Source organism: Legionella hackeliae, assembly GCF_000953655.1.
GTDB lineage: Bacteria > Pseudomonadota > Gammaproteobacteria > Legionellales > Legionellaceae > Tatlockia > Tatlockia hackeliae.
The window spans coordinates 1-57,671 of record NZ_LN681225.1 but is presented as its reverse complement, the minus strand read 5'-3'; the positions used below and the strand labels follow the sequence as shown (position 1 = coordinate 57,671).

Sequence of the window (57,671 nt, the reverse complement as noted above, 5' to 3'; positions counted from 1 at the left end):
AAGCGGGGGCGGCTACTTCCTGGAAAATTTTTGGAGTTATCGAGAAATTAGTAGCACGATTATATCCATAGCCCAGGCTACCGCTAATATAAGGCATAAAATTATAACCCATATCACCGACAAGTTTTGCTTTTGCCGCAACGTGGAGATGACGAACATTAAAGCTGTAATAAAAATTATCAAAATTGGGATTAGCATCTTCCCAAATACTGCCTTGCAAGGCTGCACTTGAAGTTCCGACTACAGCCAAGCCCAATTGACCTTGAACACTGGAACTGGATGCGGAATTCCAACCGACAAATAACTCCACAACACCCAACGTCTCATCGTTGTTATCTGCCGTGTAAGTCTTTACAACATCAGGCTCCACCGTAATCGTTTGGTTATCTAGCCCGGTAATCCATGCAGGTCCACCACTTAAAGTAATCACCAAGGGCCACACTTCATTATCCTCCCATCCCATGGTACCCGCGAAGGCGGTTGAGGATAACAGACTACTCAGCATTACAACTTGCAATTTCATTTTGCTCATCTTCCATCCAACTTCAGTTAAGCGTAATTCCCCGTGCAGGTGGTTATATCCTATTTAAAAGAATTTATCTACGTCGTTAATACTCCTAACAATTTTTGTAAGCAGTCCAAATCCTGGATGCCTCGGACAAGCCGAGGCACGTAGGGTGAGAGAAATCCATTCGCAATCTGTAGTCTTAGTTCAAGTGGGTTTGGTCATTTGAGCCAACCTACCGCTATTTTGATCATAGAATTACCAAATAATTTTCTACGTGCTTCGGCTTGTCCGAGGCATCCAGGAAAGTTATTAAAAGTCGAGGCAACATTATTATGGCTCTATCGCTTTGCCTGCTGCATGGGTAATAAATAGTTTCTTTAGAGGGGAAAATCGATTGCAAAGTTGCAACCCGAAGCCACGCAGGGCAACGACTGGAGTTAAAGGATTGGCAAACATTGCTTTTAAACCTTCCATCAAGGCAATAATTTGCCAAACAGCAGATTTTCGTTGTCGTTGATAGGCACTCAACGCGCGAGGAGTTAATTTGTTATTTGTACTTTCCAAACACTGTAGCCATCCACTGACATCGGCCAAACCAACATTAAGACCTAGGCCGGCTAAAGGGTGAATCGTATGTGCAGCATCACCTAACAAGAGCCAATTTTTTCCAGAGTACTGTTTCACATGACGCATTGTTAAGGGAAAGCAGTGTCGTTTTCCATTCAAACTTACCGCGCCTAATTTATAAGCAAATGCTGTTGCTAATTCTTGATTAAAATCGTCCTCTGAAAGCGCCATTAATCGCTTTGCACGAGTTGGTGTGGTTGACCAAACAATTGAACAAAGTTTCTCATCAACCAAGGGCAAGAATGCTAAAGGCCCATCACTATTAAAAACTTGATAAGCAGTTTGTTCATGCGATTTTTCAGTATTAATCAAAGCAACAATAGCCTGCTGATGATACGGCCAACTGACAAGCGAAACCTTCAACAATTCACGACAGGGCGAATTTGCTCCATCTGCTATCATCAAGAGCTTTCCTTCCCAACTATCCGTTTCATTGGCAATAATAATGCTGTTCTGTTCTTGCTGAATAGTCGTTACTTTACACGAGGGGAAAAGTGTTACTTCAGGTTGCGCCTTAATTCGCTTTAACAGCGCCTCCTTAAGAATTGACTCTTCCAAAATATGACCTAATTCTTTTGCAATCACCAAACGGGCATCAAAATCGATGGCCGCTTTATTCGCGGCGTCCCAAACATGCATATGCTTATAAGGTGAAATACGACTGTGATCTAATTCCTGCCACACTCCCAATTGCGTTAATAAATCCTGGGAGGCAAGATTGATTGCATAGACGCGCGGGTCAACTTGAGTTGTTGTCAGTGTGAGCGGCGTTGCATCTATTACCGCTACCAAAAATCCTCGTTGAGCCATGGCTAAAGCCGCCGTCAATCCAACAACCCCCCCCCCAACGATCAATACCTCGAATGGCTGATTCATATCACTTCCCCTGTATCAAGCTCAATCCCGCAAACCAAATCGGGGGTGATACCCGCAAAGCCTCGGGCATAGTATGCCAAACTTCGTTTTAAGAAAGGCAAGTTATCAACGGCGATTAAACCTAAATTGCGTGCTAACGATAAACCGGGTAATCGGGATGTGAAAATCTTAATCAAACCATCGGTTAGGTTTACAATGCTGCGTTGATCATGTTGTCTCATCAATTCATAATGTTGGAGCATGGATGGATTAAGTCCTCGTTGAATAATGCACTGAGCCAAGGCAGCCACGTCACGTAGGCCTAAGTTAAATCCTTGGCCTGCAACAGGGTGGAGTGTGTGGGCAGCATTACCAACGAATACAAAGGGCCACACTCCTTGTTTACTCATAACAACCTGGCGCAAAGGAAAAATCATCCGCTGCCCAACCCGTACCAAACGCCCGAGACGATAGCCGAATGCCTGTTGTAAGGTGTTTAGAAATTCTTTTTCGCTTAAGTTAAGCAAACGTTTCGCTTCTTCAGGAGCGACTGCCCACACTAATGACGCTCTATTTTCCGTCATCGGTAAAAGAGCCAGGGGACCTGACGCCGTGAAGCGCTCATACGCACAATTATGATGAGAACGTGCTAATCCAATATTAGCGACGATAGCTTGTTGACCATAATCTTTTTTTTTCGCAGAAAGATTTAACAAACGGCGTACAGCAGATTCGCTGCCATCTGCCGCCACAATTAATTGGGCGTGTATATTGACTGTACCTGTTGCCGTTGAAATTGTTGCTACACTATTTTCTTTATCAAGAGCTTGTAATTGAACAGGTGCTAAAACTGCTGTATGAGGTAATAGTTGATGAATTGCCTGATTAATGTATTGTATTTCAACCACATACCCCAATGGATTACTGGGTTTGCCCTCTAAACGAGTAGCCCCAAAATGATGTTGGTCTGACACCTGTATTGAATGGATAGCAGTGGCATTTCTGCGCAATAAAGGCCACACATTTAGCATTTCTAAAATTCGTACACTGGCAGGCGATAACGCCAGGCTACGAGCATCAAAATCAGCATTGATTTTGTCACTTAGTCTGCTGGCATCAATTAATACCGTATTGAAACCTTTGGCCGCCAGAGCAAGCATTAATGTTGCACCTGTCAGGCCTCCACCAACAATGAGTATATCTACTTTTTTATCAGTCACGCATTAATGCCTCAATTTCTGCTATTTCTACAGGTAAAGCAGCCGTTAAATTTTCATGTCCATCTTTGGTCACTAAAATATCATCTTCAATACGGACACCAATATTCCACCAACGTGGATCAACGCCATCCATGTCAGCCATAATGTATAAACCAGGCTCAACGGTCAATACCATGCCAGGCTCTAGCAAACGCCATTCATCTTTAACCTTGTAACGACCTGCATCGTGAACATCAAGACCTAACCAATGACCTGAGTTATGCATGTAGAAGGGCTTATACGCTTCGTCAGTAATTAGTGTATTAACATCACCCGATAATAAGCCCAGCTCACATAATCCTGACGTTAAAACACGAACCATTCGCTGCTGGACCTCATGCCAGGCAATCCCTGGTTTAATCGCATTGATCCCTATTTTTTGAGCCTTGAGTACCAGTTCATAAATCGCTCGTTGCTCCGGACTATAATGACCACTCACAGGAAATGTTCTAGTAATGTCTGCAGCATAATTTTGATACTCACCTCCCGCATCAATTAGCACCAAATCTCCCTCACGCAAGGGTTGATTGTTATCCGTGTAATGTAGAATACAGGTATTGGCGCCACTACCTACAATCGGATCATAGGCAACACTACGACAGCCTCCTTGAGTGAATTGATGAAGAAGTTCCGCTTCCAATTCATATTCGTATTTGGCTTGACTGCAAAATTTCATGGCGCGTATGTGAGCATTAACAGAAATCTCTGCTGCTTTACGCATTAATTGAATTTCTGCCTCACTTTTAAAAAGGCGCATTTCACTAAGAATCGGTTCTAAATCAAATATTCCTTCGGGGGCTTTTACTCCCCGTCGAATTTGTCCTTTTACTTTATCAAGTGCTTCAACAATACGCTTTTCATAAGCAGGATGACGACCAATCGCAAAATATAGCAGTGTTTTATTTTTAATAATTTCAGGTAAATGCTCATCCAATTCATCAATTGAGTAAGCTTTATTGACTCCGAGAATATCGCAAGCCTCAGCTTGCCCTAGACGTCTACCAGTCCATTGTTCTAATGCTTGGTTTCGCGGACGATTGAATAGATAGCTTTCGCCTTTGTCACCGGCGATTACAATAAGCAATGCATCAGGTTCATTAAACCCAGTCAGATAATAGAAATCACTGTCTTGACGAAAACGGTAATGAGCATCTCCATTCCGTAACACCTCAGTCGCAGCAGGAATAATCGCCAAGGATCCTTGTGGTAATTGAGCGGCTAGTTGCTGCCTTCTTGACTGATATTCTTGCTTTGTAATCATCTTACGTCCTTCTCATTGTAGTGTTTTACTAGTGGGTTGTATTAGACGAGTTGCGATTCCCTGCTTCTTCTAATAAATCCCCATAAATTTTCAAAACTGCCATACGGGCATACTCGCTAACTTCAATAAGGGCTTTCTCATCTTCCTCATCTACTTCTAGCGACTCATAATCCAGCTGAGCAAACTCAAGCATGTGATGTAATGCTTCCTGTGCCTCTTCTTCCTGAAGTTGCTCATAGCTTATACCTGCCATTGTTATACCTTGAGTGAATCCTTCACACCACTCACTGAAAGCTTGAGCACGAGCAATTAGAGACTCTTCATCTTCAGGTAAGAGTAATTGAAATTCAAAATCAAAATTAGCAAGCTGTTGTTGGCTAATTAAAAAAACATCAAACATTGCCATGGCCGCGGCTCGGTTTGCATCATCTTTTTTATTTTTTAACATTAAAGCTCTTAAATAAGCCTCACCCTCTGCTGTAGCTCCGGCACATAAATAGCCGCACATAATTCCATGCAATTCGCTTCCAGAAATGGGTAAAGCCAACACTGAAATTGTATCTACGAACGTCTGATACGCCGGGAGATGGATAGCTTTATTTTCGATAGACATAATAAACTCATTTTAGCAAATAATTAGGTTGCATCGACATCTACCCCAGAATGACAACCTATCAATAAATCCTAATCATAACTGATTTGCCGGATCAAACCAAAATTGTTACTATTTAAGCAGCACTGTCACATTGTATAGGCCAGGAAAATGACTATTTCGAAATCGTGCTCGATTAAATTAATGAATAAGTACTATGAAGTTAAATGCCCTGACACTGAAGTGGAAAATCTTCAGCAGGCAGCCGACAAATTGAATGAGCATTTGTTAAACAATAAAAAGAAATTTAAACAACTCGATGAATTTCAAACGCTTTTATTAGCGGCATTAAATGTCAGCCATGAATTAATAACATGTCAACGTCAACAAGAACAACAGCGTCTGCAGGTAACGCAGTTTATCAGCTCACTAGAAAATAAAATCCATCAAGTGGTGCATGGTAACCTTACCCAAGATCCCCAAACCGATTAAACTGAAATCCCATTTCATGACATATCATGAAATGGGACTGCCTAACTCTACAAAACTTCCACGATTTACTATACTTAAATTTACAAGTTGAAACTTTGAAGTTCTCGCTTGCTAATCGGAAGGATTAAACTTTTCTTGTATATTGTGCACTGCAAAATAAAGGGAGATTATCATGCAACAGGATTATATGTCTAACTGGACAAACATTGTGAATCGGATGCAACGGCCTTTACAAGCAATAATGGAATTAAACACCCGAACCTTACAAAATATTAGTTATCTCAAACCTGAAGATTTATCAAAAATACGAAAACCTGAAGAACTTTTGGAAAAACAAATGCATGTTTTTGTTGAAAATGGTCATAAGGCATTGGATTACATGCAAAAAAGTTTTGCTATTTTTGAAGAAAGTTTATTGTCAATGTCAAAAGAAGTTAAAGAGCGGACAGAAGAAACCACTCGCCAAGCTAAAGACGTGATGACAAAAGCAAAAAATAATTAGCCCAATCAGGAATCAGGTTACTCGTGTTATTGACTGTTAATAACACGAGTAATTTATTTTTGTGAAAAAAAACTGTAAATCATAAGGCAGACTAGTGCTCTTTAATGGCTTGGTGTTATAATGCAATTAACCCGACAGCGAGTGATTTATGAACCAATACTCGCATATAGGGGTGCGTCCTGTAGCCGGTGTTGTGCAAGCCCACTTTGAGTGGGAAGCCTGAGCCGTCTCATCTGCCCCCCACCTGAACCCCAGGGTTCAAAATCTTAGACTGTCGGGCTATTCCCATTTATTGCTGCAATGCAGCTCCCATTCCCTCATAATCAGTCACGAGTTCACCAAGACGCCCTTGTTTTAATGCTAAATACTCCCAAACACCAAACTTGGTAGTAGCTCCCGTAATTTCATCAATTTTTTTTACAGCAGCATTGCACTTGGTTTCTCCAGAAAAACCAAAAAAACGATCCGCGCCATTCCTGCGCTCCTTGTTATAAACCTGAAGACAAAAAATATATAAAATTGCATTTATTAATGCATGCTGCTCTTTAGACATCATCATTTCTTGCCGCTTTACGGCAGCAGAAAAGCTTAGTGCGGCGGCATACGAATGATTTTCCAAGGATGTGAAATTATCCAGTAGCTGCTTAGCACCTTTTATAACTGCTTGCTGCTTGTCATCTTCAGAACATTGCTTCAATAAAATTTTAATCCAAGGTACCTGCTCTAACTTTTTTTTAAATTCAGTGCAATTTTTAGGGAGTAGCGTCGCTAATGCAGTGATATTCGCATTGGTATTCCATTCGCGAGGATCAATATAATTTTTATGGGTAATAAAGAACAGTTGCGATGCAGAAATTTGCTGCGTTAAATATTGAATAGTCGCGCTTTCGGAGAGGCGCTCTTCATCCGTCGTTAATAAACGATATTGGCATAGCAGAGGTAATATTTCGAGTTGCTCAGCCGTGCAATAATGATGAAAAATGTAAAAAAGAATACTTAGCATAGTTACAATACTCTGCTGTTTTTCTTTTTCATACATATGGCTTTTTCTTGCAATTATCTCCTTAGTTAATTTTCCTAAAGGATAGTTATTGACGGCTTCCTGGCTCGTATAACTCAGCATACGAGTACTTTCCTTTAACAAATTTAATACGTTGGCACAATTGACTACCCCGTCACTTGCTGAAAATCGTTTAGCAAGCTCCTGATAACGTTGAGGATGATCAGCATCCTCCCAGCCTTCTTTTTTCAAAGCCTCTTGAAAATCAATCCAGGGCTTCACCCGTGGTGACGTTTGCCAATCACTAGACGGCAAAGTGGTTGTGACTGATAACCAGAAGTCTTCCAACAATGGATATATTTCCTTTTTTAACGCCAATATTACTGACAATTTTTCGTGCTCTAGATCTTTTGATAGATTCACCAATGGTTTTATTAAATCCTGAATACTCTTAACCTCTTTCGAGTCAATAGCTGTGCTTAATTTTTGGATAGGGTCTTGTAGCGAAGGCATGGATATTGATTTTTCCTGCCAGAGATCTTTTAATGAATTCACTAAATCCTGAATACGTTCACTATTTTCGGGGTATTTAGTAGCACTTAATTCTTGGACAGTTTTTCTAACTGTTGATATTGATGCGGATTTTTGATGCTCCAGATCTTTTAATAGATTCAGTAAATCCTGAATACGCTCGCTATCTTCTGGATCTCTAGCTGCGCTTAATTCTTGAATAGCTTTTTTTAAAACTTCAAATTCCATAATTCACTCCCTGAAAACCTACGCTACTTATCGATCAACTTTTGATATAAAAGTTTCATAATAGAGCCAAGTGCATCTAACTTAACAGGTATTTCTGGAAGTGCAAATAGTTTTAGCGGGATAGATTATTTAGGCAGTTTTTAACTGCTCTTTTAGCATTAATAACTGATCACGAACCTTCGCCGCTTGTTCGAATTCCATATTTTTTGCATGCAAATGCATCTGTTTCTCCAGGACTTTAATTTCTTTAGCAAGCTCTTCTGGCGACAGTGGCAAATAGAGGGCTTTGCGTTCTTGAACTTGTGCTTTACGCTTGGTGCTATAAGCACCTTCCATAATATCTTCCACCGATTTCCGTATACCCTTGGGTGTGATGCCATGCATTTTGTTAAATTCGATTTGCTTATTACGGCGACGATCAGTTTCGTCCAACGCTCTTTGCATTGAACCTGTCACATAGTCAGCATAAAGAATGGCACGACCATTCACATTACGAGCAGCTCGACCTATCGTTTGGATAAGGGAACGATCGGAGCGCAAGAAGCCTTCTTTATCGGCATCTAATATAGCCACTAAAGCGACTTCAGGCATGTCTAAACCTTCACGCAACAAGTTAATGCCAACCAGAACATCAAATTCACCTAATCGTAAATCTCTGATAATTTCCATGCGCTCAACCGTATCGATGTCCGCATGAAGATAACGCACTTTAACCCCATGTTCGTGCAGATAATCAGTTAAGTCTTCCGCCATTCGCTTTGTAAGTGTAGTGACCAAAACACGCTCCCCCTGAGCAACCACCAGATGAATTTCCGATAACAAATCATCAATTTGGTTTTTAACTGGCCTTACAAAGACATGAGGATCAACCAATCCTGTTGGCCGCACTACCTGTTCAGCAATATTATCAGCATGCTCGCGCTCATAGGGACCAGGAGTTGCTGATACATAGATTGTTTGTGGTGAGCGCCCTTCAAATTCTTCAAAACGCAAAGGGCGATTGTCCAATGCGGAAGGAAGACGGAAACCATACTCAACCAAAGTTTCTTTTCGTGCCCTGTCTCCGCGGTACATACCTCCAATTTGCGGTACAGTGACATGGGACTCATCGATAATGAGCAATGCTTCAGGGGGTAAATAATCAAATAACGTGGGTGGTGGTTCACCCACTTTACGCCCCGATAAATACCGAGAATAATTTTCAATTCCCGAGCAGTAACCAAGCTCCAACATCATTTCAATATCAAAACAAGTCCGTTGTTGCAGACGTTGCGCTTCCAGTAATTTATTTTGCGCAGTAAATTCAGCCAAACGCTCTTGCAGCTCTTCTTTAACCCAATCTATAGTTTGTAAAATCCGCTCACGAGGCGTTACATAGTGGGTTTTTGGGAAAATAGTGACACGAGGTAAGCGCTGTAAAATTTCACCTGTTAATGGATCAAATCGAGCGATATTTTCTACTTCATCATCAAAAAGTTCTATTCTAATGGCCTCTTTTTCAGAATCCGCGGGAAAAACATCAATAACATCACCATGGACCCGAAACTGACCTCTATCCAAAGATTGCTGACTGCGAGTGTACTGCATTTCTGCAAGTCGTTTTAAAATTTTCCTCTGATCGCATTGTTCTCCGCGGGAAAGATGTAATAACATACGCAAATAGGAATCGGGATCACCCAGTCCATAAATCGCTGAAACGGTTGCAACAATAATGGCATCTTTGCGCTCAATTAATGCCTTCGTGGCTGAAAGACGCATTTGCTCAATGTGCTCGTTAATGGACGCGTCTTTTTCAATGAACGTGTCTGAGGCTGGAACATAGGCTTCGGGCTGGTAATAATCATAGTAAGAGACGAAATATTCCACGGCATTATCAGGAAAAAAGGTTTTGAACTCGCCATAAAGCTGCGCTGCCAATGTTTTATTGGGCGCCATAATAAGCGTTGGCCTCTTCATTGCCTGAATAACATGAGCAATGGTGAACGTTTTTCCCGAACCTGTAACGCCCAAAAGAATTTGGCGTGCTAATCCGGACTCTACACCCTCGATTAGTGAAGCAATGGCTGTTGGCTGATCACCTGCAGGCTGGTAATTTGCATAAATTTTGAATACATTTTTCATAATATAAACTATAACCGATCAATTCGATTTTGTGAGCATTCGCGAATCGTTTGGTCAGAAATATACCACAGGAGTTTCAAGATGGATATCGCACTGGCGAAACGCATGCAAGCTGTTAAACCTTCTCCAACCCTTGCAGTAGCTGCGAAAGCTGCAAGAATGCGGGCAGAGGGGCTTGATATTATTAGTTTAGGCACTGGTGAACCAGATTTCGATACTCCTCAACATATTAAAAATGCAGCCGTTGCTGCTATTGAAGCAGGCTTTACCAAATATACAGCTGTCGATGGTATTCCTGAATTAAAACAAGCAATCATTAATAAATTTAAACGAGATAATGACCTGAATTATCAGGCGAATCAAATTTTGGTCTCCGTCGGTGGTAAGCAAAGTGTTTATAACCTATGCCAAGCTTTAATTGAGGAAGGGGACGAAGTTATTATTCCGGCACCCTACTGGGTTTCCTATCCTGATATCGTTTTGTTGGCAGGGGGAACACCCATCATTATTCCAACCACGCCAGCAGATCGTTTTAAAATTTCAGCCGCACAACTTGAAAAAGCGATTACCCCAAAAACAAAATTAGTAATTTTAAATAGTCCTTCCAATCCTTCAGGAGTTGCCTATTCATTAGAAGAATTAACCGCATTAACCGATGTTTTAATGAAACATCCGCATGTGTTTATTGCAACTGATGATATGTATGAGCATATTCTTTGGACACAACCTTTCGCCAACGTACTTAATGCTTGTCCCGCATTATACTCTCGTACTATTGTTTTAAATGGGGTGTCTAAAGCTTACTCCATGACAGGTTGGCGCATTGGTTATGCTGCAGGTCCTGCACCACTTATTGCCGCAATGACAACAGTTCAGTCTCAATCTACCTCGAACCCTTGTTCTATCGCTCAAAAAGCGGCTGTTGCAGCCTTAAATGGTGGTGATGAAACTATCAAGGTAATGGTGGCAGCCTTTCAAAGTCGACATGATTATATTGTACAACGCATGTATGACATACCAGGCATTGAAGTGATTCCGGCCGATGGAACCTTTTATAGTTTCCCTAATGTTCAATCAATTATTGAAAAACGTGGCTTTGCAAATGACATTGAATTTGCCGATAAGTTACTTCAAGAAGTAGGGTTGGCTCTTGTTCCGGGCTCAGCGTTTGGTAACGAAGGATGCATTCGTCTCTCTTTTGCAACCAGCATGGAAATTTTGCGCGACGCAATGGATCGCCTGCAACGCTTTTGTAGTTAAGAAAATGTTGCTTAACCATGAGCAAATGGTTAAGCAACTTTCTTTAAGCCCTTACTTGTTTGCACAAATAACGAATTGCGCTTTAATAGTGTCAAATAAAAATACTCAATAAAAAAAATATGCACGATACACTTGATCCTTGAGAAAAATAGCATTAAGATGCCACCTTATTCCCCGGTAGCTCAGTCGGTAGAGCGGATGACTGTTAATCATTAGGTCACAAGTTCGAGTCTTGTCCGGGGAGCCAACTCTAGTATGGGTTTTGGCAAAATTCAATTAAACCTCAGCAAGCCTAATTTCCTGACCTGCGTTAATAAGCTGTCCTGATTTTTCCTGAGTGCTGTCAAGGACTTTTCACCAGCAGACAAGAAAAATAAAGACCATGGGGAAGATTGCCTTACTTTACCTGTCCGAGAAGCACGTGTTTTCCCTGACCATTAGCCAGCAAATAAGCCGCCTCCCCAGCTTCTCTGGGATCCATTTGACTGAGTTCATCAAGGATAAGCAATCCATCATTATGTAATGATGCCAAGCCTTCAAGCACCATTGCTGGTGCTTCGCCATAAACGACAATAAGATTGTGGGTTTCCTCAAACAGAGGCAGCTAGACTCAATGCAGTGCTTTTGCCTGATGAGGATGCGCCTCTGAAATGAAAACCTCCAGAGTCTTCGCCAATAATCTTTGCCAATACAGTTGCAAGAGCTACAGATACGGCAAAGACCATCTTGAATTGCCTACCCTTGATAGAAACTGCTGGTTCACTGGCATTGGAATTCTGGAATACAATCTTCTCTGTTGATTGCCCTACACATTGGGATGCTGTTACAAAGACATCGCCATGCCAACCCAGTTTATCAACACATCGTGTACGTGTGTCTACTGGAAAGACTTGTAAATAGAAGGCTAACAAATCGCGAGCAGTTCTATTGGGAGAAATACTCAATCCCAATCTTGCCAACTCTCGCCTCACATCAGAGGCATCACCCTGCAACAAAGCCAGGGGCATTGCCCACTGATGAGTTATCCCATCATCATCCTGCCATTCCAGCAAACGACCCCATTCACCCCGGGTTTTGGCAACGACATACGATGGTGCGCATATCCACCGAGGAGGTATTGGGTGCTGCTTTGTATTGGGTAATTCAATAACATAATTTTGTGACATACATTATTCTCCAAACAACAATCAAACCGCCGGAATGAATGAAATTCATTCTGACAAATTTTAAATTTATGCGTTCTCAACGAGCTGTAACTGACCTTCGTTACGGGTTCAGTAATAAATTTTTTGTTGTTGGAGAAAATTGAACACATCGCTTTTTCGGTACAACACCTTGCGACCAATTTTTAAATAGGGAACACCACCACCCGTCCAGCGGTTACGTTCAAGTAACTGGGTGGAACAGCTTAATACCGCAGCAATCGTTTGTTGATTAAAAAGCGCAGAATGTGACGCTGATTCGAATTCGTTTAATAGATGTAAACGGGATGTTTTTTTAAAGTCATAGGAAATTCCTCAGTTGTTTACTCCTCAGCCAAATGCCGAGAGGTATCTTCCTTGGATAATTGATTGATATTCTTTTTTCCTATCCTTTGACTTCCAACTGCCTACATTTTGTAGGAACATCGGGCTTACTCCTTAAGCTTGGAAAAAGTCTCGTATTCCCTCAAAGAATGTCAAGCACAAAAGATCTAATTCAAAAATGTGTATCGAACGATATGATTGATAACGAAATTGCTCAATGTCCCAAATGCCCTACCAAAGAAGCTCAAGGTTGGGGCGGCTAAAAGCCAGTAATGGCGAGGGTGTCCCCATGTCCCACATGTCCCACATTTTTTTCATACCAGGCAACTGATTAATTAATTTTACACTCAGTCTAAGAAGCCCTGTTTAATCATTTGGAGCATATTGCTCGCCTCCTGGTAATTATATTGAGCCCTGGAAATAGATAATACTAGTCCATTTTTTAATTCGTCATTATCAAAAAAATCCTTCAGGCGACTACTTGTTTCTATGGACAAATTTTTTAAATCACGACCTAAAAGACGACATCCACTCAGCGTGAAATCAAAGTTTTGATTGAGGAGATCCTGATTTTCTTCATAAAGCCTATTTTCATTGCCGAAGTCAAAATAGTTGGCAATAATATAAGCAAAATCACTGGCATCTTTTTGAGTTCTTCTGCTAACCCATGCAAAAAGCTTCAGAAGAACCAACCCCATTGGAGAAGCAACTTTTATAGTAATATCCCTAATTGTGATTTCGATTGCATGCTTAAATGTATCTTCAAACCCAACCAGACTAAATTCTATATCATAATCTGGTGGCCATTTTAGATTTGAGCTTTGTTGCTTTATCTCACCAAATGGAACAATGTCCAGCCAGCCATATTTTCTAGATATGATACGAGGTTCAAATTTTTCATCGACAGTAAAGTCACCGTTATTAACTAATGCAGCTTTAATTTTATAGAACTCTTCCCAATTTCTGCAGCATACAGCAATATCCGTATCCAGCGTTTTTCTTAAGTCTACCTTTCTATCAAAATAGGCTAGGAGTATATCCCTCGCTTTAGCTCCAATTAAAAAATACGAACAATCATTCTCAAGAGTAATCTTGTTAATCAATGAAAATAATTCAATATCGTTAGCCGAGATATTACTCCACCTGTTTTCTAATGAACTTGTCATATATCATTTCCGCTGTTTCTTGAGTTCTTTCATCGAGTGAGCTTAATAAATCGGCATAAACCAAAATGAATGGCACATGGTTTTCTTTATAATTTTTGGTACCAAAATTCCAGAATTTTTTTATTAACTCTATGTTCCCATTGCTTTCTTTTTTTAATCTGCATTTATATTGTAATAGTGGTAATGCATCATCTGCATAAAGTGTAATTATTTGGGGGCTTAGATAATGAGTTAACTTGGCAGCAGCTATTTCTCCTCCCCAAAGAAAGTTAAATTCACAGGGATTTGTTTCTTTAAGCTGTTCCAGATTATCTGTTGAAAATGTATCGATTATTAATTTTGGTCGTAATTTTTCAGCATAGCCAACACACCATTTACTTAATAAGATATCTTTATTAACCAAATGCTTTTCACCACGATTTTTTTCTATTATATATCCATGCTTTTCTAAAATTAAAAGTGTTTTGCTAACACTTCCTAATGCCACATCACTCATTTTAGCAAGCTCACGATAGGTATGCTCTAGCGGTTTTTCAATGACCAGCAATGTAAAAATAAGTTTTATGCTGGCAACACTCAGTGTGAATCGAGTGATATTCGATAGACTTTTCTTCTGAGGCATTTCTCCTTTAATAGAGATGAATACAGGGGGAGAGTTTATATACATATTGCCGGAAAAATCAACGTACTCAATATTCGCTTTTTGCAATTTATCAGCTAGAGTTTTATTTATGTGGTTGCTAATTAAAATGCTTTTTTTATTTAAATGTTGCATATATTTAACGATAGCACCAATATTCGAATTATCGATATTGCCAACCAGTTCAGGCTTATAAATTAGCTTATTATTCTTTTCAATTTGGAGGGTTAATTGATTTCGTTTTTCATCAAATTTACATTGAAGCTTTGATCTATCCTTTATGATCGACAATAGTTTATCTATATTCATCACAATATCCTCTGTGCCTTGTTCATAATTATATCTTGTTCAAAAAAAATGAACAACATAAAAAAATGAACACATGGATTTTGTGATTAGGGTAAAACGTTGACTTTATCATTTTAGCTAGATGCATATAAGGTTGAATATCTAATGGACTGGAACTAATCTCTGGTTTTTAACCTCGACTTTGCCATATAGCACTATTCGATAAAGTAATGGAGATACCAAAACCATGGGCATGCGCGTATTTTTAATGTTTTCCAGTTTGGATTGCTATTTTCTCAATCGAGAAATGTTACCTTTAGCGTTCCCATTCGCTCCGCGAGCTTGTTTTGAGTTAATCCGGCTTGTTGACGCATCGAAAGTAATGAATTAAGCAATGCAAACTCTGCAAAAATTTTCATGTAAATGAAGCACTCATACCCAGCTATGCTGTAAGGTATATGTGTTACTTTTCGCCAATCAGGAAAATAAAATCAGTCAATCAGGCCAATTAGATCTGTGGACCAGCTCCTTGCAATTAAAGATGCTTCTTTCTCGATTGAATCAAACTCTGTATATTCCAATTCACACTTAAATGTATATAAAAAAAATTTAATTGACCGTATCTTTTGATAGCGACTTTCAAACATAGGTAAAACCCATATAAATAAATACATTGAGATTAGAAAATAAAAAAATAAAATATGCACTCCAATGATTAATTCCCAAATGGTTTCCCCAAGTATAAAGGTAGCAATAGCTATGAAAGCACCTGCTATTGGGTGTTTATAAAAAGATGAACTGCTGTTAGATTCTAAAAGCTAAAAGGCGTCGCATTCTGCCAAGGATTTATTCAGAAAATTTTTTTCATAGACTCTATCTTGCTGTAAATTTTTTTTTTTGAATATAACTTTAAGCTGAGATAACGGCGGTTTAATAATTTGTGAGTCTTAGGTGGGACAAATGATGCATAGTCTTTATCCATTGTATGGAAAACCGTATAGAGCTGGAAAAACATTGATAGCGCTAATAACAGAAAAATCGCTTCATGAACTGTGAAAGATAAATAACACAATGAGATTATAAAAATCCAACTTATAAGAAACATAGCCTTTCGAAAGTTGTTCTTACAAACAGTTTCTCTAAGAAAATACCAATGATTAAATTTATTGAATAAGTCATATAAATAACATAGATTTTCCATTTATCCCTGGCCTAATTATGTGGTTTATCTGGGCATTATAACGATTTCTTAATTTTCTTAATGCCACCATTCTGGGGATAACATAACGCCCATACAAATGATTCTCGGCTTACATCTCTACAATGATCCGAAACCAGCCATTTTTTGTAATTTTCTAGCATGCCATGCTCCTGCAGAATTCTCTTGAATCATCTGCATTAATACGCAAAATGCGTCCCTAAGGCAATTGCGAAACAGACTGTTTCGCATGAACATCTCCCTGTTGAAATTGGATTTCTATTACTGTGGCCGATGATTGGACACCCATACACTTTAAAAAATAATCGGTACTCTGCTGCATTGGTTTTCTCAACCGCTCGACATCAGTGACAATGTATCCCGCAGTAATATCACCGCTCATTTTATGGTTCATCAATCGCTTTAGCGCATATGCTGAGATATCCAGACACTCAGCAATGGTAATAAATGTTCGTCTTAAATCATGTACTGTAAAATGAATGCCTGAGAGCTTGGTTACATTGGCCTAAAAAAACCTGGAGGCCTTATAAATAAAGGGTTTTGTGGATAATTTAAAAGTTGGTAAAAGTAGTTAAAAGCCGTCATTTTATAACTGTTAACCATTAGGTCACAAGTTCGAGTCTTGTCCGGGGAGCCAACTCCAGAAACAGTTTTAGTAAAATCAAAATTTGTTCTCATTCTTTCTGGGGACACTTATCGGAAAGTGAGTCATGGTTACGGATTAATAAATGACCACAATCCGATACCATAAAGTCAAAAAATTAAATAGATATTCGTGGTCGCTTCTTATTGCTTTTATTTGTGCAGCATTTGCGATGCAGTACCACACAGCCAATATTTCTGCAGACTTTTTTCAAATACTCCCTTTAATTATTATTGCTGTTTACTGTTGTGAAAAATTAGCGCCTCTGGTCAATCAACCTAAGCACTACCTCGAAAAATCCAAATTATTTACATGAGATTTATTTATATTAAGCATTAGCTTCTTATTCGCTTGCCTTCTCTCACTAATATTTTCATATAATAACAGCGAGTAATAGAATGGTGGTCGCTGGTTATTTATTTCATTACTCTATATGGTTTGCTATTTTCTCTATGTTCCTCAGCTATAAGTCTTTTAATAAAAAATCATAAAGCATATACAATAATTTTTTCACTTATAATCATAGTATTGGTCTCAATGGGGCAATTTGTTCCTCGTTACATATTTATTCCATTAGCGGGGAACATTGAAACTTTCTACTTAACTACCTATTCACTACTCATATTTCATTGTTTATTCGCTTTGGTGAGCTTTGGGGCAAGCCTTAAAAAATCTGCAACCTGCTTAGGATGCTTATGCATCCCTCTGGCTAGTGGGTGTGCGCTTTGCCAAAGCAATCTGTTTAGTAAATAAAACACTTTAAATTGCCGCTTATGGCATTAGCAATACTTTTGTTTTCGATGATTTATGGTAAAATAATGAACACTAGATTGTTTGGAATGCAGTATGATGTTTTTAAAAAACTTTAAATGCTCATCAATAATACTATTACTATCCGCTTATTTGTTATCTAATGTTTCTATAGCTAATACTGCTATAGACGAAAATATGAAACCATACGTCATTGAATTTGCTAAAGCAGAATACCAAAAAATTAAAGAAAATCACAAATTAGCACCACAACAACAATTATATCAATTGAGCATGCCTTTATTAGCCTTAGCTACTTTAAAAGAAACCAGCGACTACGAGAAAATATTAGTTGATATGGAGCAAATTTTAAGTATGGAATCAACAGCATCTCAAATTGAAAAACCATGGCAGTTATGGATGATGGGACGCATCGCTGTTGCAGCAAAATTAGCAGGTGATGCAGAAAAATTAAAGCAAATTAAAGGAAAATTAACCACGCAATTATTTGAAAATGACAACAAAGATGTAATAACAGGCTGGGCATTTGCTTACCTTGCTTCGCTCGATGAAGAGTCATATCAAAAATGCAGAGAAAAACTCTTTGAATATAAAAAACTTGAAGAGGCTCAATATATTAAAGCTCCTGAAAAAGAGGCAAGTAGTTATGTATGGACATTGGTGATGAATTTGTACGCATCAGCGAATGCTGGAAAAGAAGATTATGTAATTTATCTAACAGAACTAAAAGAGTTAACTGATAAGAAAACTTTACAAGATACAAGCTTATTGGTTCCTGAATCAGATTACCGCCAATGGCTAGTAAGTCTTGAGCGTTATTCATTTGCAGTCATGAAGGATCAAAGTAGTTTGGATGAACTTACGGCCATAAATAGCCCTAAAGTAGATAGCTTTGATTCGATGTTGGGATGGGCTAATACACTGATAATGCCAGAACCACCCACTAAATAATGCTGAGAATCCTCATCGATTTCACAGCTATGAATCCATTACAGACATTACCCAATATCACTAGCTAGCAAAGAATAAAGAAAAAACCACCTGTCGCTTTGTGTCAACCATGCTACGCGCCCTGTGGATTATTTAAATTAAAGTGGGGTGGGAACTGAGTTTGTTAATTCAAGCAACCGAACCAACTCAACTAACAATCGCGATTTAATTGCAAGAAAGTGACACTTTCCGTAGGTTTAGAAATTTTCGCCACTTCACTATCGACTAGTCCATCGCCTTGACCCAATTTATTGAAGGCTCTCAACTCCACCCAATCTACCATTTCTTAATGTTTAAATGCTCGATTAACTCAACGATGTTTTCTCGTAGTGCTTTTTTTTAAAACGTCAACCGCATTGTTCTTTTGTTCAAAACTCTCTGCAGAGAAAGAAACCACAGAAATTTTTAAAAAGTAGCGGAGTTGGCCAAAAACCTGTTCAGAAAACTAAATGCAATGTGGGATTTCGTTTGAAAGAGTTGGCACAACCTAAATGTATACCAAATATACAAATTATTCATTTTATGAATTATCTTCTCTGCCTTAAAATAAGTTATGTGTATTTTTTACACAGAATGAATCCATATGAGCCAAGTTGCATTTCTTAAAAATTCATACGAACCCGTTTAACCAGGAGATTAGCATGTTAACCGATAGCCAGATAAATACCTTATTAATTTTACGAAATCGCGAAGGGAATATTTTTTCTCAATTGCCAGACGAAATACTCTACCACATTTATAAAACAAAGGATGTGCCGAACAGTACTATCGCAAGATTAGTACAGGCCGTAGCTTACGGGAATCTTGATGTTGTAAAGACAATGCTCAATACCGATCCACGCTTGCTGCTTCAAGCAAGTCATGTTTCCCTACCGTCTGGAGACATGGTATCAAAGGTAACACCTTATGAATGTGCGCTGGGCGCCGGTGATGATGAAATGGCAAAGATAATAAGTTCTTATTTTGCTAAAATTAAGGGTGGCGAGAAAGAGCAAGCCCATCAATATGCCAAGTACAAATCGTCTATTGATAATATGCCACATCAACAGGTTTATGATTTTAAATCGTTATTTGAAATTATCAACAATAGCTCCCATGAAGACATTGCAGCTGCGCTCAACAAGGACTTTGAGTATCAAAGTGTTTTGAATGATGCTTTGGCAGAGTTTAGAGAAACCTTCCAACCCAGATGGATAAAAAAAGGCATGCATTTCAACTATGTAAATATGTTAAAAGTTCTGGAAATCTTTGATCTGGAAAGTTTGAAGGCTGGATTGTACTTTAAAGATGACAAATACAGATTAGGATGGCAACAAGTTTGTGGTTTCGTTATGAGAGGTCTACCTGCTTGCGACAGACAAGTCTTGGCTCAAGGACTTATCGATGTGGCTCTTAGTAAAAAACCGGTTATTCGATCATTTAAATGTCAATTTGGTGGCGGAGAAATTCCTGTAGTTAGCGATAATTCTCACACAGGACTCGGGTTTGATTATGCTATTAATGAACATGGAACTTTATCAAAAACTCGTCAAAGCTCGGATGTTTCTTTCTTTGTTGAGGTATTAGAAAAGTTCTATCAAACCAAAATGGAGAACTTGCAGAGCCTGGATATACAACCTGAGAAAGAAGAGGGCTATAGCCACGATGAACAAAACCGATTAGAAGCTTAACAAGGAGCTCCTGTATTAGATGAATAGACAGGAACTTGTTGTATTGAAAGTTAATCAGTATCAGGGGGAAAGGAAGCAAAGTCATCGTCAAAAGGATAATAGTCTTCTTTTTCCTCTTTGTTTTCCTCAATTTTATTATCAAGCTCACGAAAAAGCGCATCGATGTTATCAGCATTTTCCTCATTGCGTTCAGCTCTTTCCTTTCTTATTTTTTCCAGAGCTTCTTTTGATAAGATAGTCATTACTGCTCCTTTAATTGCGGCCTACCTAAAGCATAGCACTACAACCTTTAATTAGCTTTTGATTTGTCAAATCCTGGCGCTTTAATCTCGGATTTATTCAAGTTACCATATAGTAATCTTAATTTTCGAGAAACACATGCGCAGACTAAGCTTATTGGATAGTCTATTAGGTGAAATAGATGCGGCTTTACAAACCCTGATGCCACCGAAATCTCGGCTAAGCACACGTGTTACCCCGGCAATGAAGGTCGCTGAATGCGCATTAAATACCTCAGAAAAAAAACATATTGCAGGTCTTATGCGCGTTAATCATTCGGGAGAGGTTTGCGCACAAGCTCTTTATCGCGGCCAAGCACTTACAGCACAGCTTGTGGAAGTCAGAACACAAATGGCAAATGCCGCAGCGGAAGAAGTTGATCATCTTGCCTGGTGTGAGCAACGCTTGCATGAATTGGAGAGTCATCCAAGCTTATTAAACCCTCTCTGGTATTTTGGTTCTCTTATGCTTGGAATGGTGGCGGGGGCTGCTGGCGATCGCTGGAGTCTTGGCTTTGTTGCCGAAACAGAACGTCAAGTTTCCCAACATCTGCAAACCCATCTTCGGAAATTACCAGCCCAGGATAGCAAAACTAAATGTATTTTAGAGCGAATGCATGACGATGAAACACATCATGCTGATATTGCTATCGCTGCAGGCGCTGCAGAGTTGCCTGATTTTATTAAGAAAGTAATGAGTGCTGTGTCTAAACTCATGACGCATTCAAGCTACCACGTTTAGCCATGATGACTTTACTACTAATTTTTGCTGGATTTGCCCTTGTTCTGCTCAATGCTTTTTTCGTGGCGGCTGAATTTGGCATGGTAAAATTACGCCACACTCGCGTTGCCCTGATTCAAGAGGAATATCCCTGGCGAGGAGGAATTTTAGCAAAAGTGCATCAAAAACTTGATGCCTATTTATCAGCCTGCCAATTAGGAATTACACTCGCATCCTTAGGGTTAGGCTGGATTGGAGAGCCTGCCTTCACAAGGATACTATCTCCTGCCTTCGCCTGGTTAGGATTAGCTAATCCTACACTTAATGAGTTTATCAGCTTCGTTGTCGCTTTCTCTTTGCTGTCATTTTTACATATTGTAGTAGGTGAGTTAATGCCAAAATCATTAGCTATACGCCAAAGCGAGCAAATCTCCCTTTGGACAGCCCCTCCTCTGTATTTCTTCTATTGGCTGATGTATCCAGTCATCTGGCTTCTTAACACGTGCTCTAATTTTCTTTTAAAACGCTTAAGACTTGATGTTCTTCATCCAGGGGAGCAATCTCACTCCAGTGAAGAAATTAAATTGATTTTACGCTCCAGTGAAATACACGGCGAATTAACCCAACAAGAAAGCAGCATTCTTGCTCATACCCTAGAGCTGGGCGATTTACGTGCTATCGATGTTATGCGCTCTTATGATGATATGATCATGCTGCAAACGCCTGTGAAAAGCAGCGAACTCATCGAAATATTAAATCATTACCGCTACAGCCGTTACCCTGTCTATGACAAAGCCAAAAAACAAATTATCGGTATATTGCATGTGAAGGATTTGCAGATTTTATTGCATGAAGCCAAATCAAACACTGAGCTCTCTCTGAAAGAAATCACAAGACCTGTTCCGAAAATTTCCTATCGATTACCCGCCTTGGCTTTGCTTCGCCAATTTCAGGCAGGAATGCCTCATTTTGCCCTGGTCTATGGGCGTCGCGGCGCGATCGTTGGTTTTTTAACATTAGATAATTTATTGCATCTGGTAATAGGTGTTATTAAAGATGAGTTTCACAAAACCCAGGATGAATGGATAACTCATGATGATGGAAGTATTACTGTAAAAGGTGATTGCCCGTTATATACCATTGAAAGGGCTTTACAGCGTGACTTGTCTCTAGATACTGAAGAAGAGGAAGAGATGGCGACCATTGCAGGTTTAATTATTCATCGCTTGGGTAGAGCGCCTAAGCAAGGTGAGACCATTGCCTTTAGGGATTTTTTTGCCACCATAGAACGTGTGCAGGGAGCCCGTATTCGTCAGGTTAGAATCATGCCGGTTGTAGGCAATAAAATGTAACGGCATACTAATGAACTTACATTCAAATATCACCTGCTTCATAGGGTGAAACACAAAGGATTATCATGACAGCAGATACGTTGTTTCTCTTGTCCGTTATTATGATAGCCTTTTTATTTGATTTCATTAACGGCTTTCATGACGCAGCCAATTCCATTGCAACAATCGTAACAACTGGTGTTTTAACGCCTCGACAAGCAGTACTTTGGGCCGCTTTTTTTAACTTTATTGCCTTTATGATTTTTAACTTAATGGTGGCTAAAACCATAGGCAGTGGCTTAATTGATACGAGTATTGTCGATTCAAAAATGATCTTTTCCGCATTGATAGGTGCAATTTTTTGGAACCTCGTAACCTGGTATTATGGGTTACCTTCGAGTTCATCCCATGCATTAATTGGTGGTCTTGCTGGAGCCGCTCTAGCAAAAAGCGGTATTTCTTCGTTGAAGTTCTCAGGATTTATAAAAGTAATTGCCGGAATTTTTATCTCTCCTGCAGCTGGATTAGTGATCGGTTTTTTTCTCACATTCCTTTTTAGTCGTTTATTAAGAAATCACAGCCAGGAGACACAAAATAAACTATTTAAAGGATTCCAGCTTACCTCCTCAGCTCTTTTGAGTTTAACGCATGGCGGTAACGATGCTCAAAAAACGATGGGAATTATTGCAGTACTATTATTCTCTGCAAATTGGTTAGGCGATACCTTTTATGTGCCCTTTTGGGTCGTAGTTTCTTGTCACCTCGTTATTAGTTTAGGGACTTTGGCCGGTGGTTGGCGCATTGTCCACACTATGGGCACAAAAATTACTGAACTTAATACCCTTCGTGGATGTGCCGCGGAAACAGGCGCTGCCATCATGATTTTTGCTGCAACTCAATATGGAATTCCAGTCTCAACCACACACACTGTAACAGGTTCAATTGCAGGTGTTGGTCTTATTAATGGACTTTCCGGAACCTACTGGCCAATCCTAAGACGTATTTTTCTTTCATGGCTATTCACTATTCCTGCAGCAGCAGTTGTAGCAGCAGGACTCATGTTGACCATCGGTTAACATAGCCTATTATCTCTTCTGTCATAGTAAATAGAAAAATACCATATAAAATTGCACCTATGTATGCACAAAGGAGGATAACTCCATCTTTTTCAGCCAATCCTAAACCGAACAAAATAATTAATGAGGCAAAAATAAAATTACTCAATGGGATAGGAAGCAATAAGCAGAAACTTAGCGCCAACATAACCACACCATGTAAACGCTCTATGGCCGGACGGGTAAAAAATAGCAGACGAGGTTTTAATATTTTTTCCATATATCTTAAATAGGGAATGGTTTTATTGACCACTTGCGCAAATTTGGCAAACTCCAACCGTTGATTCGCTAATCGCTCTGGCAACCATAAAGCACGCCTAGCAATAATAATATGGATTGCGATAAAAACTATGGGCAAGCCAAAAATAAAAGAAAACCCAGGAATGACTGAAATAGGTAGCGCACTTGGCAAAGCAAAGAGGATAATGATTAAACCAAAGGCTTGATCACCAAACGTTTTTACCAGGTCGCCATAACTTAGGGATGCATCATGCTGATGTTTTTCAACAACACGCTCCAATAAATAACATATACTGGTCCGTTTTTTATTTTCCACGTTATTCAATTGCACCTCTTATCAATCTATTTCTTTTGCTGAATGTTAAGGGCGCTATGAAAGCGACTATAAAGCCAATACACAACAAGACCTATCAACATCCAAATGAAAAAGCGTAATAAACTTACCCAAGGTAAATTAATCATCAAATAGGCGCAACCAATAATTCCTAACACAGGAATTATTGGCATTAAAGGCGTCTTAAAAGGACGGGGTAATTCAGGATGTGTATACCGTAAAAAGATAACCCCAGTACAAACAATGATAAACGCAAACAAAGTGCCGACATTCACTAATTCAGCCAAATCATCGATAGGAACCAGCCCTGCTGCTAGCGACATGACAAGACCACATACCACAATAATTCTTACAGGTGTTTTGGTGCGGCTATTCGTCACTGCAAAAAATCCTGGTAATAAACCATCACGAGACATGGCAAGAAATACGCGAGTTAAACCATAGAAAAGGACAAGCATAACCGTGGTTAAGCCTGCTATAGCGCCCACGCCAACTAACGCTGCAACCAAGCGGTGTCCTAATAACAACATGGTATGACTGATCGGTGATGCGACGTTTAAGGTTGAATAATGCGTTATTCCTGTGAGTAAAAAGGAAACGACAATGTACAGTATGGTGCAGATCATTAAAGAACCGACGATCCCGATAGGCAAATCTCGTTGAGGATTAATTGCCTCTTCTGCCGCGGTGGATACCGCATCAAACCCAATGTAGGCAAAAAAGATGAGTGAAGCTCCTTCAATGACACCACTCCAACCGAAAGGCATAAATGGGGACCAGTTTGCTGGCTTAATCTCGGTTAATGCAATGGTAATAAAGAGAAAAATAACGAATAACTTGATTAATACCATTAGGTTATTAAATCGCGAGCTTGATTTAACGCCCCAGGATAAAAGAAAGCCAAGAATGACAATAATGGCAAACGCCGATAAATTGAATACACCACCCCTTGCGGGACCGTGCAATAAATCAGTCGGCAATTGTAAGTGAATGGAACGCAAAAAATCGTTAAAATAACCGCTCCATCCCACAGAAACTGCTGAAACGGAAATCGAGTATTCTAATAATAAGTCCCAACCAACAATCCAGGCGATGCACTCACCAAATCCAGCATAGGCATAACCATAAGCACTACCACAACCACCCACGGCGGCTGCCAATTCGGCATAGGACAATGCGGCAAAAGCGCAAGCAAAGCCTGCAATAACGTATGAAATGATAATAGCCGGACCGGTTTGTGTAGCCGCAACGATACCCGTAATTACGAAAATTCCAGCGCCAATAATTGCGCCCACACCTAAAAAAACCAGATCCAAAGCTGAAAGACATTTAGCTAAATGAGAATCTACATGACATAACTCATTAACTGCTTTTTTGCGAAACAAGTCCATGGTAGTATGCTCTTAAGATTGAAGGGAATAAACCCTCTCTAGCGTGTAATTCACTTTAGCATTAAGCATGCCAGGGTCCCAGTGACAGCCTAGAAAACCAATGAAAAAAATCCTAATTAGCTTAATTTTATTAACTTGTCTAAACGCAACCTATGCTGGTCAATACTCCGAAACTTGTTCTGGATGGCTTTCCTGGTTCCAACCTGTTTGTATTCGTATGCACCAGCTTTGGAATGAAGGGAATAATGAACTTTATGTTACTGGATATGCCTGGCATAATCGTTTCACTTATCCCTCCTATAAGGTCAAATCGTATAACGAACTCGCCTGGGGTGGTGGGTTGGGTAAAGGACTCTATGATGAGAAAGGTGATTGGCATGGTATCTATGCCTTAGCTTTTCTTGATTCGCATAAAAATGTTGAGCCTGCACTAGGTTACGCTTTTTTAAAAGTTGCACACTTAAGCGATAATACCCGTATTGGTGCTGGATACACTGTTCTAGTGACAGCTCGACCCGATATTTTAAATAATATTCCCTTTCCCGGAATTCTCCCCTGGATATCACTGAGTCATCGAAGTGTTACCCTCTCAGCAACGTATGTACCCGGCTCTGGAAGAGAAGGAAACGTATTGTTTATTCTAGGAAAATGGACATTTAATTTTATGTAACTTTCTTTGATTTAATTGTAAATTTATCTTGCAAGAAAGCCATGCCCTTGTTAGGCTGGCGGGGAACTATTACTAATGAACCAGGGAGTTAAAAACATGATGTTTAAATCCAAGCTTATCGCCTTTGCCGGCGCGTTGGTAATTGCTGGATCTTCCTTTGCAGGCTTTAAAGCACCTCCAGTTTGTCCCAATGTAGGTAACATTAAAGTTCAAGGCGTATCCAATGCCGAAGAATTAATGCCAAAATTTTATTTTGCTTATGAAATCAGTAATTATGACACCGAGAATACTTGGGTATTTGCCACTGGTCCATTTGAAGGTGACGATAGTGACACCGCATTAGAAGAAGCTAATAAAGCGCTTCGCTATTTATCCGGAAGTCCGATTGCTGAGCCTGATGAAGGCGGCTGGGTTTGTCTTTATGAAATGGATGAAGAGCATTTTGCCGTTGCATTACAATCAGACTCTATACCATCACCCTTTAAAATTCGTCGTTACCTGAGCAAAAAGCACTAAATTTGGTAACCACTATGTCGTACCGCGGTTTAACCGCGGTACCTAAATACTCCTTGCGTATCCGGAAAAATGTATGCAGCGATGTGATTGGTCTACAAAAGATGCCCTATACATAGCCTATCATGATAAAGAATGGGGTATGCCTGTCAGAGAACCACAAAAACTATTTGAAATGCTTATTCTTGAAGGCATGCAAGCAGGTTTAAGCTGGTACACGATTTTAAAAAAGCGAGACGCCATGCGCAAAGCCTTTTTAAATTTTTCGGTAGAAAAACTTGCGTTGTTAACAGACAAGGATATTGAAAAACTTCTTCAAAATGAAAATATCATTCGTAACCGATTAAAAATAGCCTCTGTACGGAATAATGCCCAACGTTTTTTAAGCATAGGACAACGAGAAAATATTGTTGATTATTTCTGGCAATTTACAGACGGCCAAGTCGTACAAAATGAAAGAAAAACATTAGCTGATGTACCAGCAGTCACTGCAGAGGCAACAGCGATGGCTAAACAATTAAAAAAGGATGGCTTTTCATTTATGGGGCCAACGACTTGTTATGCCTTTATGCAGTCAGTAGGAATGGTTAATGACCACCTCACCTGCTGTTTTCGCTGGCGTGAAGTACAAGACTCCATCTAGAAAGTTGATTTGCTTAATTTTTCAATAGTCGTAGCAATATCCTCCACATCACCCGAGTAATGGTAATAAATTCTGTTCTGATAACAATCTATGATGCATAAGGGTTCTAGAGCTTGATTGTCTCGTTGTTTTAAAATCCAATAAATTCCTTCACTATGGCTCTTTTGAATATCTTTAAGTAGATCAAGCATTTTGTTTTCTTCAAACTCAGCCTGCGTGCAGACTAACCCAGAGGCTTGACTGGTTACTTTAAATGCAAAATGTTTTTCTTTCATGATATCACCAATTTAAATACCTTTTATTACATCGGTTTATTGGAAATTCCTCATCTAAAACAAAATTCAAATTTTAACCCCTATGTTAAATATTATTACGCCCTAAAATCTTACTATTAGTATAGTTAGTTTATAATTAAAGCAGTTGAAGAATCTACATTAGCCAGAGGAGTTGGCTTATGAAAAGACTATTTATCCTATCTTTGGTTCTAATTTTTGTCAGTCTACCCTGTATGAGCCAAAGAATTCTTCTTACTAAAAAGCCTGTTCTTTTGGAGCCTAACGGTGAATATTACAGTTTTCCAGACAGCCATGGCCAAAATGCTACAGGCTATCATTTTGTCTTCGTTGGCGGTATTTATCGTGTATGCCATCTTAACCCTCATCCTCTGCTTTCAGGTTTAGACATGCTGCGTATCCATATTGAATTAGGGGAACAAAAATTTTGGTGGAATTGTTATGCTTATGACCCAAGATTTTTTGAAATTGATTTTTAATGAATGTTAATGCCATGCTGAAGGGCAATCATTAATATTCTCTTAATAAATAAATTTTACAATCACGATAACTTAAAATTTTTATGCCCAAGTCGTAATATGTTCGCAGTCAAAAAATTCTTCAATATTCCCAGCTCGCCTAAAAAGCAACGACGCAAGCAGGATTCTATTTCTGTACAGAATAAACTGCCTCAACCGGATATTGATACCTTCTTTGCGACCATCCGGTCTCCTGCTGACTTTCAAAAAGATGAGCGAATGGCAGACTTAGCAAATGTCGGCATAAAAAAAGCCTTAGGCTACCTACCTTTACAAAAGATCTGTGAGGCCGGGTATGACCTCTTTTCAATTGCTACATTTCTAAAAAAGAGAGCTTTATCGGTATTTATTATCCCTAACCCTCTCCCTGAAGAAATTTATGCTTATAATCCAGTTCTCGACAAATTCATCCATATCACCACTCGAAAAATGTATGAAGTAATTCCTAAAGGGGGTTTTTTAAGTATAAAATCGGGGGCTTTGGTAGCCTTTGACAAAAAAGCCATTGATGTCTTTTTAGAAGATAATGTCGAACTCATAATACAGCTCAATGAACAAGAAAGCAATGAAGCTAACAGATGGCCTATGGAATCAGCAGAATTTGTTAACATGCTATTTCGAAAAAACGCTAACTCAGCACAGATGAGTCACTTGATTCATTGTATTTATACAAGCATGCCAAACTATCCATTATCAAGTTCAGGTATGAGCAATAATTCCTAGCCACAGTATTCTGACTTCATGTAGGCTTCTTCTGTTAGCAACCCGTTTAGTTCATTTCGTATTTCTAACCAATACGATGCATTGTAGTGTTCACCTGCCCGTGGTTTTTTTACGGAAAGGCTTTCTTGTTTAAGCAATACATTAAATTCATCAAGCAAATAAGATGCAAATGAATGAAATTGGTATCTAGTATTTGGATCATTAAAAAGATTGTCCAGGTTTTCTATCATCTGGAGAAGGGTGCTTGCTTTAATGTTACTAAAACTTTCTGCCTTCTCCTGCCCAAATAAGCGATGACGCAACAAGCTAAACCATCCATTTTCTTCACGTGGATAAGTACCATGCAAATAGTGTTCATGATATTTCCTCTGAGCTTCCAGGATGGCCTCTTTAAGCCTGGAGACTAATTTATCTTCCGATTGTAACGGTACTGCTTCTTCTACCTGGCTAAAAAATGTGCCCTGTCCTTGGCCAAATCGCGCTTTTTTGCTTGGGAGTTTGCGAGCTTTAGGCCCCATTGGACGGGACAGGGTAGGATGAGCAAGCTTTTCTGGCACTGTTTCAGTAGCAATAACTTTACTCTCTTTTTTTTTAGGAGCTCCCCCAATAAATCCTTTTTTAAGCAATTCTTCTCTTCGAGCTGCCACCGATTTTTCTGGAGTTTCAAGCGTATTATTATCGGCCGTATGTTTCATTGCTTCTCTTCCTTAAGTTAATCAAATAGTGTAAACATCAATCCAGCTTGAACTTGCTTATTTTATTTGTTTAAACGCAACAATATGTTGATAAGCCTCATTAATTCTTTCTTCCTTGATTTCACCTTTTTTTACCTTGGCTTCTATAATATCAATAATTTCTTCAGGATCTTGTGGATCTTCAGAGAGCTGGTTCCCAAATAAAAGCATATCTGCGCCCGCATTAACGGCTAAAGTTAAAGCATGCTCTAACCCAAAATGTTCACTAATCGCTTTCATTTGCATATCATCAGTGATAATCACGCCTTTAAATTGTAACTGCTCACGCAAAATGTCCGTGAGTATTTTATGGGATAACGTAGCAGGCAAACCAGAGTCGTCCAATTTACGATTGACTATATGTGCTGTCATAATCATACCGCAAGGAGTATCACTGTTCAGCAAAAGCCTGTAGGGATCTAATTCATATTCCTTCCAGGAATCAGTGACATCCACAAATCCTAAATGGGAGTCAGCATTTGAGCTACCGTGACCAGGAAAATGTTTATAGGCACATTGAATATGATGCTGTAAAAAATCTTGTGAAAAGATAGTGCTGTAGAGAGCGACATCTTCAGGCTTGTCTGAAAAACTGCGCCCTAGCATACCAATAATAGGATTATCCGGATTGACATTAACATCAACATCTGGTGCAAAATCCAAGTTGAAACCAGCCTCCTCCAGTGTATTGGTCATTACAGTTGCCACTTCGTTAGCAGCTTCTGGGGTCATCTTACCTACATCAGCAGCTGAAACGGTTTGTGGAAAACCATAGTCTGCCTTGAGGCGATCTACAGCCCCTCCTTCATAATCCACTGAAATCAACAAAGGTAGTTGCGGACGATTATGCTTTTTATTCGCACTACTATTTGCTACCTGTAATTGTTCATTCAATTTTTTTACTTGAGCAGGGTTGGCGATGTTTTTATCAAAGGTTTTGGTGCGAAAGTTGTAATCAAACAAAATAACTCCGCCAATATTGTTTTCATCTATAGCTTTGGCAATTGGAGAAGAGTCGTTGAGCTCTTTACCTTCAAAGCCAATGATAAGCATTTGACCTATTTTATCACGTAAACTCGGCTGGTCAGCGCTGGCAATTCCGACGTTGAATAAACATAAGGTGAGCAAAATTTTTAGATATTTCATAATGGCTGGTGCTTTATTCCTGGCCGAACATGATAACAATTTGTGCAAAAAGGATCAAGAACGCCTTGTTTTTGCCATGAATAGTACAAAAGCAAGATTAAATATCTGGTTGGCTGGTGTGATCATTGACCATTCCTGACGTATGCTACACTAAAAGGTAATTGAGCAGCTTGGTCTTTCAGCAAGACTGTGCTATTTTTTCATTAAACTTTTCAGGATGATTAAAATGAAATCATTTATTGAGCAAGCTCAGTTTTATGCGGAATACCATCAGAAACCGATTACTCTTTACACTCATCTTGTGGGTGTTCCTTTAATTATCTTCTCTTTAATGATTTTCTTAGGGTTTTTCCATTTAATCGTCCCAGGAGTAATGGATACTACGCTTGCGGAAATCGCGACAGTTATACTCCTCATTTATTATTTCCTTTTAAATTGGCGACTCGCTTTGGTCTTAACCCCTATTTTATTTTTCCTGCTTTGGATAGCTCATCTTATCAGCTGGGCCGGCCCTACCAGCTTTGCACTCTGGATGTTTATCGTGACTTTCATCTCTGGTTGGGTACTACAATTAGGGGGACATTACATAGAGGGTAAGCGACCTGCCTTAGTGGATAACGTCTGGCAAGCATTAATAGCACCGTTATATCTAACTGCGGAAATATTTTTTAAATACGGTCGTATGAAAAAGCTGGAAACCGCTATTCACGGCGAGCCTACGCCTGTCCCAGTAAATACAGTCAATGCATCAGTGGAAAAACCGTCTGCTGATGACACCGTCTAGATATTTAAAAAGCTATGGAATTTCTAATTCCATAGCAAATTTTAAAGTTTAGTGATCACAAAACTATGATGGATGCGTTTACTACGCTTAAAATCCAAATCAATAGTTTCTGCACTAATATCTTGAACTTTGTATTTTGCACGAATAGAAGGCAACAGTTTGAAATGCCTAAAGTTAGTAGAGAAATACAGTATTCCTTCTGGATTTAACAGGCGCATAGCGGCATCAATTAATAGCTCTTGATCGCGTTGCACATCAAGAGTTTGTTGCATTCGTTTTGAATTTGAAAAACTTGGAGGATCTAAAAATATAACATCGAAACGATCACGGGTAATTTTTAACCATTCTAAGCAATCATAATGGACGAATTGATGTTTTGATAAATTGATATGATTAAGTTTAAAATTATCTTCCGCCCATTTTAGATAGGTTTTTGATAAATCGACGTTTGTAGTTAACGCACCTGCTAATGCCGCATGTACACTCGCACTTGCTGTATAGCAAAAGCAATTAAGAAAACGCACCCCTTTTTTTAGTTGTCCAAAACGCATACGTAAAGGGCGATGATCTAAAAATAAACCCGTATCCAAATAATCATAGAGATTAACTTTTAACTTTGCAGGTCCTTCATCGACGATTATCTCGTGTTTAATTTGATTCATTTTTTGGTATTGATTGCTGCCTTTCTGCTGCTTACGTTGTTTAACAACCAACTTGTCCGGAGAAATACCTAAGATCTCAGGCACAACTTGAATGACTTCAAGACTGCGCTTTTCAGCTTTATGCGTTGGAATTGTGGCAGGGGCTGTATATTCTTGCAACACCGCATAATCACCATAGAGATCAATCGCATAAGCATATTCCGGTAAATCAGCATCATAAACTCGATAACAACTGATTTGATTGCGTTTCGCCCATTTTTGTAAATGTTGAACATTTTTGCGCAAACGATTGGCAAGCATCTGGGCACCAGAAGATAATGTTCCCTCTTTGCCTGTTTTAAGACGATTATCACTTTCAACAGCCACACAATACAATTTGCACTCTAAAGGTCCATTAAACAATGAATATTGTTTACCCGCTCGCAAACCCAACGCTTTGGCTAACATGACATTGGAGGTTAAAACAGCGGCTTGCCATCCCTGATAATAGGTATGTAGCGTCGTTCCCAATTGCTGATAGAGGGGAACAAGCTGCGTCGCATCACTTAGACGCTCACCATAGGGTGGATTACAAATGACTAAGCCGTGTTCATGATTAGGTCGACAGTCCTTAACAGCCATTGTTTCAAACTCAACCAGAGGAAGTACGCCAGCTCGCTCAGCATTTGCATGCGCTATTTTAATTAATTTGGAATTACTATCTGTTCCTCTTAGTTTAACATGAAGAGGTTTAACCTGTTGTAGTGCTAAAGTGCGGACTTTTTCCCACAAGGAGGGTTGATGTTGTGCCCAGTGAACAAGTGATTGATCTTGTCGCAAAAGACCTGGGGCAATATGACTTGCCATCATTGCCGCTTCAATGACAATAGTCCCGGAACCACAAAAAGGATCATGCAAACTATAACCTTTCTCAGCGAATTGCGGCCACTTTGCCCGAATAAGCATGGCTGCTGCAAGGTTTTCCTTAAGAGGCGCATCACCTGCCTGAGTACGATAACCACGTTGATGCAAACTGTAACCTGTTAAGTCAAAACTGACAGTAATAATATCGTTTTTTAGATGAGCATGAAGCCGAATTTGTGGTTTTTCACGATCAATCGAAGGACGCAATCCTTTAAACTGACGAAAATGATCAACAATTCCATCTTTAACGACTTGAGCACCAAACATCGAATTACGAATATGAGTGGATGAACCATGAAACTCAATCGCTAACGTTTTATCCGCTGTAAATACCGTTTGCCAGGGAAATTGATTACAAAGTTGATAAAGACTTTGCTCATTATGCGCTTGACCACTAAATAATAGAAGTTGTACACGATTAGCCAGGCGTGACCATAAACAAAGCTGGTAAATAACAGCAATGTCGCCTTCACCATATACTCCTTGAGGACTTACACGTGTAACGTGCAAACCCAAGGTTTTAAGCTCTTCCTCAAGCAAGTACTCCAATCCTTTTGGACAGCTAATAAATAATGAATATTTCATGACAAACATAACCTTAAAAAGCGAAACAATGCCTTGGAAGCACCGATATGCTTATTGGCATTCTTTTCATCAACTGCCTTTTTTACCAATTGTCTTAGTTGTTGCACATCAGCAGGATGATAATGATCAATAAACTCTGTTAGAGCCTCTTTTCCTTCATTAATCAAACGCTCACGCCATAGTTCCAACTCATGAAATGCAGCAGTCTGAGCACTGTCTTCAGCTACAAGCGCTTCGTAAGCATTCAAAATGGCTTCGCTATCAGCCGCCCGCATGAGCTTACCTATCAATTGTGACTGGCGTCTTATTGCGCCATGACTTTTAATCGCCTTCGCATCCATAATGGCTTGCCGCAAATTTGGAGTTAAGGGCAACTCATCAAGTTTGGCTGCGCTCAAGGCTATTAACTTAACGCCTACTTTCTGCAAAGCTTCTGCGTCACGCTTTTTCTGTGATTTACTTTTTTCCTCTTCCATCAATAGGCCTTTTGTGGAATATAACTATTCATTATATAAAATTGTTAGATATTTTGCGCTGAGAGCAATCTAGCATAGATGAGCTATCCTACTTGTCTTTTTATTTTACCATTTTTAGTTGAGGTCTTAAAAACAGAATTTAGTCAGCCGAAGCAAAGGAGATCTCTGGAGCAGAAGAAAAACGTTTTTGCGGTCTAGCGCGTAAATAGGTGCGCGTAATTGCGTAAAGATTAAAAAATAAAATAGCAAGTAGCAGGGAATGTAACCATGTGACAGTAAGTTTGGCAAATACAGGTAAGGTGATAAAGACACCAAGACACCCAGCTAAACTTAGAATGAACGTTTTTTTCAAAGGAATTTTATTTTGTTGGACAAAAACAAGTGTTGTTAATGGCTGCTGCATAGCCCCTGCCGTTGTCATAATGGGAAAAGCAACCACTGGCGAAACATTCAACAGAAACAGAACTGCCTGTACCATAACAAACAAACCAACGCCTACCGAAGTGAGTGCACCACAAATAACCATGGCAAAAAAACCAATTACTAACTTCCAGGAATGAAGTTCAACAATATCACCACCAATAGGCATTAAACGAAATTGATGACAAATTAGTAGTCCTATAATTGCTACAAAACAACACATCATGGCTAAGCGAATAGCCTGCTTACTTAGACGACTTACGACACTGCCACCGATAAGACCTCCAACACAAGTACCCAATACCAAAGTAATTAAGGTAGTAAGATCAACATCGACAAGCCGCATGAAAAAAAAGGATTCTATCGTGCCAGGAATCACCTGAGCACCGTTATTGACCGCCGGTAATTCATCATCAGGAAAAGTCCCCAATAGCTTTGCCAAAGCAACATTAACAGCGAAACTGCCAATACCGAGGGTATCTGCAATAAATGCCACAACTCCACTAGCGGATAGTTTGATGTAGTCAAGTGGCGATAGCTTGACAGCAGGTTGTTTGAAAAGCCCATAAACCATAGCAAACACACAAATTACAGTCAGAACTATTATTGAAAAAATTATTAAAGTGATTGCCATCACAGTCTCGCCAGAAGTTAACGCAAAGCCCCCTCATTCGTAGAGGGCAAAATGACAAGTGATTATACATTATTTATTCTGCTCAGCAAACATCAAAATGACAAAATATAATCCTTTGTGTATATATTCCTTTCATTGGCCTATACTTAACCCAGTAAGGATTAAGTTCAAGGAAGACTTATGAAAAAGAAGCTTATCAACCCTGCCAATCCCAAAAAGAAACATCGCCCTTTACTCCGAGCACTTTTAGAACAAACAAGTGATAGCACACAAGGGTGGCAAGAAGCCACTTATTACCAAATTACTTATAAAAAGAAAAAAATCAAAGTTGCTTTAACATCAACCGTAATTCAGCGAGAAAGTAAGAATGGCGGTGCTCGTTATGAGGCCATTGATTCGACGCCCTTAGGGAAGGGGTCATTTGGTGTTGTTTATCCAATTAATGCGACGATTCGCATGACTCATGATGATGTTCTCATTAAACACAAACCTTATGGCAAGCGACGCATTGCCAAACAACGTCCCCATACATATCGCACCATGGACGACGCTGTCAAAGAATATAATCTTACCGAAAAGACACCGCACTCCCATGCGAAATACCCTGTTACATTTAATCACCACATTTATAGCGTTTCCCGTCGTATGGAAGGACGCGAACTTTTCGATATTCTCAATGATGACTTAACTGGCGTCCGTAAACTTACGATTAAAGAACGACTTATGCTCAGTAAGAGTCTAATAGAGGCTTTGCAAACACAGGTTTTTGATGCCGGACTAGTTCATCGCGATTTAAAACCCGAAAACATTATAGTAGACGTTATGCAAAACCTGGTAGGTACGATTGACTTTGGATTAGCCAAACTTAACGATGCCGAGATGCTTAACGACTCTGTTGGCTCGATGTCTTATGTGTCACCAGAAGTGCTTCTAGATTTAGGCACCACTCAACAGAGTGATATTTATGGAATGGGTCGTATTCTTGCATTACTATGGCGAGTAAATTTAGACAGTTATGATCCTGATATAAAAAGCTTGGAACGTCTGAAAATGGCTGAAAAGAATGATTATTCGGGTTTATTTCAAGGCATTAAAGGTGAAATTAACCCTAAGGCCGCTCGAATTATAAAAGAGATTATTCATCAAATGACAGCATTTAAACCTCTAAATAGAGGCAGTCTTAATGAAGTATTCGATTTATTTAATACAGCCGAGAAGCTCCAATTCCCAGAACAAGTAACGTCTATTTTTAAAACTAACCCAGAAGGAGAGCACAATAACAACAGTCATAAAAAAGTGACAAACTTAAAAGCAGAAAAATCTCTCAGCCTGGAAGATGCACCAGTTATTAAGCCGAAGAAAAAGAAATGGGGAGGATTTTTCTTTAAGAGTTCTAAAAAAGAAGAGGCGCCAGTCATGAAACCAGAAAAAGGACCAGGGCCTCCAACGGATCGTTTTTAGCCAAACAATTTTTTAGTGATACCAGCCACATGCTTACCCTGGGAACGCGCAATTTGCCGTTCAACGGGGCTTGGCGTACGGCTTCCATCGGCTCCAGCAATAGTACCAGCGCCGTAAGGCGAACCACCGCGCATCGCACTTAAATCCGTCAATCCTTTCTCGGAATAAGGAGTACCCACTATGATCATTCCGTGATGAACTAAGGTATGCCAAAACGATAAAATAGTGGACTCATTTCCTCCGCCTGTTCCAGTAGAGACAAAAACACTTGCAACCTTGCCAATAAGACCACCTTTCAGCCAAATACCCCCAGTTTGATCAAGGAAATTGCGCATTTGCGAGGCCATATTACCAAAGCGAGTTGGAGTACCAAAAATAATGGCATCATAATCAGTAAGCTCTTGTGGTTTTGCGATTTCAGCTTTTTGATCTAATTTAACGCCTGCTTTTTTGGCAACTTCTTCTGGCATAAGTTCTGGAACACGTTTAATTACTACACTAACAGCATCAACTTCAGCCACACCTTTTGCCACTTCTTCCGCCATTGTTTCCACATGTCCATAACTGGAATAGTAAAGCACTAACACTTTGGCCATTATTTTCTCCCTTATCAAAAACGGTCATTGCGATAATCTTCCAATGCCTGCCTAACCTCTTGTTGGGTATTCATCACAAAAGGACCGAGCCAGGCAATAGGTTCCTTTATTTTTTGGGCTGCAACAAGTAAACATCGAGTACCGGGTTTTCCCGCTAAAGATACACGTGTACCTTCGCTTAAATCAGCAAGTACTTTTTCTGCGACCACTTGCCCTTCAATGGTCACTTCACCTGCTAATGTGAAGAGAATAGCTTGATGCCCCTCTGGTATATGCTGGTCTATTTTTTCCTCAATCGCAAAACTAATATCTAAAAAAATAGGTTGAGTGGCAATGCCGTCAATAGGAGATTGGGTTCCCTGATCCGTCTTGCCGGCAATAACTTTGATGCTTAATCCCGAGGAATGTGTCTCAACAGGTAGTTGCGTTGCTTTATATTCCTGATAACGGGGTTCAACCCATTTGTTGGCCGCGGGCAGGTTAAACCAAAGTTGTAACCCCGTTAACTGCCCCTGGGTTTGCTTGGGCATTTCCGAGTGGATAATACCCCGTCCAGCAGTCATCCATTGAACATCACCAGGCCCTATGATACCGCGATGACCTTTATTATCCTGATGCTCCATTTTGCCACTTAGCATATAAGTCACTGTTTCAAAACCACGATGTGGATGCGGTGGGAAGCCACCCATGTAATCCAACTCATTATCGCTATCAAAAAAATCAAGCAGTAAAATTGGATCAAAATCATTTTGTCGGATAAGACCAATATAGCGGTGAAGCTTTACGCCCGCTCCCTCACGCAAGAGAGTACCCGTGATTAATCGTGCAATCTTTATTGTCGTCATGACAGCCAACTCAAGAAAATAAGAACAAGCATACTTGAAAAACAAAGCTTATTAAATCGATGTTTTTTGCATGAACTGACAAATTAATATTCTTGCACTATGCTGAAAGTTCAAGACTAGGAAAAGGAGTTTCCGTGGATACAAAAGAACATACCGAATTAGGTAATGCATTACGTTTTACAGGCATTAATAATAACCCTTATTTACGCATTGACGAGCAAGGAGTACTTCATCTCACTTTACAGCGTTTTCAAGAAAATGGCTTTCCTGTGCCCATGAAGCTTGAAATGACTGCCGGAGAAATTATTGCCATGGCTGGCGATTTTTTTACCGATCGTGATTGGAATATGAAGCTTGATCTGCCTAGTTTTAACAGCTTTAAAATGACAGAACAATTTTCTGAGCAATCCTCAAGCAGTAGCTTAGGTGATTATCTAATTGAACAACCAATCAAAGAAATAGAAGAAGATGCTTTTCTCAAAGCTTACAATAATCTGGCATCGCCTGATGTTAGCCGCAGTAATATTAATTTGATTTATAAAATTGATAGCAGCAATTATCTTCCTTTTTCAGCCACTCTAAACGATTATGTTAAGCAGCTGATGTTTTATTTTCGAGTGAAAGATTATGGTGAAATGTTAAACCGTAATCAGACTCATTTTACGCCCTGGTCATTACGAGTCTACACCTTAGGTCATCATCTCGCTCTTAAATATGCGCATATGGCGTCTGAATTAAAACAATTAATTATTGATAAAAACTATCAAACGAGCAATGACGACCTTAACGCTTTATTGAAAGTTTTACAGACACAAGAAGACGGTTTATCCGTTCACAACTTACAAGAACTCTTCTATCGCTATCAAGCACTCGCCTATTGTGTAGAATTATTTGTTTTTCATTACTACACCGATCATTTTGCAGCAGGTCACATGTCTATGGTGGGAGATTTACGTGTTTTGCTCACCGAGCGCTTCGGCACCTGGGGAAGTATTTTAGCGAATAACCTACACAATGAATTAAATCGCGTTGGCGTTTATACTGAACGTCCTTATGACCCCACACCTACTCCAACAGAAGCGCCAACTTCAGCTCGAGGTGATGGTGATTTTAATAGTTGTATTAATCATTATAATAAAGCAGCTTGCATTGCAGGTATGCAATGTTCCCTTCTAGATATTGAACATGTCCTCACCGGCGAAACAATACCACAACAAAGACAGTTTGGTGGCCTTGAACATCTACCCGATGTTGCTCGCAAGTATCGTCAGATACAGCCACTACTTGTTCTTGGCGAAGATACTAAAGTGTATTATCGCGAAAATTTAAGTCAAATTAAGACTCTGTCACCCTCTGATTATGCTCAAATGCAAACTGCTCCTGCGCAATGGGGATATCGCGAAATTAAAGGTAAATGGGATGCCTTCGTGTTAGTCGCGAAATTAAGGTTATTTCCCTATATTTACGATGGAAAAGTACTCCCTTTAACCTCTGCCGAACTTAAGCGTATTGAGGAAGAAGAAAGAGCATTAAATCCAGACTCAGACCCAATCCCAACACCACCCTGCACACCACAACAAACACCAGCTGTAGAAAGACCAAACTGGCGAACGGCAGCTAGTGAGCAACAACTCCATGAAGGATTAAGCAAATATAGTCTGTTAAAACCCAGTACTACAAAACTGACCAGTCAAGTCGAAGAAACAGAGGTCAATGTGGAAATACTAGGTCCTAAATAAAAGATTATTTATCTTAATCTTTGCTACGTGTCGCGCCTTATGCGCGACACTTTTTTATCCATTAAAACGCGCAACACTGATGGTTAGAAGGGATTATCTTGATCTAAACCGTTGCTAATAGAATAATAAGCTATTTTCTTTAAAAGGCAGGAACCGAATGTTTCGCTTAAACGCTCTAATTGGCCTTCTCTTAAGTCTATTTTGTCATTTTGCGCTGGCAACCAATGTCACGTTAACCACGATAAACGGGGAACGAATAACCTTTAGTAGTTTACAGGGCAAATGGGTATTCATTAATTATTGGGCAAGTTGGTGTCAACCTTGTCTTGATGAGATCCGTGAATTAAATCGATTTTACCAACAACAGCAAGCCAAGGTTGCTTTATTTGCTGTCAACTACGATATGTTACCGGCAGATGAGCAATTAGGACTCATTAAAAAATATAATATTCGCTACCCTAGCTTACAAAATGACCCTGCAAAGCAATTGCATTTAGGTAGTATTCCTGGAGTGCCTGCAACCTTTGTATTTAACCCTCAGGGAAAACTTAGCCAAATCCTCTACGGTCCCCAGACCGTAGCCAGTTTAAAGAAAGCCTCTCAAGCGACGATTTCCTGACAAAATTTTTTCTACCAACCTGGAGCTTATTAAGGCTCCAATGATTTGGCTCTCTTATGATTATCAGGGTTAACTCCATCTATCAGGAAGTTCCTTCGCACATAAATCACTTTTAACCATTTGGTTTAAATTTGCTACAATTATTGTGCGCTCTACTTTAAAGACACATTATGCAAATTCTTATTCTCACCTATGCGCCACAAAAAACACTAGGAGACCCCAGCGCTGCTGCTAAATTGCAGCATTTATTAGAAGAATTTAGCCACCCTCCCGGCGAATTTTCCGTTAAAGTTGTCATTAATGTGCAGAAAGAAGATGAAGAGCCTGTTCGTAATTTGTTTCCAGATCAAACTAAATATGAAATTATAAACGGCTTCGATCGCGAATCCAATCTGCGACAATTACATCGTAATCTATCTGCATGCGATCTCATTATTTCCTATCCAAGACCAAATTTTCTTAGCAAGCGAATGGTAATACTTCTTGCAGAGACGTTAAAACCTGTCATTTCATTTACTGAATACGATTATGATATTGTTTTTAGAGAAACCCAAAAAGGCGAAAACATCGACGTTGTCCCGGGCTCCTTTTTTTTAAGTTCAGGACTTGGCGATGATAGCTTGGGAGTTTTTGTCGAACAATTTAATCACCCTGCCGAAATTCATCCAACGGATTTAGCCAAACTCCCACTTGATTTGTTTTCAGCCAATAAAGAGCTCTATTTTGGTTACTTTAATAAATTATTTAAATCAATGACGGGAGCCACAGCGGCTCGCTTTATCGCATTAGCAATTCTTAGTTCGAACAAACGGGATATAGATATTGTATTGCCGCTCCAGGCCTCTACAAATAAAGACACCAACCCGGAAAGCCATGTAACAATTCTGGAAAGCTCCGACTTTATTAAGAATTAGAGGATTTCAATCACATTCAAATCGAATATATACATTTTCCTGAGTCGCCGGTTTATTTCATTTATCAAAATGAAAACAACAAACTTACCAGACGAGAAGTTACAAAAGCCGAATTCGAAGCCAGTCAGGCTAAATCCGACAAAATTGTTCGGCTCACTAACCCTTTTCCTTTACATAAAGACTCAATGAGAGCATTGGTTGAACGCTCCGAGGCCATCAATCTTTTAACAGGTGATCAAAGTTTCTCTGAGGCATTGTCTTTGTCAAAAATAATTTTTTACCAAACCATGGGTTGGAAGAAAAAATTTTATGATAGTTTAATAAAAATATCTCAAAAATATAGAACCCTACATCAATGGCTTATCATGGTTGGTGACTCCACCACTCCAATCAAATCGCTGGCCAACTTCTTACGGGCCAACAAAGAAATCCTACTTATAGAAACAGAAGCATTGCGCAATGATTTACAACTCAATAAAAACATCGCGGTTATGTTTTTGAATTTTTTACATCAATTTTTAACTAGCACCCTTTATGAGCGATTTACTCATTTTATTGATCATATGAAACAGCATCTTGAGTTTTATGCCGATGAAAAGAGGAGCGAGGAGACTGATTTTTGTTTGAGTAGAGAGGCATTGATTGAGCATGTTGACACTTATTTTAAGCATGCCACTACCAGCGACAAAAATAAAATGCTGCATTATCTTAGTGCGCAAATGGATTCTCTTATTAAGCTGAATGAATACGAAATAATTTGGTTTTACATAAAATTAAAACTACTGAATCCAGACCTCGAAATTCCTTTGACAGTTCACTCTATTATAAATTTTTTAGCCGGTTTACCGCCACTTCACGTGGAGGTTTGTGGTAGCAATGGTCAACCCATTTCTCTCCCACCAGCAACCACCAGAGGACCTACACAGACAATAGATGAGGAGAAACAAGTTTTGTATGAAACGATGACAAACTTGAGACTTGCTATAATGCCTTTGGAAATAGTAGACCTTAGCCGCTTCACTTGCCAAGATAAGATTGAAATTTTAAACCAATTAATGCTTAATGAGGCTCTTTGTTATAATAGCAACGTAGACGTAGTTATTAAATTTTTAGAAAATGAAACGAATCCTCAACTTTTTCGTAAAATATTGAAACTATTATTTACAATACCCTCTTATATCGCCCTTGAAGAGGGGGTACGTTTTGACGCAAATAAACCCTCCCTTTTTTTTCAAATTAAAAAGGAACATCCAGAACTGGTAGAAATACTTTTTACTAATCCTAAGAATGTAGAGGTTTTATGTGAGGAGTTATTCCTTGGGGATAGTTACACCGTTAAAGCAGACAATACAACAATCAATGAGCTCGTTCTAAATGCATTACTCTTCCCCGAACAACCTGGTAGGAGAGTATCTATTTTTTTTAAGTCACCAGGGCCAAATGATTTAAAGGAACAGGAGGTATTAAGAAAAATTCTTAATACTGGGGAAAAAGAAATTGCTATTCAAAATCTTCTCCTCACTAAAAATACACATGAAATAGCTGAGTTTACGGAGCGTTGGGGGGATTACTTACCTGTATCATTAAAAAAATTCCTGAGCGAAAACATGGATAAACCTAGGCTTTAATTTCTTTTATTTTAAGAAGCCATGTTTTTCCATCCACCAATCGTGTAATAAGCATGCTGCTGGCTGTATTCCCAGTTACATTCAGCATAGTGGCTATTGGATCAATAATGACGCTAATTGCAGCTACGGCGAGTAAAACTGAGGAAGGAAAGCCATAGACAGCTAATATTAATAATTCACCGATCATTCCTCCGCTTGGAATAGCCCCCATCACCGTCCCTACGAGCAGTGAAACCGCAATTGCAACACATAAAACATCAAGACCGCTAAAATTTGAGTGAAAAACTCCAAATAAAAAAGCAATTTTAAAAATGCCACCCATAACTGAGCCATCTTTATGAATGATTGATCCTAAAGGGATGACCGTTTCACAAATCTCAGAAGAGACGCCCATATTTTTAGTTGCAAGCAAATTGGCTGGAATACTCGCGGCACTACTGCAGGTTGCCAACGCCGTCGTCGCTGGTAAAAAAAGATTTTTCCAAAATAACTTAACCCCTGCCAATTGACCTGCTAAATAAGCATAGATACTGAACACCACCACAAAATAAACAAGCGAAGCCGCGTAATAAATTACAGCAATGCGAATATAACTCTCCACCAATTTGGGGCCAAGTTCATTGACTAAAACTGCGAAATAAGAAAAAAAGCCGATGGGTGCAAAATACATGATTAAAGAAATCACACGCATAAACAAATCTTCACCTTCCTGCAAAAACTTAACAAACGTCTCTCCATTTTCTTTAGCAGAGACCAGTGCTAATCCCACCAGTATAGAAAAAACTATCAACGCAGAAATATGCTCATGAGAAAACAACTGACTAAAATTAGAAACCGTAAAAACCTTTACAAGTTGGTCACTAAAACCCAAGGTAGTTGCATTCTCTGGTGAAGTAAGCTCAATAGGAAAATTATTGACTAGCGGAAAAAGCTTTACGACGAACAGCGCATATAATGCTGCAATCAATCCGGTAAGAAGAAAAATGAAAATCATGCGTGACATAATTTTTCCTAGCCTTCCTAATGAACCGGCTTTTGCAATCGCAGAGGAAATACTGAAAAAAATAAGTGGAACAATGGCGGTTAGCAACAAGTTTAGAAAAATATCACCCAAGGGTTTTAATAACCTGACTTGCTCAAAAAAATAACCAACCACTCCCCCCAAAACAATGGAAATAATTAAAACGGTAGAAAAAAGATAAGAGCGAAGCATATTATTTCGGGTAGTCACAATCTTGGCCTTTCATCTAGTCTCAAAGCGAGAATTTATTAGCTTGAAATATTTACTGGTTAATTGGTCAAACAATAAATGTTATTCCTTATAAATGAAAGTGAAATTATAGCTATTGATCTAACGCCAGTGAAAAGATACTATTTTTTACTCTAGACATTGCACTGTGACAGGTGCTTAGCAGCTAACTTCCAGGGATTCGGATGAAATTTACTCGCAATACTCTCGGTCCACTTTTTTTAATTTTAAGTTGCCCACCTTTTGCTATTGCTATGTGGTATACCAATACTGCATTACAAGGCTCCTTAGGTTTACTTTGGCAACTTATCCTGCAAGAAGGTTTTTTTCATACTTTTTACACCATTTGGAGTCCTGTCTTTTTTGGTTCACCTACCGCTTGGATAATTATATTTTCCTTTATTATTTTTGAATTCTTACTCACCAAATTTGTTAAAGGCAAATTATATTATGGACCGATTACAGCTAAGGGAAATATTCCCGTTTATAAAGCAAATGGCTTGCTTGTTTTTTTAATAACTGTTTTTTCGTTTTGCTTTGCCAGTTTTTATTTGCAGCTTTTTTCCGCATCGATTATTTATGATAATTTTGGTGCAATTATTGGCGCATTAAATTGTTTTAGCTTGGTTCTTTGCGGTCTTTTTTATGTAAAAGGACGTTTCTTGCCATCCTCTACTGACTCAGGCAGTAGCGGCAACTTTATTTTTGATTATTACTGGGGCACTGAACTTTACCCAGCTTTTCTGGGCGTTAATCTTAAGATGTTCATTAACTGCCGTTTAGGCATGATGAGCTGGGGATTAATTTTGCTATCCTATGCGGCCAAACAACAGGCTTTATTTGGTTTAACGAACGCCATGATAGTTGCTGTTGCCTTACAATTTATTTATATAACAAAATTTTTCATTTGGGAAACAGGCTATCTTAGTTCGTTAGATATCATGCATGACAGGGCAGGCTTTTATATTTGCTGGGGTTGTCTTGTATGGGTCCCTTGTATTTATACTTCACCTACCATGTATTTAGTGATGCCTCCTCATTCACTATCTTATTGGCTTGCCCTAGGCATTTTTATTGCGGGGGCCACAAGTATCTTAATTAACTATCTTGCCGATAGACAACGACAAGTGGTACGAGCTACAGCTGGGAATTGTAACGTGTGGGGCAAAAGACCGCGTATTATGGTGGCTGATTATTACACAGAAAAAGGTGAGAAAAAGCAAAACATCATTTTAAGCTCAGGTTGGTGGGGAGTTTCTCGACACTTCCATTATCTACCTGAAATTGCTGGAGCGTTTTTCTGGTCTGTACCAGCATTATTTAATCATTTTGCCCCCTATTTCTATGTATGTTTTTTAACTCTCCTTTTGTTTGATCGTGCTTTTAGAGACGATGAGCGCTGCGCTCAAAAATACGGCTCTTATTGGACCACTTATTGTAATTTAGTACCCTATAAGATTATTCCCTTTGTTATTTGATTGGTGGTCATTCGATACCTCGGACAAGTGTACAGTAAGGGGCAGGTACGTAGGTTGAGGAGCAATCGTTCTAACCGCATCGGCTTAGCCGATGCATCCAGGAATACTCAATCAAGCGTAACTTTTCGTTGTTATTAATACATATCAAAATTTTTCTCTTCCCCAAATACTTCCATTTTATCCTTTGCTGGCTCAGTACTTTCTCGAGGTGAAAAAAATCCAGATCGGGATTGACTGCTAGTCTTTGGGTGTGCTTTGGTTAATGTATATTGTGAGGGGGATAAACCAAACGAAACAATATGACGTAAAAAATTAAAATTTGGATAGTTACCAAAAACGTGCTCAAAAACAACATCAGCTTCGTTTTTTTCAGTAGGACGAAGTTTATTGAATAACTCAATACCGTATTCTTTATTAATTTCACCCCATTTTTTCAATATTGCTTTACCATTGGCGAACTTAAATGTTGCAGCAAAAAAGGGATTATTTATAGTATCCTCGTTCATGTACTGGTAGGCAAATGTAAATAAAGATAACAGTCTAATTTCTTTATAGTTTTGTGGTTGAGCCGCAAAAACAGAAGGAATTAACAATTTTATGAGAAGGAAAACAGCATCCAAATTTGCGCCAACAAATAATAAATTCCAGCTGTTGTATAAATCTCGCCAAAATGAATCAATAGCAAACTGAGAGACCTTCTTTTTCGAGGAGTTTATTTTGAGCCCAGGTAAGAGACTATAAGATGCACCATCTGCAGTAGTTTTTTCTGGAAGAAACTGAGAAACCAGTTGATAGCTACTCAAACATTGCATTTCTTCGATGATTTTAATCAACATAAGACCCGCTTTGGCATTATCAGTACCACCACTTTCTTTAGCCGGACCTTGAAAATCTTGCCAGGCGGCTTCTAAAATATTAAGCCCCATACCTGATACCGTACTGGTAGAGGTTGCATTAGGAATTGCTCGCTCTACATTACTGGCATTCCAACCTGATAAATTCTTTCTTTTGACAAACTCATCCACATCCGATTGCTTTTCTTCATTTTCACCGGTTGATTTATGAAAAATAATATTGAGTAAACCCGGTTTAATAGAGATTATTTTCAATCGTTCAAACAAAGACGCTTTAAAAGGAGTACCGAAGAAAAAATCAACAAAGGGATTACCAGGATAATAAGAACCACTGCGTTTAACTAAATGCTCGTACATATCTTCGGCAAAAGACTCACCATTTGCCATGGTCACCGTGATCGCTTCAAAGATGCAGAGCATGTTAATTTGTACTTGAAGTGTTGTCGATGCGGTCTTAAGCTCTGTGTCACTTATTAAATTATTATCTTCAATATAGGCTAGCAATCTACAAATTGGCTCATTGTCTATAAGGCTTTGTTTTAAATAATCGAGCAGTTTTTCTAAAGAAACTTTTTCTGTTGTTATCTGATGATAAAAATCTGTATATTCCTTGTTACTCGTGACTAATTTATCAAGTTTGAGTTCGGAGAATATACGTTTTGTTATTTCGGGATTAGACTCTTTTTCGATGAATTGTTCTACTCTCGAGAGGAATTTTTTAGCGGATTCTTTGCTGCTCATAGTAATTTATTTTTAAACAAAATGAGTGCAATTTTACTGCGCTTTTATTAACCAAATATTAAGAAATTTATTTTTTTAGATTTGAATACATTTAACTTCATGAAAGCATGAGAAAAATTAGGCCTGATAAATATAATATAACCAGCGCTCTGTTTTAGGGCGTGAGATTTTTGGCATGTCGGCTGAATAAGCGTTTCTTTTGTTCTTGAGTTAATTTAATTTTTAAAGACCAACCGCCTTCTAGCTCTTCCTTTTCACCTAAAACAGCATCCATTTCATACAAAGCAGCGCGCAATTTTGCGTCTGTAGGGGCTAGCAAAATCTCTTCCTCGACAATAGCTCCTTGAAGTTGTGTAGAAATTGCTTGTTGTAGCAAATCAAGACCAGCCCCTGTCTTTGCTGAAATCCAAACTTTGATGCCTTCTTCTTGCTGATCTATTTTAGCCTCCCAATTCTCTTGCTGATCGATTTTGTTAAAAACCTGAATCATGGGAATATCTTTGACACCAAGCTCGTCTAGTACTTGTTCTACAGCAAGAACCATATCGCGCCAATGCGGATCAGAAATATCAATGACATGGAGTAATAAATTAGCCTCTTGAGTCTCTTCAAGCGTTGCTCGAAACGCCTCTATTAATTGGTGGGGAAGATCACGAATAAAACCTACCGTGTCGGTTAGAATGACTGAAGTAGAACCAGGTAGTTCTAATTTACGCATCGTTGGATCGAGAGTAGCAAATAATTGATTAGCCGCATAAATATGCTCGCCCGTTAGCGCATTGAAAAGCGTTGATTTACCGGCGTTGGTATATCCAACCAGTGATACTGTAGGTAGCGCTGCTTTTTGTCTTGCACGACGGTTTTGATCTCGGCTGCGTCTTACTTTTTCCAGCCGCTTATTGATGGATTTAATTCGCTCGCGTAGTAATCGTCTATCTGTTTCTAACTGAGTTTCCCCAGGACCTCGTAAACCAATCCCCCCTTTCTGCCTTTCAAGGTGGGTCCACCCTCGCACTAAACGTGTTGATAAATGTTGTAACTGTGCGAGTTCGACTTGTAACTTACCCTCAAATGTTCGTGCTCGCTGGGCAAAAATATCAAGAATCAAGCCGCTGCGACCGACAACACGACACTCTAATAAGCGCTCTAAGTTTCTTTCCTGGGAAGGAGAAAGCTCATGATTGACTAATACCAATTCCGCCTCATACGCCAAGACTTGCTGCTTGATTTCTTCTGCTTTACCTAAACCAACATAATATTTTGCCTCAGGGGTAGAACGTGCGCCTTCAACACAGGCCACTACTTCGGCCTGTGCTGATATCGCCAATTCTTTAAATTCAGCAAGCGCTTTTGCTGCATCAACTTCAGGGAGAGCTAACTGAACGAGAATAGCTCGCTCTCCTCCTTGGGGTCTGTCAAACAAGACTGTGTTTCCGATTTAAATAGAAACAGTTAGTCTGCCACATTTCCCTCTTCGTCACCAGTAGGTATTTTTACCAGACGCGAAGGTACCACCGTGGAAATAGCATGTTTATAGACCATCTGGGTGACAGAGTTTTTTAACATCACAACATATTGATCAAAAGAATCCACTATGCCATGTAACTTAATTCCGTTAACTAAAAAGACGGAAACCGGAATTTTTTCCTTTCGTAATTCATTTAAGAAAGGGTCTTGCAAGAGATGATTTTTTGACATTGCCTACTCCTTATTATTATTTTATTTCAGGCAACCACTTCATTAGTGTTGTCGTCTGTAAAATAGAAAACTTTATGGCTATCTGCAAAAATTTTTTTCATTTAAAGTCGGCCTGTTAATAGCAAGTTTACAAAGCAGGTAGCAGTGATTCCGCCATTAACTGCTGTCGATTATTTTTAATCCGAATTGCTTGTTGCATCCACACTCGATTTCGTTACTATAATAAGAGCCTGTATCACAATTATTTCTGACCAACCGGTCTGCCAAGATGCTGGAATACAATCTCAACGCTTTATACGCTGTTTATCCCGAGAGTTATTTTTAAACAGTAAGATTCTTTAGGAGCTGGATTACTAGTAATTGGCCATGCAACCACAGGCAATATAAGGAGATTAACATGAAATATTCAAAAGCAGAGTTAATTGAGATGGAGAATCCTTATGAGTCGCTCATAAAAAAAGATAATGGCGTCTCGTTAATTGAAAGTAGGGACGCGATAAATGAGCTCAGTGGCAAAGATAGAAGGGCTTTAGTTACAAAAATTGCGTTGAATTGTCCAACTTCTGGCTTTAGCGATCTTAATAAAGTTATTCATCGCTCACTGGTGTGTAACGAATTCTCAGCAGCCATTGGACGAGTTTGTATATTAAATAGATTAGCCACTAATTTAAATGGCAGCACACCGCATCTCGTTTTTGCTGATCGTGATTTCAATATCTCATTCTTTCATGAATTTCCAGAGTTAGTAGCGAAGTTAGTTCCTAATATGAAAGCGCTTTCAGAAAAAATGGCCACAGCAGCGTCGGGTCAATACTCTATGATTGCACGGCAATTAGCTTTAATATTTTCGGAAAGCTTGGTGAAACAAGATGATGACTGTACCAATCAATTTGGTGCGATTGTTGAAGAGCAGCAGCGCTCAATACAACGTTCCCCAAGTCGTGAGCGTAACTCGATGTTTGCCTCTATTTCTGAAGATGAAACAACAACCCTTAGTGAAGAATCGAAAACTGAAATAACTTACAATTAATCTTAGACGCGCCCTTTCACAAGGGCGTTTACTAGCTATTTTTTTTCCTTCAACGAATTCATCCATGCCAGACGTAAGAAGCTGCAAATGAGATGAATTAACGAACGGGGTTTCACCCCACCGCTAAACCTATGGCTATAATTTGCACAATCGTACAATTATTGATTTTATAAGCTATTGAATATATTATATATTCTTCTTTAATTTCCGATGTTGTCATGTCATAAAGAAAATACCCTCTTATCTTTGAGATATTTCTTACAAAGCATACATCGAATTCCTTCATGACAGTTTGTACAAAGGATATATACTGAAATACATAAGGATGACATGGATTGTCTGACAGGAAGTCAAACTAAGGGACCAGCACAATGGATGTGCTTCGCCGCAAGGATGCGGCTTTTTTTTGCCTATTTCATAGGCATTACCGTTAAAACTAGTAATTGCAAAAGCAAAAACTTCTTTTTTCTGTTGGTGAAATACACTCCCTGAAACTAATGGTATATTTTATATAGCATCATCTAAAGGATTTCTTTTTTATTTATTGGTTCTTGAAACGTTAAGTATTAACTACGACGAAAAAACTCAGGAATCGAGACTCACACCCCAATTCCTGAATTAGTTAAGATGAGAATTACTTCCATTAGATATCAATGTTCTCAGCATCAAGTGCATTTGACTCGATAAACTCTCGTCTTGGCTCAACTTGATCACCCATTAAGCATGTAAAGATTTCATCCGCAGCGACAGCATCTTCAATGCTGACTTGCAGCATACGTCGAACTTCGGGATCCATAGTGGTTTCCCAAAGTTGCTCAGGGTTCATTTCTCCAAGACCTTTATAGCGTTGAATGCTTTGACCTCGTTTTGCCTCGTCCATAATCCAAGCTAGCGCTTGCTCAAACGATTCAACTTCTTGAGTCTTCTCGCCGCGCTTAATAACAGCACCTTCCTCAACCAAGGTTGCTAGTTTTGCACCTAAATTTGCTAATTCTTTATAATCCTTAGAAAGGAAGAATTCTGAATTTAAAAGAATATGATGATCCATTCCGTGTTGAGTAATGGTTACACGAGGTAAGTAGTTTTCCGTTTCTTTATGCTGAATAACATCCACTCTGAACTGCTGAGTTTTATTACCTAATTGCTGCAGACTCAAATGTAGCTGATTAGCCCATGCATTAATCTTTTCGTGTTTCTCGAAGTCTTCACTATGAAGTGTGGGTAAATAAATCAATCGTCTTAGAATATCTTCATTATAACGTCTTGTATGGCGTTTAATTATTTTTTCGACACGGCGATACTTCATAACCAGATCTTCTAACGCCATTGGGGAAATTGCAGGTAACCCTTTACCAGGGATAAATTCAGCATTGTCCAGAGCACTTTGTGTTAAAAATTCATACAACGCTTCATCATCTTTTACATATTGCTCTTGTTTACCACGCTTTACTTTGTATAAAGGTGGTTGAGCGATATAAATATATCCACGCTCAATAAGTTCAGGTGCTTGTCGATAAAAGAACGTCAATAATAAGGTACGAATATGCGAACCATCCACATCGGCGTCGGTCATAATAATGATACGATGATAACGAATCTTATCTGGATCATATTCATCAGGACCTATTCCACATCCTAAAGCTGTGATTAATGTAGCCACTTCTTGTGAAGAAAGCATTTTGTCAAAACGCGCTTTTTCGACATTAAGAATTTTACCTTTGAGCGGCAAAATTGCCTGGAATTTTCTATCACGTCCCTGTTTCGCAGAACCTCCTGCTGAGTCTCCCTCTACGATATAAAGTTCTGACAACGCTGGATCTTTCTCTTGGCAATCAGCTAATTTTCCAGGTAATCCTGCAATATCAAGTGCACCTTTACGCCGAGTCATTTCTCGCGCCCTACGGGCCGCTTCACGTGCCCTTGCTGCATCAATAATTTTACCCACAATTGATTTGGCAATAGCAGGATTTTCCAAGAGAAAATCATTTAGCTTTTCAGCTACCAGCGATTCAACAGCTGCTTTTACTTCTGAAGAAACCAGCTTGTCTTTCGTTTGTGAAGAAAACTTAGGATCAGGTACTTTGACAGACAATACCGCGGTTAAACCTTCTCTTGCATCATCACCAGTAGTAACAACCTTAGCTTTTTTGGCAAATCCCTCATTCTCAATGTAAGTATTTAAGGTACGAGTAAGTGCCGCTCTAAATCCAGCTAAGTGAGTACCACCATCTCGTTGTGGAATATTGTTGGTAAAGCAAAATATTGTTTCCTGGAATGAATCATTCCATTGCATCGCTAATTCCACGCTGATGTTGTCTCTTTCGCTAGCCAAGGTAAACACAGTGGGCATAATCGGAGTTTTATTGCGATTTAAATGTTCTACGAATGCTTGAATACCACCTTCATAACGGAAAGTATCCCGCTTTTGTGTTCTTTCATCATAAAGATGAATACAAACCCCCGAATTAAGGAAAGACAGTTCTCTTAAGCGTTTTGCCAGAATATCGTAATGGAACTCAATATTTGTAAAGGTATTCGCGCTAGGTTTAAACCAAACTTGCGTACCAGTAGAGTTGGCGTCACCCGTTACAGCCAGTGGCGCATCGGGAACACCATTTCTGTAATGTTGTTCATGCACTTTGCCATTGCGGCGAATCTGTAAATGCAGTTCCTCAGAAAGAGCATTTACCACAGATACACCTACGCCATGCAAGCCACCGGATACCTTATATGAGTTGTCATCAAATTTTCCGCCAGCGTGTAAAACAGTCATGATAACTTCTGCAGCCGAGCGTCCTTCTTCTTTATGGATATCGACCGGAATACCGCGACCATCGTCTTTAACACTGATCGATTCGTCACTATGAATAGTGACATTAATTTCATGACAATAACCTGCTAGCGCTTCATCGATTGAGTTGTCAACAACCTCAAAAACCATATGATGCAAGCCAGTACCATCGTCAGTATCACCGATATACATTCCAGGACGCTTTCTTACTGCATCCAATCCTTTCAATACTTTGATATTCGACGAATCATAACTGGCGTCAACGCTCATAAGAGTCCTCTTTGCCTATTGGGTACTAAATAGGTTATTGTACCACAAATGAGTCTTTTTTACATGATTGACATGGCTTTTAGCCCTATGTTTCCTGCATTAATTTGAATGATTGTTTTTTTAGCAACACGTGTTCTTTACGATTCAAATTAGACTACCTGGCATATTGTTATTCGATATTTTTTATGCTTTTCCATAGCCATTTAAAGTTTCACGTGAAACATTTTCTGGCTGAATAAGCTCGCTTAATTATTAGCTGATACTTGGATTGACATGCGTTACTATGCCTTACACCTAAAACTTGATCAGCATATTTTTCCTTGACGCAAAGAAAAAAAATTCTGTTCAGAGTCATTTACAAAAAATTCAGAAAGAGAAGAGGTTGAAGTTATGAAAAATTGCCCTTCGATTTCCATAAACAGGTTAAGTAATCGTTCGATATGATATTTATCAAATTCAGACGTTAGATCATCACACAAGTAGAGACAAGGTTTGGACATTAATTTAGCCTGTGATAGCTTAAGTGCAAACAGTAATATTTTTTGTTGGCCACGTGATAAATATTGTTTTGCACTAAATTCATCACTAGTTAAAAACAAATCCGCTTTATGTGCACCATATTGAGTGAACTGTCGAGCGATGTCTTTTTCATAATTTTCTTCCAAAATAGTTACAAGCGATTTCCCAGCTTCACGTTTATCCCAACCCTTATAATATTGTAATGAAAAATCTAATGTGGTTAATTGACGAAGTGTTTTCTCAAACTCAGGGCATAGCAATAAAAAATATTCTCCTCTTGCTTCATCCAATTTTGTCGCTAAATCGGAAATTATCAAGTTCCAGGGCGTAAGCATACGAGGATGTGCTCGTTGCTTTAAGAGAACATTTCGTTGTTTTAATGCACGTTTATAATCCTTCCAGAGAGAGTGATAATTTTGTTTCACGTGAAACAATCCCCAATCCATTACACTTCTACGAACGGAGGGACCTGCGTCAATAATTTGAAAAATATCTTGATAAAAGACCTGGCAAGGTAAAAAATGTGCCAACTCACTACTACTTTGACAAACGTGTTTATTAATACGAACTTGAGTAGGTGAGTGTACTGATTTTTGAATGCTAATACTTTGTTCATCGAACGTACGGGCAAAAACAGTAAGCGACTCTTCGCCATGACTTATAAGAGGAAGTATCTCACGAGTACGAAAAGAGTGGCCACTACCTAATAAGTAAATAGCTTCTAAAACGGAAGTTTTTCCACTGCCGTTTTCTCCCGTGAAAAAATTAATTCGTGAATGTAAATCCAAACGAGCAGATTGAATATTACGCAGATTATAAAGTTGTAATTGAGCAAGGCTCATAATTTCATAGGCATAATAATATATTGGTATTGTTCATCTTGAACGGATTCAACCAAAATACTGCTATCTGTGGTGGACATCGATAAGCGAACCAAACCTTCACCTAGAAAATTCAATACATCCAATAAATAACTGGCATTAATACCAATTTTAATTTCATTACCGTCTGTATGAGCTTCCAAAGTTTCCATAGCTTCTTCTTGCTCCTGATTGTTAGCAATCAAAGTAAGCATCCCTGCCTGCATATGCAAGACAACAGCTCTGGATTTTTCATGCGCGAGAATAACAATACGTGCAAGTGCGCGCTTGAGTAGATCACGATCAATAAGCACAAATTTGTCTTGGTCTTTCGGTATAGCTTTAGCATAAGGGGGAAATCGAGCTTCAATAAGCTTGGATTGGAAAGTGTATTTCTGTGTAGAAAGTTTAAAATGTCCTTTGCCTGCGGAAATAACCACGTGCTCATCATCTATATTATTTAGTAATCTTAACATTTCCTGCACACCCTTTTTAGGAACTAAAAAACGATGATGAGGATTGCTAGTTTCACAATTGAATTTACAAACAGCCATACGATGACCATCTGTAGCGACTGAAGTAATTATTGAGCCATCAAGTTCAAGAAGTAATCCATTCAAAAAAACGCGAACATCATGTTGAGACATAGCAAAATGAGTGGACTGCAACAAGTGGATAAGATTTGCCTTTGCAACGGTCAATTCAATTTCGCTTAGTTCATGTTCACTCGCAGGAAAATCTGCAGCAGGAAGGGTGGCTAATTTAAATTTACTACGACCGGCACCAATAACTACTGTACCCTCATTTAATGTAATAGTAGGAGTCGCATCGTCATCAAGAGAGCGGATAATATCAATAAATTTTTTAGCGGGAACTGTAATTTTACCCTGAGAATGACTCGCATCACAATTTACACAAGCTGTAATTTCCATTTCCAAATCGGTTGCGGTAAGCAATAATTGGTTGTTTTGTAAACAAAGCAAAATATTTGATAGGATGGCCAGCGATTGCTTTTTATCAACAGCACCAGCAACAGTTAATAACGGGGTTAATAATTGGTCTTTGGCAAGAGTCAAATCAAACATAAATTATCCAGAACTAAGATGTTAAAGTGCGCATTAAATTTTTGTAATCTTCAGCAAAATCATTTTCATCTTGAATCAATTCTTTTACCTTACGGCAAGCATGAATGACCGTGGTATGATCTCGGCCACCAAAATGATCTCCGATTTCAGGAAGACTATGGTTAGTCAGTTCTTTTGCTAAAGCCATTGCCATTTGTCGAGGACGAGCGATGGAACGACTTCTACGCTTAGATAATAAATCAGCAACTTTAACTTTGTAATATTCAGCCACTGTTTTCTGTATATTTTCAATAGTTACTAACTTGTCTTGTAAAGCTAATAGATCACGCAACGCCTCATGGACAAAATCAATAGTAATAGGTTTACCAGTAAAATGAGCATTAGCGATCACACGACGTAACGCACCTTCCAGTTCACGAACATTAGAGCGAATTCGTTTGGCTATAAAAAAGGCCACTTCATAAGGAAGTTCAATGCTTGATTGTTCCGCTTTACTCATTAAAATTGCAACACGTGTTTCAAGCTCAGGCGGCTCAACAGCGACAGTTAAACCCCAGCCAAAACGTGATTTAAGGCGCTCTTCCATGCCTTCAATTTCTTTAGGATAGCGATCACTGGTAAGGATAATTTGCTGTTGTCCTTCTAGTAAAGCGTTGAAAGTATGGAAAAATTCTTCTTGGGAACGATCTTTGCCAGCAAAAAATTGAATATCGTCAATAAGCAGAGCATTTAAAGAACGGTAGAATCGTTTGAACTCATTTATAGAGTTAGTTTGCAAAGCTTTAACCATATCAGCAACAAATCGTTCAGAATGTAGATAGAGAACTTTTGCTTCAGGATTATTTTTTAATATCGTATTACCAATAGCATGCATTAGATGGGTCTTACCTAAGCCAACACCTCCATAAATAAATAGAGGGTTATAAGCTTCACCAGGGCGCTCAGCGACTTGTAAGGAAGCAGCACGAGCAAGTTGGTTAGAATTACCTTCAACGAAACTATCAAATAGAAACTTTTTATTAAGGTAACTGTTCTTATAATCAGCTGTTTTCTTAGGAGCAACTTTGCTAACAGATTGCTCTTTAGCTGATTGCTCCATAGAAACAGGAGAAACAGCTTTAGAACCAATCTCAATACTGACTGAAGAAATAATGCCGGCACCAAATTGACTGACTAGCTCTTTAATTCTTGAATAAAAATTCTTTTTTACCCAATCAACGACAAAGCGATTAGGCGCTAGCAAAACCAAATTGGCGTCCTGCAACTCAGCCTGTAAAGGACGCAACCATGTATTAAATTGTTGGGGAGGATATTCCTCTTTTAAAAAACCCAAACATTTCTGCCAAAGATTCGCAGGCACAAATACTCCTATGTTCTATAAGGCGACTTCAGATAGAGGCACGCAAATTAAATATTGCCATTGAATAGACCCAAGCAGCAAGAGAAATCACCAGCTTAGGTAAACTCGTAACACGTAGCTGCATATGCCCATTTAAGTTATTTCCAGCAAAGCAGGAAGACGAATAGCCTTAAGAATGTATTGCAGTGAATAGGAGATTATACTCAGCCCTGTGGAAAAAAACAGAGTTATCCACAGTTAGAGTTAAATTTTCTACTAAAAAGGTAAAGAAGTGCATCCTCTAGAAATAACTAGTTTCAAAACATGAATTCCTTAAACGCAAACTAAACGGGGGATAACTCGAAGAAAAAGAAGAGGATAAACTGGTGAAAAACAACAAGCGAGAGAATAGTTATATTTATATAAGCCGCTAATTCAGAACTAAATATAAGCTTACCCACAGTAAAAAAAGAAGATAATCTATTGTTTTTTTTGTAAAAAATAATAATAACCACAGTATTTCAGTTCTATATAATAAGAATAAGAAACTTTATCTATTTATTTATTTTTATTAGTACAATTAAAAATAAAGCTTAAGATTCTGGATTTTTTAATTGAATGTAGACGCAATCAAATAAAGGACTTTAGATAATTGCGTCCAACGAATTGAAAAGAGTTACTATTAAAGCATC

55 protein-coding genes, 1 tRNA gene, 1 other RNA gene and 1 pseudogene (1 of these 58 running past the window's edge) are annotated in these 57,671 nt (G+C 39.0%); 25 read left to right on the top strand and 33 right to left on the bottom strand.

Annotated features, from left to right (window positions below):
- From LHA_RS00275 to LHA_RS00255, 5 genes are all read right to left on the bottom strand, one after another.
- A protein-coding gene (locus LHA_RS00275) for an outer membrane protein (RefSeq protein WP_045104765.1) crosses the window boundary here: on the bottom strand, positions 1-532 show its 5' portion. Its footprint begins 215 nt before the window's first position; 532 of the gene's 747 nt are visible here — the first part of the coding sequence; it begins with the start codon at positions 530-532; the stop codon falls past the left edge of the window.
- 306 nt (positions 533-838) lie between these two features.
- Positions 839-2,011, bottom strand: a complete 1,173-nt coding sequence (locus tag LHA_RS00270; protein ID WP_045104764.1) for an FAD-dependent monooxygenase — start codon at positions 2,009-2,011, stop codon at positions 839-841.
- Positions 2,008-3,210 carry a 2-octaprenyl-6-methoxyphenyl hydroxylase gene (ubiH, locus tag LHA_RS00265; RefSeq protein ID WP_045104763.1) on the bottom strand — a complete coding sequence of 401 codons (1,203 nt, stop codon included), beginning with the start codon at positions 3,208-3,210 and terminating at the stop codon, positions 2,008-2,010. Before ubiH ends, LHA_RS00270 begins: the two co-directional genes overlap by 4 nt.
- Complete coding sequence (gene pepP / locus LHA_RS00260; protein ID WP_045104762.1) at positions 3,203-4,510, bottom strand: Xaa-Pro aminopeptidase; 1,308 nt, start codon at positions 4,508-4,510, stop codon at positions 3,203-3,205. The genes ubiH and pepP overlap by 8 nt, the downstream gene beginning before the upstream one ends.
- Before the next feature lie 28 nt (positions 4,511-4,538).
- Entirely contained in the window at positions 4,539-5,123 is a 585-nt protein-coding gene (locus LHA_RS00255) for a UPF0149 family protein (RefSeq protein WP_045104761.1), read from the bottom strand.
- Positions 5,124-5,273: 150 nt separating this feature from the next.
- On the opposite strand from LHA_RS00255, the gene LHA_RS00250 reads away from it, so the two are divergent.
- From LHA_RS00250 to ssrS, 3 genes are all read left to right on the top strand, one after another.
- Positions 5,274-5,594 carry a cell division protein ZapA gene (locus LHA_RS00250; protein ID WP_045104760.1) on the top strand — a complete coding sequence of 107 codons (321 nt, stop codon included), beginning with the start codon at positions 5,274-5,276 and terminating at the stop codon, positions 5,592-5,594.
- Between the two features lie 172 nt (positions 5,595-5,766).
- Complete coding sequence (locus LHA_RS00245) at positions 5,767-6,096, top strand: hypothetical protein (protein WP_045104759.1); 330 nt, start codon at positions 5,767-5,769, stop codon at positions 6,094-6,096.
- Between the two features lie 125 nt (positions 6,097-6,221).
- A non-coding RNA gene (ssrS, locus tag LHA_RS16300) (6S RNA) lies at positions 6,222-6,381 on the top strand.
- 4 nt (positions 6,382-6,385) lie between these two features.
- Here ssrS and LHA_RS00240 read toward each other — a convergent pair.
- Positions 6,386-7,855 carry a hypothetical protein gene (locus LHA_RS00240; protein WP_045104758.1) on the bottom strand — a complete coding sequence of 490 codons (1,470 nt, stop codon included), beginning with the start codon at positions 7,853-7,855 and terminating at the stop codon, positions 6,386-6,388.
- A gap of 129 nt (positions 7,856-7,984) precedes the next feature.
- Positions 7,985-9,976, bottom strand: a complete 1,992-nt coding sequence (gene uvrB, locus LHA_RS00235; protein WP_045104757.1) for an excinuclease ABC subunit UvrB — start codon at positions 9,974-9,976, stop codon at positions 7,985-7,987.
- 81 nt (positions 9,977-10,057) lie between these two features.
- Here uvrB and LHA_RS00230 point away from each other — a divergent pair, with 81 nt between their 5' ends.
- Both LHA_RS00230 and LHA_RS00225 read left to right on the top strand, forming a co-directional pair.
- The gene (locus LHA_RS00230; RefSeq protein ID WP_045104756.1) at positions 10,058-11,236 is read left to right on the top strand and encodes a pyridoxal phosphate-dependent aminotransferase; all 1,179 of its coding nucleotides are present in this window, start codon (positions 10,058-10,060) and stop codon (positions 11,234-11,236) included.
- Between the two features lie 171 nt (positions 11,237-11,407).
- A tRNA-Asn gene (locus tag LHA_RS00225) sits at positions 11,408-11,483 on the top strand.
- 150 nt (positions 11,484-11,633) lie between these two features.
- Here LHA_RS00225 and LHA_RS17605 read toward each other — a convergent pair.
- The 7 genes and pseudogenes from LHA_RS17605 to LHA_RS00195 form a co-directional block, all read right to left on the bottom strand.
- Positions 11,634-11,783 carry a DUF927 domain-containing protein gene (locus LHA_RS17605; protein ID WP_370447934.1) on the bottom strand — a complete coding sequence of 50 codons (150 nt, stop codon included), beginning with the start codon at positions 11,781-11,783 and terminating at the stop codon, positions 11,634-11,636.
- Between the two features lie 43 nt (positions 11,784-11,826).
- Entirely contained in the window at positions 11,827-12,402 is a 576-nt protein-coding gene (locus LHA_RS17600; RefSeq protein WP_370447933.1) for a DUF927 domain-containing protein, read from the bottom strand.
- A 108-nt stretch (positions 12,403-12,510) separates the two neighbouring features.
- Entirely contained in the window at positions 12,511-12,750 is a 240-nt protein-coding gene (locus LHA_RS17175) for a DNA-binding protein (RefSeq protein WP_082060378.1), read from the bottom strand.
- A gap of 359 nt (positions 12,751-13,109) precedes the next feature.
- Complete coding sequence (locus tag LHA_RS00215; RefSeq protein WP_045104755.1) at positions 13,110-13,928, bottom strand: nucleotidyl transferase AbiEii/AbiGii toxin family protein; 819 nt, start codon at positions 13,926-13,928, stop codon at positions 13,110-13,112.
- Positions 13,897-14,877, bottom strand: coding sequence for a type IV toxin-antitoxin system AbiEi family antitoxin (locus tag LHA_RS00210; protein WP_045104754.1), 981 nt, complete (start codon positions 14,875-14,877; stop codon positions 13,897-13,899). The genes LHA_RS00215 and LHA_RS00210 overlap by 32 nt, the downstream gene beginning before the upstream one ends.
- 275 nt (positions 14,878-15,152) lie before the next feature.
- Entirely contained in the window at positions 15,153-15,275 is a 123-nt protein-coding gene (locus LHA_RS17470) for a hypothetical protein (protein WP_256597190.1), read from the bottom strand.
- Between the two features lie 999 nt (positions 15,276-16,274).
- Positions 16,275-16,580: pseudogene (locus tag LHA_RS00195) on the bottom strand (integrase); the annotation flags it as partial.
- A gap of 223 nt (positions 16,581-16,803) precedes the next feature.
- Between LHA_RS00195 and LHA_RS17080 the strand changes: the two are divergent.
- The 3 genes from LHA_RS17080 (at position 16,804) to LHA_RS00180 (ending at position 20,149) form a co-directional block, all read left to right on the top strand.
- Complete coding sequence (locus LHA_RS17080) at positions 16,804-17,034, top strand: hypothetical protein (protein ID WP_065238337.1); 231 nt, start codon at positions 16,804-16,806, stop codon at positions 17,032-17,034.
- A gap of 530 nt (positions 17,035-17,564) precedes the next feature.
- Positions 17,565-18,440 carry a hypothetical protein gene (locus LHA_RS00185; RefSeq protein WP_045104751.1) on the top strand — a complete coding sequence of 292 codons (876 nt, stop codon included), beginning with the start codon at positions 17,565-17,567 and terminating at the stop codon, positions 18,438-18,440.
- Positions 18,441-19,120: 680 nt separating this feature from the next.
- Complete coding sequence (locus tag LHA_RS00180) at positions 19,121-20,149, top strand: hypothetical protein (RefSeq protein ID WP_052673535.1); 1,029 nt, start codon at positions 19,121-19,123, stop codon at positions 20,147-20,149.
- Positions 20,150-20,199: 50 nt separating this feature from the next.
- Here the strand turns inward: LHA_RS00180 and LHA_RS00175 are convergent, their stop codons facing one another.
- Positions 20,200-20,391 carry a hypothetical protein gene (locus tag LHA_RS00175; protein ID WP_045104750.1) on the bottom strand — a complete coding sequence of 64 codons (192 nt, stop codon included), beginning with the start codon at positions 20,389-20,391 and terminating at the stop codon, positions 20,200-20,202.
- A gap of 136 nt (positions 20,392-20,527) precedes the next feature.
- On the opposite strand from LHA_RS00175, the gene coq7 reads away from it, so the two are divergent.
- From coq7 to LHA_RS00160, 3 genes are all read left to right on the top strand, one after another.
- Positions 20,528-21,169, top strand: a complete 642-nt coding sequence (gene coq7 / locus LHA_RS00170; RefSeq protein ID WP_045104749.1) for a 2-polyprenyl-3-methyl-6-methoxy-1,4-benzoquinone monooxygenase — start codon at positions 20,528-20,530, stop codon at positions 21,167-21,169.
- A 2-nt stretch (positions 21,170-21,171) separates the two neighbouring features.
- On the top strand, positions 21,172-22,500 hold the full coding sequence (locus LHA_RS00165; RefSeq protein ID WP_045104748.1) for a hemolysin family protein: 1,329 nt from the start codon (positions 21,172-21,174) through the stop codon (positions 22,498-22,500).
- A 65-nt stretch (positions 22,501-22,565) separates the two neighbouring features.
- The gene (locus tag LHA_RS00160; RefSeq protein WP_045104747.1) at positions 22,566-23,555 is read left to right on the top strand and encodes an inorganic phosphate transporter; all 990 of its coding nucleotides are present in this window, start codon (positions 22,566-22,568) and stop codon (positions 23,553-23,555) included.
- Here LHA_RS00160 and LHA_RS00155 read toward each other — a convergent pair.
- Together LHA_RS00155 and LHA_RS00150 are read right to left on the bottom strand one after the other, a co-directional pair.
- A complete protein-coding gene (locus tag LHA_RS00155; protein WP_052673747.1) occupies positions 23,536-24,150 on the bottom strand; it encodes an exopolysaccharide biosynthesis protein in 615 nt (204 codons plus the stop codon). The genes LHA_RS00160 and LHA_RS00155 overlap by 20 nt on opposite strands.
- 26 nt (positions 24,151-24,176) lie before the next feature.
- On the bottom strand, positions 24,177-25,559 hold the full coding sequence (locus LHA_RS00150) for an amino acid permease (protein WP_045104746.1): 1,383 nt from the start codon (positions 25,557-25,559) through the stop codon (positions 24,177-24,179).
- A 100-nt stretch (positions 25,560-25,659) separates the two neighbouring features.
- Here LHA_RS00150 and pagP point away from each other — a divergent pair, with 100 nt between their 5' ends.
- The 3 genes from pagP to LHA_RS00135 all read left to right on the top strand — a co-directional run bounded on the left by pagP (position 25,660) and on the right by LHA_RS00135 (position 27,385).
- Complete coding sequence (gene pagP, locus LHA_RS00145; RefSeq protein WP_045104745.1) at positions 25,660-26,229, top strand: lipid IV(A) palmitoyltransferase PagP; 570 nt, start codon at positions 25,660-25,662, stop codon at positions 26,227-26,229.
- Positions 26,230-26,325: 96 nt separating this feature from the next.
- Positions 26,326-26,745 carry a DUF4949 domain-containing protein gene (locus LHA_RS00140; protein ID WP_045104744.1) on the top strand — a complete coding sequence of 140 codons (420 nt, stop codon included), beginning with the start codon at positions 26,326-26,328 and terminating at the stop codon, positions 26,743-26,745.
- A 73-nt stretch (positions 26,746-26,818) separates the two neighbouring features.
- The gene (locus tag LHA_RS00135) at positions 26,819-27,385 is read left to right on the top strand and encodes a DNA-3-methyladenine glycosylase I (protein ID WP_045104743.1); all 567 of its coding nucleotides are present in this window, start codon (positions 26,819-26,821) and stop codon (positions 27,383-27,385) included.
- Here LHA_RS00135 and LHA_RS00130 read toward each other — a convergent pair.
- Positions 27,382-27,660: a hypothetical protein gene (locus tag LHA_RS00130; protein ID WP_045104742.1), complete on the bottom strand. Its 279-nt coding sequence runs from the start codon at positions 27,658-27,660 to the stop codon at positions 27,382-27,384. The genes LHA_RS00135 and LHA_RS00130 overlap by 4 nt on opposite strands.
- Before the next feature lie 179 nt (positions 27,661-27,839).
- Here LHA_RS00130 and LHA_RS00125 point away from each other — a divergent pair, with 179 nt between their 5' ends.
- A complete protein-coding gene (locus LHA_RS00125) occupies positions 27,840-28,157 on the top strand; it encodes a hypothetical protein (RefSeq protein ID WP_045104741.1) in 318 nt (105 codons plus the stop codon).
- Positions 28,158-28,256: 99 nt separating this feature from the next.
- Positions 28,257-28,919: a hypothetical protein gene (locus LHA_RS00120; protein WP_052673534.1), complete on the top strand. Its 663-nt coding sequence runs from the start codon at positions 28,257-28,259 to the stop codon at positions 28,917-28,919.
- Here LHA_RS00120 and LHA_RS00115 read toward each other — a convergent pair.
- Both LHA_RS00115 and LHA_RS00110 read right to left on the bottom strand, forming a co-directional pair.
- The gene (locus tag LHA_RS00115) at positions 28,916-29,614 is read right to left on the bottom strand and encodes a hypothetical protein (RefSeq protein WP_045104740.1); all 699 of its coding nucleotides are present in this window, start codon (positions 29,612-29,614) and stop codon (positions 28,916-28,918) included. The genes LHA_RS00120 and LHA_RS00115 overlap by 4 nt on opposite strands.
- A 57-nt stretch (positions 29,615-29,671) precedes the next feature.
- Positions 29,672-30,799 carry a glycoside hydrolase family 3 protein gene (locus LHA_RS00110; protein ID WP_045104739.1) on the bottom strand — a complete coding sequence of 376 codons (1,128 nt, stop codon included), beginning with the start codon at positions 30,797-30,799 and terminating at the stop codon, positions 29,672-29,674.
- A gap of 1 nt (position 30,800) precedes the next feature.
- Here LHA_RS00110 and LHA_RS17170 point away from each other — a divergent pair, with 1 nt between their 5' ends.
- Positions 30,801-30,938: a hypothetical protein gene (locus LHA_RS17170; protein ID WP_231861948.1), complete on the top strand. Its 138-nt coding sequence runs from the start codon at positions 30,801-30,803 to the stop codon at positions 30,936-30,938.
- An 87-nt stretch (positions 30,939-31,025) separates the two neighbouring features.
- On the top strand, positions 31,026-31,583 hold the full coding sequence (locus LHA_RS00105) for an Mpo1 family 2-hydroxy fatty acid dioxygenase (protein ID WP_065238336.1): 558 nt from the start codon (positions 31,026-31,028) through the stop codon (positions 31,581-31,583).
- Positions 31,584-31,624: 41 nt separating this feature from the next.
- Here the strand turns inward: LHA_RS00105 and rlmKL are convergent, their stop codons facing one another.
- From rlmKL to LHA_RS00090, 3 genes are all read right to left on the bottom strand, one after another.
- Positions 31,625-33,733, bottom strand: a complete 2,109-nt coding sequence (gene rlmKL / locus LHA_RS00100; RefSeq protein ID WP_045104738.1) for a bifunctional 23S rRNA (guanine(2069)-N(7))-methyltransferase RlmK/23S rRNA (guanine(2445)-N(2))-methyltransferase RlmL — start codon at positions 33,731-33,733, stop codon at positions 31,625-31,627.
- Entirely contained in the window at positions 33,730-34,209 is a 480-nt protein-coding gene (yjgA, locus tag LHA_RS00095) for a ribosome biogenesis factor YjgA (protein WP_045104737.1), read from the bottom strand. The genes rlmKL and yjgA overlap by 4 nt, the downstream gene beginning before the upstream one ends.
- Positions 34,210-34,348: 139 nt before the next feature.
- Positions 34,349-35,263: a sulfite exporter TauE/SafE family protein gene (locus LHA_RS00090; protein ID WP_045104736.1), complete on the bottom strand. Its 915-nt coding sequence runs from the start codon at positions 35,261-35,263 to the stop codon at positions 34,349-34,351.
- A 180-nt stretch (positions 35,264-35,443) separates the two neighbouring features.
- Here LHA_RS00090 and LHA_RS00085 point away from each other — a divergent pair, with 180 nt between their 5' ends.
- Positions 35,444-36,724: a protein kinase domain-containing protein gene (locus LHA_RS00085; RefSeq protein ID WP_045104735.1), complete on the top strand. Its 1,281-nt coding sequence runs from the start codon at positions 35,444-35,446 to the stop codon at positions 36,722-36,724.
- On the opposite strand, the gene wrbA is transcribed toward LHA_RS00085, so the two are convergent.
- On the bottom strand, positions 36,721-37,320 hold the full coding sequence (gene wrbA, locus LHA_RS00080) for an NAD(P)H:quinone oxidoreductase (protein WP_045104734.1): 600 nt from the start codon (positions 37,318-37,320) through the stop codon (positions 36,721-36,723). The genes LHA_RS00085 and wrbA overlap by 4 nt on opposite strands.
- A 14-nt stretch (positions 37,321-37,334) precedes the next feature.
- The gene (locus LHA_RS00075) at positions 37,335-38,165 is read right to left on the bottom strand and encodes a pirin family protein (RefSeq protein ID WP_045104733.1); all 831 of its coding nucleotides are present in this window, start codon (positions 38,163-38,165) and stop codon (positions 37,335-37,337) included.
- Between the two features lie 134 nt (positions 38,166-38,299).
- On the opposite strand from LHA_RS00075, the gene LHA_RS00070 reads away from it, so the two are divergent.
- The 4 genes from LHA_RS00070 to LHA_RS00055 all read left to right on the top strand — a co-directional run bounded on the left by LHA_RS00070 (position 38,300) and on the right by LHA_RS00055 (position 43,065).
- A complete protein-coding gene (locus tag LHA_RS00070; RefSeq protein WP_045104732.1) occupies positions 38,300-39,904 on the top strand; it encodes a hypothetical protein in 1,605 nt (534 codons plus the stop codon).
- 157 nt (positions 39,905-40,061) lie between these two features.
- A complete protein-coding gene (locus tag LHA_RS00065; RefSeq protein WP_045104731.1) occupies positions 40,062-40,523 on the top strand; it encodes a TlpA disulfide reductase family protein in 462 nt (153 codons plus the stop codon).
- A 170-nt stretch (positions 40,524-40,693) separates the two neighbouring features.
- Positions 40,694-41,437: a hypothetical protein gene (locus tag LHA_RS00060; RefSeq protein ID WP_045104730.1), complete on the top strand. Its 744-nt coding sequence runs from the start codon at positions 40,694-40,696 to the stop codon at positions 41,435-41,437.
- Positions 41,438-41,622: 185 nt separating this feature from the next.
- Positions 41,623-43,065, top strand: a complete 1,443-nt coding sequence (locus tag LHA_RS00055) for a hypothetical protein (protein ID WP_045104729.1) — start codon at positions 41,623-41,625, stop codon at positions 43,063-43,065.
- Here LHA_RS00055 and LHA_RS00050 read toward each other — a convergent pair.
- On the bottom strand, positions 43,055-44,296 hold the full coding sequence (locus tag LHA_RS00050; RefSeq protein WP_172480816.1) for a dicarboxylate/amino acid:cation symporter: 1,242 nt from the start codon (positions 44,294-44,296) through the stop codon (positions 43,055-43,057). The genes LHA_RS00055 and LHA_RS00050 overlap by 11 nt on opposite strands.
- Before the next feature lie 203 nt (positions 44,297-44,499).
- On the opposite strand from LHA_RS00050, the gene LHA_RS00045 reads away from it, so the two are divergent.
- Positions 44,500-45,792, top strand: coding sequence for a phosphatidylethanolamine N-methyltransferase family domain-containing protein (locus LHA_RS00045; RefSeq protein ID WP_045104727.1), 1,293 nt, complete (start codon positions 44,500-44,502; stop codon positions 45,790-45,792).
- Positions 45,793-45,926: 134 nt separating this feature from the next.
- Here the strand turns inward: LHA_RS00045 and LHA_RS00040 are convergent, their stop codons facing one another.
- The 3 genes from LHA_RS00040 to hfq all read right to left on the bottom strand — a co-directional run bounded on the left by LHA_RS00040 (position 45,927) and on the right by hfq (position 49,085).
- A complete protein-coding gene (locus tag LHA_RS00040) occupies positions 45,927-47,387 on the bottom strand; it encodes a hypothetical protein (RefSeq protein WP_045104726.1) in 1,461 nt (486 codons plus the stop codon).
- A 154-nt stretch (positions 47,388-47,541) separates the two neighbouring features.
- A complete protein-coding gene (gene hflX / locus LHA_RS00035) occupies positions 47,542-48,810 on the bottom strand; it encodes a ribosome rescue GTPase HflX (RefSeq protein ID WP_045104725.1) in 1,269 nt (422 codons plus the stop codon).
- A gap of 29 nt (positions 48,811-48,839) precedes the next feature.
- Positions 48,840-49,085: an RNA chaperone Hfq gene (gene hfq, locus LHA_RS00030; protein ID WP_045104724.1), complete on the bottom strand. Its 246-nt coding sequence runs from the start codon at positions 49,083-49,085 to the stop codon at positions 48,840-48,842.
- 397 nt (positions 49,086-49,482) lie between these two features.
- On the opposite strand from hfq, the gene LHA_RS00025 reads away from it, so the two are divergent.
- Positions 49,483-50,115: a hypothetical protein gene (locus LHA_RS00025; RefSeq protein ID WP_045104723.1), complete on the top strand. Its 633-nt coding sequence runs from the start codon at positions 49,483-49,485 to the stop codon at positions 50,113-50,115.
- Positions 50,116-50,758: 643 nt separating this feature from the next.
- On the opposite strand, the gene gyrB is transcribed toward LHA_RS00025, so the two are convergent.
- The 4 genes from gyrB to dnaA form a co-directional block, all read right to left on the bottom strand.
- The gene (gene gyrB, locus LHA_RS00020; RefSeq protein ID WP_045104722.1) at positions 50,759-53,176 is read right to left on the bottom strand and encodes a DNA topoisomerase (ATP-hydrolyzing) subunit B; all 2,418 of its coding nucleotides are present in this window, start codon (positions 53,174-53,176) and stop codon (positions 50,759-50,761) included.
- A 305-nt stretch (positions 53,177-53,481) separates the two neighbouring features.
- The gene (gene recF / locus LHA_RS00015; protein WP_045104721.1) at positions 53,482-54,537 is read right to left on the bottom strand and encodes a DNA replication/repair protein RecF; all 1,056 of its coding nucleotides are present in this window, start codon (positions 54,535-54,537) and stop codon (positions 53,482-53,484) included.
- Positions 54,534-55,640 (bottom strand): DNA polymerase III subunit beta, encoded by a 1,107-nt coding sequence (gene dnaN, locus LHA_RS00010; protein ID WP_045104720.1) that lies wholly within the window; start codon positions 55,638-55,640, stop codon positions 54,534-54,536. Before dnaN ends, recF begins: the two co-directional genes overlap by 4 nt.
- A 13-nt stretch (positions 55,641-55,653) precedes the next feature.
- Positions 55,654-57,000 (bottom strand): chromosomal replication initiator protein DnaA, encoded by a 1,347-nt coding sequence (dnaA, locus tag LHA_RS00005; protein WP_045104719.1) that lies wholly within the window; start codon positions 56,998-57,000, stop codon positions 55,654-55,656.
- Between the last annotated feature and the right edge of the window lie 671 nt (positions 57,001-57,671).

Excerpts from the sequence above, each read along its gene's own strand:
- LHA_RS00105 (WP_065238336.1), top strand. The coding sequence starts at position 31,026 with ATGAAATCATTTATTGAGCAAGCTCAGTTTTATGCGGAATACCATCAG.
- LHA_RS00110 (WP_045104739.1), bottom strand. The coding sequence starts at position 30,799 with ATGAAATATCTAAAAATTTTGCTCACCTTATGTTTATTCAACGTCGGA.
- LHA_RS00255 (WP_045104761.1), bottom strand. The coding sequence starts at position 5,123 with ATGTCTATCGAAAATAAAGCTATCCATCTCCCGGCGTATCAGACGTTC.
- LHA_RS00245 (WP_045104759.1), top strand. The coding sequence starts at position 5,767 with ATGCAACAGGATTATATGTCTAACTGGACAAACATTGTGAATCGGATG.
- LHA_RS17080 (WP_065238337.1), top strand. The coding sequence starts at position 16,804 with ATGACCACAATCCGATACCATAAAGTCAAAAAATTAAATAGATATTCG.
- LHA_RS00135 (WP_045104743.1), top strand. The coding sequence starts at position 26,819 with ATGCAGCGATGTGATTGGTCTACAAAAGATGCCCTATACATAGCCTAT.
- LHA_RS00240 (WP_045104758.1), bottom strand. The coding sequence starts at position 7,855 with ATGGAATTTGAAGTTTTAAAAAAAGCTATTCAAGAATTAAGCGCAGCT.
- LHA_RS00175 (WP_045104750.1), bottom strand. The coding sequence starts at position 20,391 with ATGACTATCTTATCAAAAGAAGCTCTGGAAAAAATAAGAAAGGAAAGA.
- LHA_RS00250 (WP_045104760.1), top strand. The coding sequence starts at position 5,274 with ATGACTATTTCGAAATCGTGCTCGATTAAATTAATGAATAAGTACTAT.
- LHA_RS17605 (WP_370447934.1), bottom strand. The coding sequence starts at position 11,783 with ATGGTGCTTGAAGGCTTGGCATCATTACATAATGATGGATTGCTTATC.
- LHA_RS00180 (WP_052673535.1), top strand. The coding sequence starts at position 19,121 with ATGTTAACCGATAGCCAGATAAATACCTTATTAATTTTACGAAATCGC.
- coq7 (WP_045104749.1), top strand. The coding sequence starts at position 20,528 with ATGCGCAGACTAAGCTTATTGGATAGTCTATTAGGTGAAATAGATGCG.
- LHA_RS00090 (WP_045104736.1), bottom strand. The coding sequence starts at position 35,263 with ATGGCAATCACTTTAATAATTTTTTCAATAATAGTTCTGACTGTAATT.
- LHA_RS17470 (WP_256597190.1), bottom strand. The coding sequence starts at position 15,275 with ATGAAAATTTTTGCAGAGTTTGCATTGCTTAATTCATTACTTTCGATG.
- LHA_RS00040 (WP_045104726.1), bottom strand. The coding sequence starts at position 47,387 with ATGAGCAGCAAAGAATCCGCTAAAAAATTCCTCTCGAGAGTAGAACAA.
- LHA_RS00125 (WP_045104741.1), top strand. The coding sequence starts at position 27,840 with ATGAAAAGACTATTTATCCTATCTTTGGTTCTAATTTTTGTCAGTCTA.
- LHA_RS17600 (WP_370447933.1), bottom strand. The coding sequence starts at position 12,402 with ATGTCACAAAATTATGTTATTGAATTACCCAATACAAAGCAGCACCCA.
- pepP (WP_045104762.1), bottom strand. The coding sequence starts at position 4,510 with ATGATTACAAAGCAAGAATATCAGTCAAGAAGGCAGCAACTAGCCGCT.
- LHA_RS00210 (WP_045104754.1), bottom strand. The coding sequence starts at position 14,877 with ATGAATATAGATAAACTATTGTCGATCATAAAGGATAGATCAAAGCTT.
- dnaN (WP_045104720.1), bottom strand. The coding sequence starts at position 55,640 with ATGTTTGATTTGACTCTTGCCAAAGACCAATTATTAACCCCGTTATTA.
- rlmKL (WP_045104738.1), bottom strand. The coding sequence starts at position 33,733 with ATGAAATATTCATTATTTATTAGCTGTCCAAAAGGATTGGAGTACTTG.
- hfq (WP_045104724.1), bottom strand. The coding sequence starts at position 49,085 with ATGTCAAAAAATCATCTCTTGCAAGACCCTTTCTTAAATGAATTACGA.
- LHA_RS00150 (WP_045104746.1), bottom strand. The coding sequence starts at position 25,559 with ATGGACTTGTTTCGCAAAAAAGCAGTTAATGAGTTATGTCATGTAGAT.
- LHA_RS00140 (WP_045104744.1), top strand. The coding sequence starts at position 26,326 with ATGATGTTTAAATCCAAGCTTATCGCCTTTGCCGGCGCGTTGGTAATT.
- yjgA (WP_045104737.1), bottom strand. The coding sequence starts at position 34,209 with ATGGAAGAGGAAAAAAGTAAATCACAGAAAAAGCGTGACGCAGAAGCT.
- gyrB (WP_045104722.1), bottom strand. The coding sequence starts at position 53,176 with ATGAGCGTTGACGCCAGTTATGATTCGTCGAATATCAAAGTATTGAAA.
- LHA_RS00165 (WP_045104748.1), top strand. The coding sequence starts at position 21,172 with ATGATGACTTTACTACTAATTTTTGCTGGATTTGCCCTTGTTCTGCTC.
- LHA_RS00215 (WP_045104755.1), bottom strand. The coding sequence starts at position 13,928 with ATGACAAGTTCATTAGAAAACAGGTGGAGTAATATCTCGGCTAACGAT.
- LHA_RS00065 (WP_045104731.1), top strand. The coding sequence starts at position 40,062 with ATGTTTCGCTTAAACGCTCTAATTGGCCTTCTCTTAAGTCTATTTTGT.
- LHA_RS00130 (WP_045104742.1), bottom strand. The coding sequence starts at position 27,660 with ATGAAAGAAAAACATTTTGCATTTAAAGTAACCAGTCAAGCCTCTGGG.
- LHA_RS00075 (WP_045104733.1), bottom strand. The coding sequence starts at position 38,165 with ATGACGACAATAAAGATTGCACGATTAATCACGGGTACTCTCTTGCGT.
- recF (WP_045104721.1), bottom strand. The coding sequence starts at position 54,537 with ATGAGCCTTGCTCAATTACAACTTTATAATCTGCGTAATATTCAATCT.
- LHA_RS00270 (WP_045104764.1), bottom strand. The coding sequence starts at position 2,011 with ATGAATCAGCCATTCGAGGTATTGATCGTTGGGGGGGGGGTTGTTGGA.
- LHA_RS00230 (WP_045104756.1), top strand. The coding sequence starts at position 10,058 with ATGGATATCGCACTGGCGAAACGCATGCAAGCTGTTAAACCTTCTCCA.
- pagP (WP_045104745.1), top strand. The coding sequence starts at position 25,660 with ATGAAAAAAATCCTAATTAGCTTAATTTTATTAACTTGTCTAAACGCA.
- LHA_RS00160 (WP_045104747.1), top strand. The coding sequence starts at position 22,566 with ATGACAGCAGATACGTTGTTTCTCTTGTCCGTTATTATGATAGCCTTT.
- uvrB (WP_045104757.1), bottom strand. The coding sequence starts at position 9,976 with ATGAAAAATGTATTCAAAATTTATGCAAATTACCAGCCTGCAGGTGAT.
- LHA_RS00185 (WP_045104751.1), top strand. The coding sequence starts at position 17,565 with ATGATGTTTTTAAAAAACTTTAAATGCTCATCAATAATACTATTACTA.
- LHA_RS00085 (WP_045104735.1), top strand. The coding sequence starts at position 35,444 with ATGAAAAAGAAGCTTATCAACCCTGCCAATCCCAAAAAGAAACATCGC.
- LHA_RS00120 (WP_052673534.1), top strand. The coding sequence starts at position 28,257 with ATGTTCGCAGTCAAAAAATTCTTCAATATTCCCAGCTCGCCTAAAAAG.
- LHA_RS00055 (WP_045104729.1), top strand. The coding sequence starts at position 41,623 with ATGAGAGCATTGGTTGAACGCTCCGAGGCCATCAATCTTTTAACAGGT.
- LHA_RS17170 (WP_231861948.1), top strand. The coding sequence starts at position 30,801 with ATGGCTGGTGCTTTATTCCTGGCCGAACATGATAACAATTTGTGCAAA.
- LHA_RS00115 (WP_045104740.1), bottom strand. The coding sequence starts at position 29,614 with ATGAAACATACGGCCGATAATAATACGCTTGAAACTCCAGAAAAATCG.
- LHA_RS00025 (WP_045104723.1), top strand. The coding sequence starts at position 49,483 with ATGAAATATTCAAAAGCAGAGTTAATTGAGATGGAGAATCCTTATGAG.
- wrbA (WP_045104734.1), bottom strand. The coding sequence starts at position 37,320 with ATGGCCAAAGTGTTAGTGCTTTACTATTCCAGTTATGGACATGTGGAA.
- LHA_RS00045 (WP_045104727.1), top strand. The coding sequence starts at position 44,500 with ATGAAATTTACTCGCAATACTCTCGGTCCACTTTTTTTAATTTTAAGT.
- LHA_RS00060 (WP_045104730.1), top strand. The coding sequence starts at position 40,694 with ATGCAAATTCTTATTCTCACCTATGCGCCACAAAAAACACTAGGAGAC.